The following is a 56,884-nucleotide window of genomic DNA, read 5'->3' as shown; positions in this document are numbered from 1 at the left end:
GGCACCGTCTGCAGCGGATTGCGGGTGCCGTCCGGGCGCTCACGCAGCTTCCCGGCGTCGATGTACTCCTGCACCGACGCGACGTGCAGCCGCAGCCCGTACTTCTCGACCGTGCGGTCGCGGTACTCGATGACCTCGGGGAAGTTGTGCCCGGTGTCCACGTGCAGCAGCGAGAAGGGAACCGCGGCGGGCGCGAACGCCTTCAGCGCGAGGTGCAGCATGACGATCGAGTCCTTGCCGCCGGAGAACAGGATCACCGGCCGCTCGAACTCACCCGCCACCTCGCGGAAGATGTGCACCGCCTCGGACTCCAGTGAGTCCAGGTGCGACAGCGCGAACGGGCTGTCGGTGTCGTGGATACCGGTGACGGTGGCCGTCATGCCAGTCCCCTCTCGGTCAGCAGGGTGTGGACCGCCGCGGCGGACTCCTGCACGGTCTGGTTCTGGGACTCGATCCGCAGGTCGGGAGTCTCCGGCTCCTCGTACGGGTCGTCCACGCCCGTCAGCCCGCTGATCTCACCCGCGGCCTGCTTGGCGTACAGCCCCTTCACATCCCGTACGGAGCAGACCTCCACCGGAGTGGCGACGTGCACCTCGACGTACGGAGTGCCTTCCTGCTGGTGGCGCCCGCGCACCGCCTCGCGGCTGTCCGCGTAGGGGGCGATGACCGGCACCAGGACCTTCACACCGTTCGACGCGAGCAGTTCGGCGACGAAGCCGATCCGCTGCACGTTGGTGTGCCGGTCCTCGCGGCTGAAGCCGAGGCCCGCCGAGAGGAACTCGCGGATCTCGTCACCGTCGAGCAGCTCGACACGGTGGCCCTCGCCGCGCAGTCGGCCGGCCAGCTCGTGCGCGATGGTGGTCTTGCCGGCGCTCGGCAGCCCGGTGAGCCAGATGGTGGCTCCAGTCACGTTCTTCTCTCCCACAGTCGTCATCCGTGCAGCCCGCACTCGGTCTTGGCCCGGCCCGCCCAGCGGCCGGCGCGCGCGTCCTCGCCCTCCGCCACCCGGCGGGTGCAGGGGGCGCAGCCCACGGAGGCGTATCCGTCCATGAGTAGCGGGTTGGTGAGGACACCGTGCTCGGCGACGTACGCGTCCACGTCGTCCTGCGTCCAGCGGGCGATGGGCGAGATCTTGACCTTCTGGCGCTTCTCGTCCCAGCCGACGACCGGGGTGTTCGCCCGGGTGGGGGACTCGTCGCGGCGCAGGCCGGTCGCCCACGCGTCGTACGCGGTCAGACCCTCCTCCAGCGGCTTGACCTTGCGCAGCGCGCAGCACAGGTCCGGGTCGCGGTCGTGCAGCCTCGGGCCGTACTCGGCGTCCTGCTCGGCCACCGTCTGCCGCGGCGTCAGCGTGATGACGTTGACGTCCATCACTGCGGCCACCGCGTCACGGGTGCCGATCGTCTCGGGGAAGTGGTAGCCGGTGTCGAGGAAGACGACGTCGACACCGGGGAACGCCCGGGAAGCGAGGTGCGCGACGACCGCGTCCTCCATGGACGAGGTCACGCAGAAGCGCGCGCCGAAGGTGTCGGCGGCCCACTGGAGGATCTCCAGCGGAGAGGCCTCTTCGAGATCGCGGCCCGCCTGGTCGGCGAGCCCCTTCAGCTCTTCCTTCGTACGGACGGTCGTCATATCGCTTCCCCTCCACGGTCGTTGCCCTGAAGCCCCCGGCTGAGCAGCCCGAGGAACTTCAGCCGGAAGGCCCGGTTGCACGCCGCGCATTCCCACGCGCCGTGTCCCGTCTCGTTGGGCCGCAGGTCCTCGTCGCCGCAGTACGGGCAGTAGAACGGGGCGGCGCGCTCGCTCACCGCGCCCCCTCGTTCTCCCCCCGGGCCCGAGGCCCGGGGGTGGCGCCGTCTTCGCCCACGCGTCGCGGCGCCGCCGGCGTCGCGGTCCGGTGCGGCCCGGTGGCCGTGTGCGCGCCGCTCACGAAAGGGCCTCCTCGGAGGCGCGGGCCGCCCAGGTGGCGAAGCGCTCGCCGTCCTCGCGTTCCGCCTGGAAGCGCTTGAGGACCCGCTCGACGTAGTCGGGCAGCTCGGCGGCGGTGACCTTCAGCCCGCGGACCTTGCGGCCGAAGCCGGCCTCCAGGCCGAGCGCGCCGCCGAGGTGCACCTGGTAGCCCTCGACCTGCCGGCCCTCCTCGTCGAGGACCAGCTGACCCTTGAGACCGATGTCCGCCACCTGGATACGGGCGCAGGCGTTGGGGCAGCCGTTGATGTTGATCGTGATGGGCTGGTCGAAGTCCGGGATGCGGCGCTCCAGCTCGTCGATCAGCGAGGCGCCGCGCGCCTTGGTCTCGACGATGGCCAGCTTGCAGAACTCGATGCCCGTGCAGGCCATGGTGCCCCGGCGGAACGGGGACGGGTTGACCCGCAGGTCCAGCGCCTCCAGCGCGGACACCAGCGACTCGACCTGGCTCTCGACCACGTCGAGGACGAGCATCTTCTGCTCGGCGGTGGTGCGCAGCCGGCCCGAGCCGTGCGCCTCCGCGATCTCGGCGATCTTGGTGAGAGTGGCGCCGTCGACCCGGCCGACGCGCGGCGCGAACCCGACGTAGAAGTTGCCGTCCTGCTGCCGGTGGACGCCGACGTGGTCGCGCCACTGCTGCACGGGCTGCGCCGGGGCGGGGCCGTCGACCAGCTTGCGCTTCAGGTACTCGTCCTCCAGCACCTGGCGGAACTTCTCGGCGCCCCAGTCGGCGACCAGGAACTTCAGACGGGCGCGGGTGCGCAGCCGGCGGTAGCCGTAGTCGCGGAAGATCGAGATGACGCCCTCGTAGACGTCGGGGACCTCGCCGAGGGGGACCCAGGCGCCGAGGCGGACACCGATCTTGGGGTTGGTGGACAGGCCACCGCCGACCCAGAGGTCGAAGCCGGGGCCGTGCTCGGGGTGGTGCACACCGACGAAGGCGATGTCGTTGATCTCGTGCGCCACGTCCAGCAGCGGGGAGCCGGAGATCGCCGACTTGAACTTGCGGGGCAGGTTCGAGAACGCCTTGTTGCCGACGATCCGGCGCTGGATCTCCTCGATGGCCGGGGTGCCGTCGATGATCTCGTCCTCGGCGATGCCGGCGACCGGCGAGCCGAGGATGACACGCGGGGTGTCGCCGCACGCCTCCGTCGTCGACAGTCCGACGGCCTCCAGCCGGTTCCAGATCTCGGGGACGTCCTCGATCCGGATCCAGTGGTACTGGATGTTCTGCCGGTCGGTGATGTCGGCGGTCCCGCGGGCGAACTCCTGCGAGATCTCACCGATGACCCGCAGCTGCTCGGTGGTCAGACGGCCGCCGTCGATACGGACGCGGAGCATGAAGTACTCGTCGTCCAGCTCCTCCGGCTCCAGGATCGCGGTCTTGCCGCCGTCGATCCCGGGCTTGCGCTGGGTGTAGAGCCCCCACCAGCGCATGCGTCCGCGCAGGTCGTTGGGGTCGATCGAGTCGAAGCCGGCCTTGGAGTAGATCGTCTCAATGCGTGTCCGCACATTGAGACCGTCGTCGTCCTTCTTGAACTGCTCGTTGCCGTTGAGGGGCGTGAAGTGGCCCACGGCCCACTGACCCTCGCCACGGTGGCGCCCGGCCTTGCGGCGGGGCGTGGCGGGTGCGGGCTTTTCCGGGGTGGCGGCCATGACGATACGTCCTTCGGGACTGCAGGAGGGCGGCTCTGACCTGCACACTCGCGCGCAAGACAGGGGGTGGCGCGGCGGTGCGCTGGAGACTCAGAAGTTCAGGTGATCGCGGTGTTGCTGGTTCGCTCAGCTCACCGGACAGATGGCGCTGGACATGCGGCCGAGGTCGACGTGCCGCCGACTCACCAAGGCAATTCCAGCTCGAGACATGACGGAAGCGTGCCATGGGGGTTTGGACCCAGTCCAGGTTCGTCCATCATGTGGACAAGAGTGTCCCGAGATATGGACGGATGTGTCGCCGGTCACTTTCCGCCGCACCGGCGCGTGTGCGGGGGGCGGGGCACGGACCGGACCGCCGACCAGGGAGGCGGAGCGGCCCCAGGGCCGTGTGGCGGAGGCGGCGGGAGGGCCGGGAAGGTCGGGCGCGGGGATGGTCGAGAAGGTCGGGCCCCGGGAGGGCCGGGAAGGTCGGGCGCCGGGGGGCCGGGAAGGTCGGGCCCCGGGAGGGCCGGGAAGGTCGGGGCGCCGGGAGGGGCCGGGTGCGGGCACCCGGCCCACGGGGCGCCGGCGGTCAGCCGAGGGCGCCCGGCCAGGGGCCCGGGTTCGGTACGTCCGGCTCCTCCGTCACCTTGGTGTCGAACAGCCGGAAGCCGCGCCGCGCGTAGTTGTCCATCGCGTGCTCCCCGTCCAGCGAGCAGGTGTGCAGCCACACCCGCTCGGTCGGCGCCCGGCCGGGCCAGCGCTCCGCCAGGTCCCAGGCCCGGGCCGTGCCGTACGACAGCAGATGGCCGCCGATCCGCCGGCCCCGGAACGCCGGAATCAGCCCGAAGTAGACGATCTCGACGACCCCGTCGTCCTGCGGATCGAGCTCCACGTAACCGGCCGGCGTCCCCCGGTCGTACGCCACCCAGGTCTCCGCCCCCGGCCGCTCGACGATCTCCCGCCACTGGGCGTACGTCAGACCCAGCCGGTCGGTCCAGCGTATGTCGCCGCCGACCGCGCTGTAGAGGAAGCGGCTGAACTCGGGCGACGGCACCTCGGCCCGCACGATGCGCACGTCCCCGGCGGGGTCCGCGGCCGGCCGCAGATCGGAGGGCGAGGTCTGCTCCAGGGACCAGGTGGTCACAGTGATGCTCATGCCGGCCAGGGAATCACGACCGCACCCCGTCACCCAAGCGGCCGCCCGGCCCGGCCCCGCCCGCCGGCTCCCCACGGGCGCTCCGCACCGCCGGCGCCGTCGACTGGGGCAGCAGATCACGGGGATCGTCCGGGCCGATCACCACGACCTCCACCTCCTCGCGGAAGCGGTAGGGGCGGTGGGCGAGGACCCCGCCCAGGGTGCGCCGCATCCGGGACATCTCGGCCCGGACCGTCACCGTGCGCGTACGGTCGCCGAACACGTCACCGGCCAGCTCCGCCGCCGAACGGCCGTCCCGGTGCAGGGCCAGGACGTACAGCAGCTCGGCGTGGCGCGGGCTCAATTCCTGCGTCCAGCCGCCCGCCGCCCCCGACACCTCCAGCGACCACCGACGCGGCCGGCTCACGTCCAGCACCAGCCGGCTCGCCGTCACCGCCGCCTGCGCCTCCTCCTCCACCAGCCGCAGCAGCCAGCCACCGGGCAGCGGCTCCACGGCGCACATGCCCAGCGACGGCAGCCACACCCGGCCGGCCCGGAACGAGGCCGGCAGCGGCAGCCGGTCCACCGGGGGCATACCGATGACCCCCGCCATCCACCCGTGCGTGTCCACGGCCAGCGCCCGGCCACCCACCCGGCACAGGATCGGCGCCGCGACCGAACGCAGCTTCGCCAGATCCGAGAAGTGGCGGTTGCGCAGCTCCGCCTCGGCCAGCCTGGCCACCGAGCTGACCAGCATCAGCGTCGCCGGGTGCATCGTCGAGAGCGGCCCGCTCACATCGACCGCCCCGAGCAGTCGCCCGTCCCGCGGATCGGTGATCGGCGCGCCCGCACAGGTCCACGAATGGTGGGTGGCCACGAAGTGCTCGGCCGAGTGCACATGGACCGGCCGGCGCGTCACCAGCGGGGTGCCGATCCCGTTCGTGCCGACCGTCGCCTCCGTCCAGTCGGCCCCCAGCTCGAAACCGTGCCCGTCCGCCTTCCTGAGAACGGCCGAACTCCCCTCCCGCCACAACACCCGGCCGTCGGCGTCCGCCACCACCATGATGTGGTCCACCGCGTCACGCTCCGCGCCGGACACCGACACCAGGCCCTCGCGCAACAGCGGCAGCAGCTCCGCCAGCGGCGACTCCGCCCGGCGCCGCTCCAGCTCCGCCGGCGACAACAGCCCCGAACGCCGGTCCCGGTCCGGGTCCACACCCGTGCGGAGCATCCGCTGCCAGGAATCCCGTATGTCGGCCCGCGGCGCGAGCCGGGGCCGGCCGCCCCGCAGCGTGGCGTCCCGTACCCCCTTGAGCAGCAGTGCGGCCTCACGCGTGTCCATCGCGGCGAGCCGCGTGATGTCGACTGTGGCTTCCCGCACTGGCCCTCCCGGCTGCCGCCCGCCCACGGTGCTTCTTCTGACACCACCATCCTCTCCCGCCCCGCGCGGGGCGGGAGACGATATGACCCACAACGCTGCAACCCTTTGCAACTCTCGCGAACAGCCGTGCAGCTGTACGACAGTGGCGTCGTACCGGTCTTCGGTACGGCGTTGGGTTGGTGCCGTGTCGGCGCAGCATCACCCCAGCCGCTCTCCCGGGCGCGGGCCCTCGCACCACGGCCCGCGCCCGGGGTCCTTTCTCTGTCCGAGGCTCGGTTCACCTCAGGGGCGCGGGTCAGACGACCGCGCGCGCTCGCTCGACGATCGCCGCTAGGTCCAGGCTGTGCGGCAGCGTCCCGAACGCCGTGCCCCAGTCACCGCCCAGCCGGGACGCGCAGAACGCGTCCGCCACCTGCGCCGGCGCCCAGCGCACCAGCAGCGAGCCCTGCAGCACCAGTGCCATCCGCTCCACCAGCCTGCGGGCCCGCGCCTCGATGCCGTCCAGATCGGCCAGTTCGGTCAGCAGGTCCTTGATCGCCCCGTCCAGCCGGTGGTCCGCGCCCCGGGCCTTGCCGACCTCCGCCAGGAAGGCGTTCAGCGCCTGCGGCTCCCGCTGCAGCGCCCGCAGCACGTCCAGCGCCTGGACGTTGCCCGAGCCCTCCCAGATCGAGTTCAGTGGCGACTCGCGCAGCAGCCGCGGCATCCCCGACTCCTCGACATAGCCGTTGCCGCCCAGACACTCCAGTGCCTCGGCCGTCACCGGCGTGCACCGCTTCGTCACCCAGTACTTGGCCGCGGGCACCGCGAGGCGCAGGAACGCCCGCTCCTCCTCCGACCCGTCGTCGTACGCCGCCGCCAGCCGCAGCGCCAGCGTCGTCGCCGCCTCCGACTCCAGCGCCAGATCGGCCAGGACGTTGCGCATCAGCGGCTTGTCGATCAGCGGCCCGCCGAAGGCGCTGCGGTACGCGGCGTGGTGCACGGCCTGCGCCACCGCCTGCCGCATCAGCGCTGCGGAACCGAGCGCACAGTCCAGCCGGGTGGCCGCGACCATCTCGATGATGGTGCGCACCCCCCGCCCCTCCTCGCCGACCCGACGTGCCCACGTCCCGTCGAACTCGACCTCGCTCGAGGCGTTCGACCTGTTGCCGAGTTTGTCCTTCAGCCGCTGGATCCGGAACACATTGCGCGTCCCGTCCTCCAGGACCCGCGGCACCAGGAAGCAGGTGAGCCCCCCGGGCGCCTGGGCCAGGACCAGGAATCCGTCACTCATCGGCGCCGAGCAGAACCACTTGTGGCCCGTCAGGACGTACTCGCCCGCCGCGTCCAGCGGCGTCGCGGTCGTCGTGTTGGCCCGGACGTCGCTGCCGCCCTGCTTCTCGGTCATGCCCATCCCGAAGAGCACACCGCCCTTCTCGGCGGCCGGGCGCAGCTCCTCCCCGTCGTACACCTGGGACGTCAGCTTCGGCTCCCACAGGGCGGCCAGCTCCGGGTCGGTGCGCAGGGCCGGCACCGCCGCGTGCGTCATCGACAACGGACACCCGTGCCCGGCCTCCGCCTGCGTCCAGACCAGGAACCCGGCCGCCCGGCGGACGTGGCCGCCCGGCCGCCCCCAGGCATTGGTGAGGCCGTTGGTCACCGCGTGACCGAGCAGCCGGTGCCAGGCCGGATGGAAGTCGACCTCGTCGATCCGGTTGCCGTACCGGTCGTGGGTACGGAGCTTCGGCGGATACTCGTTCGCCAGGGCGCCCCAGTCCTGCGCCTGGGCGGAGCCCGCGGTAGTGCCGAGCGAGGACAGTTCGCCGCGCGCCTCGTCGAGGAGCTCGAGCGGAAGATGACGTTCCACGGCCTCGGTGAGAGCCCGGTCCGTGGTGAAGACGTCGTATCCGACCAGGGGCGGAGCCTGGTTGGTCACTGTGTGGGTGGTGGCTGCCATGCCGATACGGTAAGGAGGTGCAGGCAGCAAATGAAACACCCCAGGAGTCGCCGAACTCCCGGGGACGACTCCACAGGGCCCGGGCCCTCTACCGCAATGTGTCGAAGCGGAAGATGGCGTGGCTGCTCCTGAAGGACACCGTCAATTCGTGCATCGAGTACCGCATCCTCGGTCTCGCCGCCGAGGCGGCGTTCTTCACCCTACTGTCGCTGCCGCCACTGATGCTCGGTCTGCTGGGACTCCTCGGCTACATCGACGACTGGACCGACACCACGACGGTCGCCTCCATCGAGCGGAACATCCTCGGCGCCGTCGGCACGGTCCTGTCCGACCGGGGCGTCAACGACATCGCCAGGCCGCTGCTGGCGGACGTCACCCACGGCGGCCGCCCCGACGTCATCTCGATCGGTTTCGCCATCGCGCTGTGGTCGGGCTCCCGCGCGGTGAACGTCTTCATCGACACCATCACCGTGATGTACGGCCTGGACGGCCACCGCGGCATCGTCGCCACACGGCTGCTGGCCTTCCTGCTCTACATCATCGCGCTGATCATCGGCGCCGTGGTGCTGCCGCTGGCCGTGGTCGGCCCGGACCGGGTCGTCGAACTGGTGCCCTGGGGCACGGAAGTCGTCGCCATCCTGTACTGGCCCGTCGTCATCCTGTTGTCGATCGCCTTCCTCACCACCCTCTACCACGTGTCCGTGCCGGTGCGTTCCCCGTGGATCGAGGACGTCCCGGGCGCCCTGGTGGCGCTCGCGATGTGGGTGCTCGGCAGCTTCGTCCTGCGGATCTACCTGACCAGCACGGTCGAGGGGCCGACGATCTACGGCTCGCTCGCCGCCCCCATCGCGGTCCTGCTGTGGATCGGCATCTCCGCCTTCGCGGTGCTCGTCGGCGCCGCGGTGAACGCCGCGATCGACCGGGTCTGGCCCGCGGCCACCACGGCGGCGGCCCGTGCGGAGACCGAACGCGTCCGCACGGCCGAGGCGGCCGCCCTGGTCGCCCGGGCGAAGGCGGCGGTGGAGGGGCTGGACGACGAGGACCCGGACATGCCCTCCGAGTTCCCGGAGCGCTGGTCGCGGTTCCTGCCCCCGGACGACGTGAAGTCCCGCCTGCACGCCGGCAAGGACAAGGAGCGAGAGAAGGAGCGCGAGAAGGACCGGGACCGCGAGAGGGAGATGGACCGGGACCGGGACGCGGAGCGGGACCGCGGCGCGGAGCGGGACCCGGCCGGGGAGCGGGATCTCGACCAGCCCGGCCCGGGCGGCGTGTAGCGCTCCGCCGACGGAGACGCCCTACGCTCGGAAACATGTACGAGGAACGTCCGTCACTGCTCGACGGCGCCGTCGTCTGGACCCGCACCGGGGAGCGGCGCGGGACCGGACCCGTGCATCCGGTCCTGCCCGACGGCTGCATGGACCTGCTCTGGACCGACGGCCGGCTGCTCGTCGCCGGCCCCGACACACCAGCCCACGTCCCCGAGGACCCCGGGGCCGGATACACCGGCGTGCGTTTCGCGCCCGGGGACGCGCCCGGAGTGCTCGGCGTGGCCGCGCACGAGCTGCGCGACCGGCGGGTGGACCTGGCCGACCTGTGGCCCGGGGACAGGGTGCGGCGCCTCGCCGAGCGGGTGGGGGACGCCGCCGATCCGGCCGCCGCGCTGGAGCAGGTCGTACTGTCCCGGGCGGCCGGCGCACCCCCGCCCGATCCGCTGCTGCGCGCCGTCGTCGCAGCGCTGAACACCGGACGCACCGTCGCCGCCACCGCCGACGCGGTCGGCCTCGGCGCCCGTCGGCTGCACCGCAGATCCCTGGACGCCTTCGGCTACGGACCCAAGACCCTGGCCCGGGTGCTCCGGCTGCGGCGCGCCCTCGCGCTCGTCCGCGCCGGGCTGCCGTACGCCGAGGCGGCGCTCGCCGCGGGCTGCACCGACCAGGCGCATCTCGCGCGGGAGATGCGGACCCTGGCCGGTCTCACCCTCGGGGCCTACGTGGCGTCGGCGAACAGCGAGACGCCGCAGCCGTCCGGGTCCAGCACCACCGCGTAGCGCTGTCCCCAGACCGCGTCCCAGGGCTTCCTGTGCCCCCGGTGCCCGGCGGCCACCAGCGTCTCGTAAAGCGTGTCGACACCGGCCGGGCTCGCGCAGCGGAAGGCGAGCCCCACCCGCTCGCCGCCCCGCGGGCGCGTCCATTCCGGGTCGTAGGAGCGCACGACCTCCTCGGTGTCCCACATGACCCGCATCCCGCCGGGCAGGGTGACCTCGACGTGCGGGGCGGATTCCGCGCCGTCCGGGACGTCCAGGCCGAGGAGGCGGTAGAAGGCGAAGGAGGCGGCCGGGTCGGAGACGACGAGGCCGAATGGCGTCGAGTCGTGGTGCGTCAGTCATACCGGGACGCTAGGCGGCGGTCCCCCGGGCGGTCTTGTACGAATCGGACGTCGCGCATCACTGGTCGCCCTGACGGCTTCCCGCGGGCGTAAGACTTTCGTCATCGGCCCACAGGGCCCGCCGGGGCGCTTCCCGCGTTGAATGGTGGGACAACCCTGCGCACACGAGGAGGCGGCCGTGGGTCGTGTACGACGTCTGATGACCAGCCCGGTGACGATCGGCGCGCTGGCGCTCGCGCTGGTGGGGGTGGGCTTCGGGCTCTACTGGTTCCAGCCGTGGAAGCTGTGGACGGACGACACCGTCAGCGAACCCGTACCCCGGGCGGTGGCGGCACCCACCACCGAACCCTCCGCCCCCTCGGCTCCCTCCGCGCCCGCCGGCCCGCGGACCGTGGCCGGCGGCACCCTGATCAGCCACGAGCACAGCACCAGCGGCACGGTCCGCGTCCTGGAACTCCCCGACGGCTCCCGGGTCCTGCGGCTGGAGGACCTCGACACCAGCAGCGGTCCCGACCTGCGCGTGTGGATCACCGACGCCCCGGTGATCGAGGGCACGGACGGCTGGCGCGTCTTCGACGACGGCGCGCACATCAGCCTCGGCAAGCTCAAGGGCAACAAGGGCGACCAGAACTACGCCCTGCCCGCCGGCGTCGACCTGGACAAGTACACCAGCGTGAGTATCTGGTGCGACCGCTTCGACGTCTCCTTCGGAGCCGCGGCCCTCAAGGTTTCGTAATGTTACGGTAAAGAAGATCCTTTCTTCATCGTACGTACGAGCACCTGAGGGGCGATCATGGGCACGCGTCGCACCCCCCTCCCCGGAGTCGGCACGCAGTACGACTTCCAGACCGAGGCCGGCCAGCACATCTCCGTCGTCGTCCACCAGGACGGCCGTCGCTTCCTCGGCTTCTACCGGGCCGACGACCCCGACACCTGCGAGGCCTCGGTCCCGCTCACCCCCGAAGAGGCCACCTCGCTGGCCCATTTGATCGACCCCCTGCCGCTCGAGGCCGTCCGCACCGACGGCCTCGACCTCGTCACCGAGCACATACCCGTGGGCACCCGCTCCCCGTACGGCGGCCGGCCGCTCGGCGACACCAGGGCCCGCACGCGCACCGGCGCGTCCATCGTGGCCGTCCTGCGCCGCACCAGCGCCCACCCTTCGCCCGGACCCGACTTCCGGCTCGCCACCGGCGACACCCTCGTCGTCGTCGGAACCCGCGAAGGCGTGGACGCCCTCGCCGCGATCGTCGGCGGAGGATGACATGCACGACACGACCGCGCTCCTCATCGAACTCGGCGCCGTCATCCTCGGCCTCGGGCTCATAGGCCGCTTCGCCGGACGCATCGGCCTCTCCCCGATACCCCTCTACCTCCTCGCCGGGCTCGCCTTCGGCCACGGCGGCCTCCTGCCGCTCAACGCCAGCGAGGGCTTCGTCGCCGTCGGCGCCGAGATCGGCGTCATCCTGCTCCTCCTCCTGCTCGGCCTGGAATACAGCGCGTCCGAGCTCGTCACCAGCCTCCGGGCGCAATACCCCTCGGGCGCCGTCGACTTCGTCCTCAACGCCACCCCCGGCGCGGTCGCCGCCCTCCTCCTCGGCTGGGGGCCCGTCGCCGCCGTCGCCCTCGCCGGCGTCACCTGGATCTCCTCCTCCGGCGTCATCGCCAAGGTCCTCACCGACCTCGGCCGGCTCGGCAACCGCGAGACCCCCGTCATCCTCGGCGTCCTCGTCATCGAGGACCTCTCGATGGCGATCTACCTCCCCCTGCTCACCGCACTCCTGGCCGGCGCCGGACTCGCCGGCGCGAGCATCGCCCTGCTCATCGCCCTCGGCACGGTCGGCATCGTCCTGTACGTCGCCCTGCGCCACGGCCGGCTCATCAGCCGCGCCGTCTCCTCCGACAACCCGGAGATGCTGCTCCTCGTCGTGCTCGGACTGACCGTGCTGGTCGCCGGGGTCGCCCAGGAACTCCAGGTCTCCGCTGCCGTCGGCGCGTTCCTCGTCGGTATCGCGCTCTCCGGGGAGGTCGCCGAGGGCGCCCGCAGACTCCTCACCCCGCTGCGGGACCTCTTCGCCGCGGTCTTCTTCGTCTTCTTCGGGCTGTCGACCGACCCCGCCGCCATCCCACCGGTCCTGCTGCCCGCCCTGCTGCTCGCGCTGGCCACCGCCGCAACCAAGATCCTCACCGGCTGGTACGCCGCCCGCCGTGCCGGCATCGGTCCCCGCGGCCGCCTCCGCGCGGGCGGCGCGCTCGTCGCCCGCGGCGAGTTCTCCATCGTCATCGCGGGCCTCGCCGTCGCGACCGAGCCCCGCATCGGCCCCATCGCCACGGCCTACGTGCTCATCCTCGTCATCCTCGGCCCCCTGACCGCCCGCTGGACCGAGCCGGCGCTGTCCCGCCTCCGCCGCACCCGCACCCGCACCCGCAGTCCGAGGCCGCGCGCGGATCCACCGGCGCGGCCGACTGCCGGGCACGAGGAGATCAGGGAGACGTCGGAGGCGGCGGCCGGGGAACGCTAGGCGCGGGGCGCCGCCACCGTGGTGTGATCGGCGCGATCGGCCGAGGGAGGGCCGCAGCGGACGGCGACCAGCACGCAGCTCGGGCCGTACTGCCAGACAGGGCCGGCCGCGTCGAAGCCCGCCTTGTGCAGAAGCTCCACATGACGCTGCAGGGTCAGCCCGTTGTCGCCGCCCGGGCCCAGGTCGCGGCGCTGGCGTTCGGCCAGCAGGGCGGAGAGTTCGGGAGCGCAGGCCGCGGCCGACCACCAGCTCTGCCAGTCCTCCCGGCCGTGCGCTCCCCGGCGGTGTTCGTGACGGCGGGCGACCTGGGCGGCGAGCGCCGCGACCGTGGGGTCCTCCTGGAAGAGGTGGTCGCCGTTGACCAGCACCCCGCCCGGGCCCAGCGAGGCGCGGACCTGCTCGTACACCGACAGCAGGGCCGGCTCGGGCAGATAGTGCAGGGCCGTCGCCGAGACCACGGCGTCCAGCGGGCGGGGCAGGCCCAGGGACGTCAGCCAGCCCGGTGCCCCGATCGTCACGTCGGCGAACCGGACCAGATCGCCGTGGTGCGCGCGGCCCAGCGCCAGCAGCAGCGGATCCGCGTCGACGGCGACGACCTCCGCGTGCGGGATGCGGGCGGCCAGCCGGGCCGCCAGCGAGCCGGGCCCGCAGCCGAGGTCGGCGACGAGCGGGCGGGTCACCGCGGCGGTGGCCGCCTCGACCACATCGGCGATCACCGTGAACCGGGCCTCCCGGTCGGTCGCGTACCGCTCCTGCTGAAGCTCCCACCTGCGGATCCATTCCCCCGCCCGCTCCGCCGTCAGCCGTCTGGTCATCCGTTCTTCCTTGCTCCGTGCCGTCGTGGTCGATGGGTCGGTCTCAGTCGTGTACGTGGTCGAGGCCGGCCAGGACGTCGAGCACCCGGTCGACCTCCTCAGGGGTGTTGTAGACGTGCAGGCTCACCCGCACCGAGCTCTCGCGCTCGCCCCCGTCGGCCTGGCAGTGGCCGTCCGCCCGCACCATCAGGCCGTGGCTGGCCAGGATGAAGCCGAGGTCGTTGGAGCCGATCGCGTGATGGCGGAAGGTCACCAGGCCCTGCCTGCGCTGGACGGTCGAGGCGGCGGTGAGACTGCGCGGGCACCCGAGCACCTCGTAGGCGCCGAGCCGGCTCAGCCCGTCGGTGAGGCGCACGCCGAGGCCGACCGTCCACTCCTCGATCCGGTCGGGGCCGGCCTCCTCCAGCCAGTCGAGCGCGGCCCCCACGCTGACGATGCCCGTGGTGTTCGGGCTGCCGTCCCAGCCGCCCGGCCGGAACTGCGGACCGCGCAGCCCCCGCGCCCACACCACGCCGGAGCCGGGCAGCGCCATGGCCTTGTGGCCCGAGAAGACGACGAAGTCCACGTCGAGCGCGCCGAGGTCCACCGGCATGTGGCCCACGCTCTGCGCCGCGTCGAGGCAGATCGGCACATCGGGGCCGACCGCCCGGCGGACCCGGTGGACGTTCATGTCGGCGCCGTACACATGGTGCACATGCGTGGCGGCCACGAACCGGGTGCGCTCGTTGACGAGCGCGGCCAGCGCCTCCGGGTCGTAGTCGTGGGACTCGGGCTGGTACGGCATGCCGTGGACGGTCACGCGGACACCGCGCGCGGCCAGCAGGTCGCGCGCCTCCAGCCAGGGCAGGGCGTTGGCCGTGTGGTCCGCGAACGGCACGATGATCTCGTCGCCGTCGCGCAGCAGGCCGGTCAGCCAGTCCCGGGCCACGGTGCGCAGGCCGTCGGTGGTACCGCCGGTGAACCACACCCCCGACCGGTCCGGCTCCGGGTCGCGCAGGAACCTTTTCACCCGCTCCCGGGTCCGCTCGATCAGGGCCGTGGTGCGATTCGCCCATGTGTAGGTGCCACGCCCCGCGTTGGCGTTGCAGCCGGTCAGATAGGACTGCACGGCGTGGAGGACGGCGCGCGGCTTCTGCGAGGTCGCCGCGCTGTCCAGGTACGCGAGGCCGGGATGCCCCGTCACGATGGGGAACTGCTCACGCAACGGCGCCTGCCAGGCGACCAGTTCCGGTGAGGGGGAGGGGCCGGCGGGGGAGGGGGAGGTACACGTCCCCGGGGTGTCGGTCCGCATCTCAGTCCCTCACCATCGGTGCGCCCGCGTCCCGCCAGGCGATGATCCCGCCGGCCAGGCTCCGTACGTCCGTGTGGCCCATCCGGCGCAGCAGCGCCGCGTACCTCAGGGACTGTTCGCCGACCGGACAGACCAGCAGCACGGGACGGCTGCGGCCGAACGGCACCCCGCCGTGGAGGAGTTCGGCGAAGAGCTCGTCGACGATGTTGACCGAGCCCTCGATGTGGAGGGCCCCGAACGCGAACGCCCCGCGCAGATCGACGACGAGCGGCTGTGCGGTGGCGATCCACGCCCGGGCCTCGTCGACACCGACCACGGTGGCGGCGGCCAGCTCCTCGGCCGTGACGGTGGCCACCGAGTTGCGCCGCGGCGGCTGGTTCAGCAGCTCGGGACGGCGCCGGCGCACGTAGCTCATGTAGCTCTCGACACGGTCGCAGACGATGAACACGGCGGTCTTCCGCTCGGTCAGCCGTTCGTCGACCCCGCGCAGATGGCGTACGGCGCCGAAGTACGCGGCCCCGCCGGTCGGGCCGGCCAGCATCCCGCAGCGGCGCACCAGGGTGAGCATGCCGTCGATGGCCTCGCCGGCGGTGACCGTCTCGATGGCGTCGTAGGCGGCCGGGTCGAAGAGGCCGACCTCCTGCACCTCGTCGATGTTGCGGATGCCGGGGATGAAGTCGGACTTGTCGGCGACCAGTCCGACGACGGCGGTGCCCGGGTCGTGGGCGCGGAGGGCCCGGGCGGCGCCGGTGGAGGAACCGGCGGTGCCGACACAGGCGACGAAGTAGTCGGGGGACTCCCCGCCGAGGTCCTTGATGATCTCCGGCCCGGTACCCGCCGCGTGCGCCTCGGCGTTGTGCGGGTTGTAGTACTGGTCGGTGTGCACGTACCGGGAGCCATCGGCGGAGAGCATGGCGTGGATACGGGTCAGCGGGTCCTCGCTGTCGCTGGGGTCGAGGCACTCCGCCTGGCCCGGCAGTTCCTCGATCTCCGCGCCGAGCAGCAGGAGCAGGTCCTTGATCTCCGGGACCTTCATCCGGTTGGTGACGCTCTTGAACGGCAGCCCGTGCAGTCCGGCCAGCACGGCCAGCGCCTTGGCGGTGTTGCCGCTGGACAGCTCCACGACCGTGCGGCCGCCGCGTCCGGCGTCGGCCAGGTGGGGCCGGAGCATGTTCCAGGCGGCCCGGTCCTTGACGGACCCGAACGGGTTGAGCATCTCCAGCTTGGCGTACAGGTCGATGTGCGCGAGCCCGTGCACCTGGGGATCGATGCGCACGAGCGGTGTGTCGCCGATGGCGTCCATGATGCGGTCGTACTTCATTCGGCGTCCCCCGGGCTCGTGATGGGCCAGTACTGCTCGTCGAGGCACCAGCTCCAGCCGCTGTCCTCCTGCCAGGCGGCGACCTTGCGGGCGATGGGCTGGTGCAGGGCGTGATCGGCGCTGAAGTCCATGACGTAGCCCGCCGTGTTGGCGAAGGCGAGCAGATCGCCGGGGCGGGGCAGCCGGGGCAGGAACACCGCGCGCCGGCTGATCAGGTCGGCTTCCAGACAGAGGTTGCCGGTCAGGTACACCCCGACGGGTCCGCCCTGGGGCGGGGCTCCGTCGCGGGGTACGAGGACCGGGTCGACCAGCACCCCGCGCTCCTCCAGGCTCATGTCCCGGGCGTTCATCTCCAGCCGCACCAGGTGGTCGCCCGCCGCCGTGCGCCGGACCTCCCGGACCTCGGCGAGGGTGAGGCCGCACTGGTCGGCGAGTGCCCGGCCGGGCTCGCTGTACAGGTCGTAGAGGTTCTCCAGGAGCAGCGTGGCGAGGGGCCGGCCCAGGGAGGGGGCGGGCTGGGAGAGCAGCTCGTCGAGGTAGCCGGGCCCTGTGTGGGTGCGGTGGCCGGGGTAGACGGCCAGGGCGCCGCGCAGGGTGCCGTTCTCGCCGCGCAGGCCGTAGCCGTGGCCCTGCCAGGTGATCGGGTCGCGCTTGCCGAGCACCGCGTGGGTGAGCTCGGTGGTGTAGCGCTCCCACTGGGCCGCGTCGGCGAGGTAGTCGACGCCGAACCCGCCTCCGATGTCGACGACGCGGGGGCGGAGGCCCCGGGCGCGGCAGTCGTCCAGCACCTTGACGCAGCCTTCGAGCGCGATCGCCTTCTCTGCGAGGCCCACGGTGTCCAGGTGGTACGCGACACCGATCAGTTCCACGGCGTCCCGGTGCTTCTCGACGGCGTCGAGCAGCGTGGCGACCTCGGGCACGGGTGTGCCGAAGCGGCTGCGGCGGCCCAGGATCGTCGTGCCCGGTGCGGTGAACTCCGAGAGCCGTAACAGGATCTTGACGCGGGGCAGGCCGAACCGGCCGATCAGGGACGTGAGTTCGGTGAGTTCGGCGGGGGAGTCGATGTTGACGGTGACGCCCGTGCGGGCGGCGAGCCAGAGGAACTCCGGGTTCTTGGGACCGGTGGCCATGACGCGGCCGGGTGCGAAACCGCAGCCGAGAGCATGCTGCAGTTCACCCAGTGAGGCGATGTCGACGGCCGCCTCGGTGGCGGCGAGCCGGCGCACGAGCGCGCTCGACCGGTTCGCCTTGTGCGCGAAGAAGATCTCCCCGGCGAGCCGGTGCCGGGTGTAGACGTCCTGGAATCTCCGGACGTTGTCCGCGATCTGGTCGGGCAGCAGCACGTTGAGGGGCGAGCCCAGGGCGCCGACCAGACGGTGCAGGAAGGAGGCGGAGTCGAGCAGCTTACTCAGCCGGGACTCCAGGCGCGGTGCGAGATACAACGGAGCGCTCATGCAGCGAGCATGCCAGTAACGACAATGATTGTCATGAGAGTGTAGTGGTGTGACATGTTCCGCACATGAGGGGAATGTGCACTTCCGCCGCTGAACCGCAGGCGTGCGGGCCAGCGATCCGCGGGCGGAAGGGGATCGCTCCCTCCGACCGCATGCTCCGTTCGGGGTACGCATTCCTGGACGGCGACGCCGTGCCCGGTGCTCCGGAGTACGGAAGAGCGGCGATGCCCCGGTCCGTCGCCGGCCGTACCGCGCTCCCGTCCCCCCACCGGCCGCGCATCCCCGGCCGAACGGGCGCATTCTCCTCCGGAGCGAGCCGTACGGGCGTCATGGCGAGGACGTCCACACCACGCGCACAGGCCTCCGGGGTGGAGTACGCGCGCGGACGGTGACCGATGCCGTCGTACTCGCGAACGGGGTTCATGGCCGCCGCGCCCCCGCGCCGCCCTCAGACGTCGCCCTTCCGGTCGACCCGCACGGCCGGCCCGGCGTCCGCCGTCCATGAGCGACCGTCACGGCCGCCCGCCGGCGGCGCCGACCACTCCGGAGCCGCCTGTCAGCAGACCTCCTGGAGACCGGCAGGCACGGTGGGCCCGGGGTTCGCGGCGGTGCCCTCCGTACTCAGCAGAACGACGGTGGAACCGGACCGCAGGCCCAGCGCGGCACGGCGCCCGGCGGCGCCCTCACCGGTGAGGGCCGCCCGCACCCCCGCCAGCGAGGCCGCCCCGCACGGTCCCGACGACACCCCGAGCGCGGCGAGGGCGCGGGCCGCGCGGGCGCTGTCCGCGTCGCTCACGGCGACGGCCGCGTCGAGGCCGCCCCGCAGATACGGCCACGCGAGGCTGGACGGGGTGCCGCAGTTCAGCCCGGCCATGGCCGTCGTGCCCGTCGTGACGGTGACGAGCTCCCCACGGGCCAGGCTCTCGGTGACGCAGGCCGCCGCCACCGGCTCCACCGCCAGCAGCGCGGCCGGGTCTCCGGACCCACGGCTGCGGTAGTGCGCGACGGCCGCCTGGGCGAGCGAACCGACCCCCACGGGGACGGCGACCAGGCCCGGCGCTCCGGCCCCGGCGGCGGCGAGTTGCTCGTCGACCTCCGCGAACAGCGTCCCGTAGCCCTCGACGATCCAGCCCGGCACCTCCTCGTGACCCGGCAGGGCGGTGTCCTGGACGAGCACCGAACCCGGGGCCGCCGCGGCGGCCGCGGCCCGCCGCACCGCCTCGTCGTAGTCCCCGTCCACCCGCGTCACTCGCGCGCCCTCACCGGCGACGGCGGCCTCGGCGACAGCGGGCACCCCCCGTGGTACGAAGACGTGCGCCCCCTGACCGAGCAGCCGGGCGGTGCGCGCCACCGCCCGGCCGTGGTTGCCGTCCGTGGCGGTGACCAACCGCAGCGGACCGGCGCCCGCCGGAAGCCGGGCCATGACCCGCCGGATCGCCCACGAGGCGCCCAGCACCTTGAAGGCGGGCAGCCCCAGCCGGTCGGACTCGTCCTTGACGAAGACGCGCCCCACACCGAACTCCGCGGCCAGCGCGGGGAGCTCGGTCAGGGGCGTGGGCCGGTAGCCGGGCAGGGAGCGGTGGAACTCCCGCACCCCCGCGGGCGGCGGCGGGCACGACCAGGAACGGGCACCGGGGCGTGCCAGCCACCGGCCGGGGCCGGAGAACGAGGCAGGACGGATGAGGCTTTCAGTCATGCGGCCAGCCTGGAGGCCTCTCCTATGCTTGGTCCAGCGAATGTTTCCGACCGGTATTCATCACTCATTGCGAACGGTTGAGGTCATTGTTCGATCTGCGCCGGCTGCGACTGCTGCGCGAGCTCAAGCACCGCGGCACCCTGGCGGCCGTCGCCGCCGCCCTGTCCTACAGCCCCTCGTCCGTCTCGCAGCAGCTCTCGCTGCTGGAGTCCGAAGCCGGCGTCCCGCTGCTCGAGCCGGTCGGCCGCCGGGTGCGGCTCACCCCGCAGGCCGAGATCCTCGTCGCCCACACCGAAGCCGTCCTCGAACGCCTGGAACGGGCCGAGGCCGACATCGCCACCTCGCTCACCGACCTCACCGGCACCCTGCGCGTCGCGTCCTTCCAGACCGCCGCCCTCACCCTGGTCCCGGGCGCCCTCACCCTCCTGCGCGAGGCCCACCCCGCCCTGCGGGTCCACGTCACCCAGCTGGAACCCGAGCAGGCGATGCCCGCCCTGCTCGCCCGTGACTTCGACCTCGTCATCGCCGAGGAGTACCCCGGGAGCCCCAACCCCCGGCCCGACGGCATCGAGCAGGAGGACCTCTGCGACGACCCCATGCGGCTCGCCGTGCCGCCCGGCGAACCCGCGGCCGGTCTGCGCGGCCGGGACGCCCTGCGCGCGCTCGCCGCACACCCCTGGGTCATGGAGCCCGAGGGCACGGTGGCCCGCCAGTGGGCCACGACCCTGTGCCGCGACGCCGGCTTCGAGCCCGACGTCCGGTTCGAGTCGCCCGACCTCCTGCTCCACGCCCGCCTCGTCGAGCAGGGCCACGCCGCCGCTCTCCTGCCCGATCTGGTCTGGGGCGGCCGGGAGCCCACGGTGCGGGTCAGGCCGCTGCCCCACTCCCGGGTCAGCCGCCGCATCTTCACCGCCGTACGCCGCGGGCGAAGCAACCACCCCGCCGTACGGGCCTGCCGGCGGGCGCTCAGGCCCTGACGGCACCGCTCACCCGACCCGCGGAAAAACCCATGGCGAGCCGGGCGGGCGACGGGCTATGGTGAAACCGTTCCGCGCGCGGTGGTCCAACACCGCTGTGCTCGACCGTGATTGACCAGGAGGTGTGAACGATGGCTGTCGTTTCGACGGGCGCTGCCCTCAACCAGAAGTTCGTTCATCGCACTCCTGTGGTCTCCGGCTGACCTCTTCCTCTTTCCTCCGCGCAGAGCCGCGGTGCCGGGGCCACCCTTGTGAAGGGTTCCCCTTGTCTTCCTCCTTCTCCACCCACACTTCCCTCTCCCCGACCGCGCAGGCCCTCGCCGCTTACGGCTGGGACGCCGCGTGGGAGACCGAGTTCGCTCCCCACGCCGCCCAGGGGCTCGTCCCCGGCCGGGTCGTCCGCGTCGACCGCGGCCAGTGCGACGTCATCACCGCGGACGGGCTCGTCCGCGCCGACACCGCCTTCGTGACCCCGCACGACCCGCTGCGGGTCATCTGCACCGGCGACTGGGCAGCCGTCGAGACCGGCGGCAGCCCCCGCTACGTCCGCGCGTATCTGCCGCGCCGCACCGCGTTCGTACGCTCCACCTCCTCCCAGCGGTCGGAGGGTCAGATCCTCGCCGCCAACGTCGACCACGCGATCATCGCGGTGTCGCTCGCCGTCGAACTGGACCTCGGCCGGATCGAGCGGTTCCTCGCCCTGGCCTGGGAGTCGGGCGCCCAGCCCCTCGTGGTCCTGACCAAGGCGGACCTCGTGCCGGATCCGGTCGGGCTGTCGTACCTCGTCCAGGACGTCGAGACGACCGCGCCGGGTGTGCAGGTGCTGCCGGTCAGCTCCGCGACCGGCGAGGGGCTCGACGTGCTCGCCGCTGTCGTCGGCAGCGGCACCAGCGTGCTCCTCGGGGTGTCCGGCGCGGGCAAGTCGACCCTCGCCAACGCGCTGCTCGGCGAGGAGGTCATGACCGTCCGGGCGGCCCGCGACGTCGACGGCAAGGGCCGGCACACCACCACCACCCGCAACCTGCTCGCCCTCCCGGGCGGCGGCGTCCTCATCGACACCCCCGGGCTGCGGGGCGTCGGGCTCTGGGACGCCGAGACAGGCGTCGGCCAGGTCTTCTCGGAGATCGAGGAACTGGCCGCCCAGTGCCGCTTCCACGACTGCGCGCACGACGCGGAGCCCGGCTGTGCGGTGCTCGCGGCGATCGACGAGGGCACCCTGCCCGAACGCCGGCTGGAGAGTTACCGCAAGCTCCTGCGCGAGAACCAGCGCATCGTCGCCAAGACGGACGCCCGCGTGCGGGCCGAGATCCTCAAGGACTGGAAGCGCAAGGGCGCCGAAGGCCGAGCGGCCATGCAGGCCAAGCGCGGCGGCCGGATGCGGTGACCGGCCCGGGGCCGGCCGTGCCGGGCCCTCCGCCCCCCCAGCGTGGTGTCCGAAAACCGCCGGAACGGGCCGGCGGGGCGTGGGCACACTGGGGGCGTGATGGACGAGGAGACCAGGTACGAGGCGGTGAGCAGCCGCGACGCCCGCTTCGACGGAGAGTTCTTCTTCGCCGTCGCGACCACCGGCATCTACTGCCGGCCGAGCTGCCCCGCCCTCACCCCCAAGCGGAAGAACGTGCTCTTCTTCCCGACGGCGGCCGCCGCCCAGGGCCACGGCTTCCGCGCCTGCCGCCGCTGCAGGCCGGACGCCGTGCCCGGGTCGGCCGCGTGGAACGTGCGGGCCGATGTCGTCGGCCGTGCCATGCGCATGATCGGCGACGGGGTCGTCGACCGCGAGGGCGTACCCGGTCTCGCCGGACGGCTCGGCTACAGCCCCCGCCAGGTCCAGCGCCAGCTCAACGCCGAGCTCGGCGCCGGCCCGGTCGCCCTCGCCCGCGCCCAGCGAGCCCACACCGCCCGCGTCCTGCTCCAGACCACGGCCCTGCCCGTCACGGACGTCGCGTTCGCCTCCGGCTTCGCGAGCGTGCGCCAGTTCAACGACACGATCCGCCGCATCTACGCCCGGACCCCCAGCGAGCTGCGCACCGAATCCCGCACCGGGGCGCACCGCGCCTCGGCCCCCACCGCGCTCGCCGCGGGAATTCCGCTGCGGCTCGCCCACCGCGGGCCCTACGCCGCGGGTGAGGTGTTCGACCTGCTCGCCGCCGAGGCCGTCGACGGCATCGAGGAGGTGACCGGGCCCCCGGGCGCCCGCACCTACCGGCGCACCCTCCGCCTGCCGCACGGCTCCGGCGTCGCCGCCGTCGGGGAGAAGTCGGCCGGGCCCTGGCTGGAGGCCCGTGTCCACCCGGCCGACCTGCGTGATCTCACCACCGCCGTCCAGCGGCTGCGCCGGCTGTTCGACCTGGACGCCGACCCGTACGCGGTGGCGGAACGACTCGGCGCCGCCGCCCGGCTCGCACCGCTCGTCGCCGCCCGCCCCGGCCTGCGCTCTCCGGGCGCCGCCGAGCCGGAGGAGTTCGCGATACGGGCGGTCGTGGGACCCGCGGAGGCGGCACGGCTGGTCGAGGCGTACGGCACACCGCTCGACAGCCCCTGCGGCGGCCTCACCCGGCTCTTCCCCGAACCGGCGGAGCTCACCGCCCACCCGCAGGCCGGACCGCTGGCCACCGCCCTCGCCACCGGAGCCGTACGGCTGGACCCCGGGGCCGACCGCGAGGAGGCGGAGCGGATGCTGCGGGCGCTCCCCGCGGTGACCGAGCGGACCGCCGCGCTCATCCGGATGCGTGCCCTCGGCGACCCGGACGTCGCGCCGGACGCGCCGGCCGACCGCGAGGAGTTCCGGCCCTGGCGCTCCTACGCCACCCGGTACCTGGCGGCCTCAGCCGCCGAAGGTGGCACCCACCCACGTCCCGACGATCAGTAGGCACGCGAACAGTTCCACGAGCACGCTCGTGCCGATCGCCCGCATCACCGTGCGGGTGCCGGTCATGGCCTGCCCGTGGCCGCCGAGGCGGAGCCGCTCGCAGAGGTAGATCCCGCCGACGTAGCCGGGGATCGCGCCGATCACCGGCAGCAGGACGAACCCCAGCAGGGCGCCGATCCCCGCGTACGCCACCATGCGACGGGTCACCCCGACGCCCCGCAGCCGTCGGGCGGGCAGCTGCCAGACGATCACCTGGGTGAGGAGGAGCAACCCGGTCGTCCCGACGAGCAGCCACCAGGCGAGGGCGGTGCGCTCCTGGAGCGACCACCACATCACCGCGGCCCACACCAGCCAGGACCCCGGCACACCGGGGATGAGCACGCCGAACAGGCCGAGCAGCATCACCAGCCCCACCAGCACGAGCTGCCACACACCCATGGGGTCAGCGTGCCGGACCCGGCCTCTTCCCGCAGTCCACGGGGCTCCCTGAGAGCGAGTGTGCCGAAGCCGTGCCCCGCCGGGAGCGGGCCGGCCGGGCGCCGGAGGGACCGGGCTCCCGCCGGGAGAACAGGCCACTCGGGCGCCGGCGGGACCGGGCGGCGCCCCGGCGGGGCCCCCGGTGAGGCCGGAGGAGAACCGAGCCTTCACGAGAGGGCGCGGGAGACCCATCCGCGTTCGTAGGCCTGCCAGCCCAGCTGGAGGCGCGTGGTCACACCGGTCAGTTCCATCAGGCCCTTCACCCTGCGCTGCACCGTGCGCAGGCCGAGTTCCAGCTGTTTCGCCACGCTCGCGTCCGTCATGCCCGCGAGCAGCAGCGAGAGGATCTCCAGGTCCGTCTCGTCCGGTCCCGGCGCCGGGTCCTCCGCCGGCTCACCGTCCGCGCCGAGCCGCAGCGGCACGGCGTCCCGCCACACCGATTCGAACAGGGCCGTCAGTGACTCCAGCAGCCCGCTGGCGTGCACGACCAGGGCCGCCGGCTCGGCGCCGGGACCGGTCAGCTCCACCATGGCCAGCGAGCGGTCCACGACCACCAGCCGCGCCGGAACCCGGCCGGATACCCGGACGTGCTCCCCGCGGCCGAGCGCCTCCGAGAGTTCCGCGATCCCCCCGGAGCCCGCCAGCAGGTGCCGGTCGACCACCACCCGGCGGGCCGCCCCGTGGTCCACCGGCCGCGGCCGGACGCCGTCGCGGGGGCCGGTCACGGTGATCGGCCCGCCGGCGACCAGCGCGCACACCTCGTCCCTCGCCCCCAGCTGTGCCTGCAGGAACCGGTGCGCCACCGCGCGGGAGCCGGTCACCACCTCGATCAGGTCGTGCACGGCCGGTTCGGCGGCGTCGGCCCGGTACTCCTTCGCCAGCAGCGCCGCCGTCCGCTCCGCGCGCTCCAGCTCGTCCCTCTGACGGGTGAGCAGCGCGCCGAGGGCCACCGCCGGCGGCGCCGCCACCCACCGCCCCGTCCGCGACGAGGACTGCGCGGCCAGGCCCTGCGACTCCAGCCGCCGCAGCGCCCGCTCGGTGTCCGGCTCCGGCAGCGCCAGCCGGTGCGCGAGGTCCGTGACCTCGGCCGCTCCGAGGGCGACCAGCGCCCGGTAGGCCAACTCCTGCCGTTCGTCGAGACCTATCGCTGCGAGCACGTTCGCATCCACCCCTCGTTCCACACCCCTGGTCGTGGCGGGAACCGGCCACGGCGCGAACCCGCCGCGGACATCATCCCCACACGACCCGTCCGGCCGCCAATGGCCGCGGCGCACCAACACGAAGGAGGGGACGCGAAGTTCGGGATTCCGGGCACACCGGGGCAGACGGCCACCGAGGCGCCCACGATGTGGGACTTCCGCTCGAAAATCGACGAAACCGTCTACCCTCGAAGCCTGCCCCTCCTCTTCCCCCGGTACGACCTGCCGGAGGACGGGACGAACTCCCTTGCCGGCGGCCGAAGATCTGTGGACGGCCCGCGCGCCGGCGGCCGCGCGGGCCACACGCCCGCCCTCATCCACCTCGATTCGTGCCAACTCCGTCATCCCGGACCGTGATCCGCGCGTTCGACGTGCGTCGATCACGCCGGTCCGCCGGGCGTCCTTCCTGTGGGGGGTGGGGCCGCCCGGCGGACCTTTCACGATGACCACTTTTTCCCGATGCCCCGTTTTCGTACGCCTTCCGCGGTGGACAATGAAGGGCATGAGCCCACAGGGGGAGACGCCCGCCACCGGCTCGGACGACTGGTGGGAGAAGCTGTACGACGACACGGCACCCGACACGGCCCCGGCCGCCACGGGTGACACCCTGGACGACCGTTTCGACTCGGTGGCGGGCACGGTCGCCGCGCAGGAGCCCCTGCCGCCGCGGCCCGAACGGCCGCACGCCTGGTGGGAGTACCACTCGGCGCCGCAGAACCGGGCCCCTTGGGAGCCCCCGGAACCCGGCCACCCGCCCGCGCCGCCCAGTGCCTTCCCCGGCGCCCCGCCGCCCCCCGAGGCCTCACCCGCACCACCCGCACCGCCTGCTCCGTCCGCTCCGCCCCTGGCCCACGTCCCCGCCCCGCCCGAAGCGCCGCCCGGCTTCCCCGCCGCCGTCACCCCGGAAGCCCCGCCCGGGGCATCCACCACTCCCGGGGCCCCTCGTTCCGCGGCCCTCCAGCCGGTGCCCCGCCCCCGCGTCGAGCACCTCGGCGACGGCCCGCCCACCTACGAACCGGAACCCACCGCCCTGCCCCTCGCCCGCGCCCACGAACTGGACGAACTCGTCGCCGACACCGTCCTCGACGGCGCTCGGTACGGCACCTACACCCTGCGCGCCGCCTCCGTGCGCGGCGACTCCGCCCGGTATCGCGGCGAGCCCCGCCGTGACGCCCTGCTCACCGCCCGGTTCGGCACCGGCGGGGCCGCCCTGGTGCTGGTCGCCGTCGCCACCGGGGCCCGCGCCGCCGAGGCCGCCCACCTCGCCGCGGCCGACGCCTGCCGCTGGATCGGCGAGGCCGTCGGCCGCAGCCACACCCGCCTCTCCGAGGACATCAGGGCGGGCCGCCGCGGCGACCTGAAGTCCGGGCTGCAGCGGCTCACCGACCGCTCCTACGGGAAACTGCGTGCCCGCGCCGCCGAGCTCGGCGTGGCCCCCGAGGAGTACACCGCGAGCCTGCGCTGTCTGCTCCTCACCGCGGACCCGGGCTGCCGCACCCGGGTCTTCTTCGGCATCGGCGAGGGTGGTCTCTTCCGCCTTCGCGACGGCGTCTGGCAGGACCTCGAACCGTCCCTTCCCGAACCGGCCGCGGTCACCGGCGAGGCGGTCGTCGCGAGCGCGGCAGGATGGGGATCCAGCCGGTCGGAGGACGAGGGGGGCCCGCCGGCCTCCGAGACCGCCGAAGGCGACCGGCTGACCATGGACCTCGGCATCCCGACGCCCTCTTCGCCGTACATCGAGAGCCCTCTCCCGCCCGCCGAACCGTTCCGCTTCCGCGCCTCGGTGGCCCGCCCCGGCGACACCCTGCTGCTGGCGGGCAGCGGCTTCGCGGAACCGCTGCGCGGCGAACCGGCCCTCGCGAAGGAGCTCGCGGAACGCTGGGGCGGCGGCCGGCCGCCCGGCCTCGCGGCGTTCCTGGCCGACACCCAGCTCAGGGTGAAGGGATACGCCGATGACCGTACGAGTGTGGCCATCTGGGAGGCGTAACCGCGTCCGCCGTGAATGGATGGACCCATGGCCAAACAGAATGTGGCAGAACAGTTCGTCGACATCCTCGTCCGGGCCGGCGTCCAGCGGCTCTACGGCGTCGTCGGCGACAGCCTGAACCCCGTCGTCGACGCCATCCGCCGTACACCCGCCATCGACTGGATCCAGGTCAGGCACGAGGAGACCGCCGCGTTCGCGGCCGGCGCCGAGGCCCAGATCACCGGCAGGCTCGCCGCCTGCGCCGGATCCTGCGGCCCCGGCAACCTGCACCTCATCAACGGCCTGTACGACGCGCACCGCTCGATGGCCCCGGTCCTGGCCCTGGCCTCGCACATCCCGTCCGGTGAGATCGGCCTCGGCTACTTCCAGGAGACCCACCCCGACCGCCTGTTCCAGGAGTGCAGCCACTACAGCGAGCTCATCTCCAGCCCCAAGCAGATGCCGAGGCTGCTCCAGACGGCCATTCAGCACGCCATCGGCCGCAGCGGCGTGAGCGTGGTCTCCCTCCCCGGCGACATCGCCGACGAGCCCGCCCCCGACAAGGCGGTCGAGCACGCGCTGGTCACCTCACGCCCCACCGTCCGCCCCGGCGACGCCGAGATCGACGCGCTCGTCCGTATGATCGACGAGGCCGACCGGGTCACGCTCTTCTGCGGCAGCGGCACGGCGGGGGCGCACGCCGAGGTCATGCAGTTCGCTGAGCGGGTCAAGTCGCCCATCGGGCACGCCCTGCGCGGCAAGGAATGGATCCAGTACGACAATCCGTTCGACGTCGGCATGAGCGGGCTCCTCGGCTACGGTGCCGCCTACGAGGCCACCCACGAGTGCGATCTGCTCCTTCTCCTCGGCACCGACTTCCCGTACAACGCGTTCCTGCCCGACGACGTGCAGATCGCCCAGGTCGACATCCGGCCCGAGCACCTCGGACGCCGCTCCAAGCTCGACCTCGCCGTGTGGGGCGACGTGCGCGAGACGCTGCGCTGCCTCATCCCACGGGTCCGCGCCAAGACCGACCGCCGTTTCCTCGACAAGATGCTGAAGAAGCACGCCGACGCCCTGGAGGGGGTCGTCAAGGCGTACACCCGCAAGGTCGAGAAACACATCCCGATCCACCCCGAGTACGTCGCCTCCGTCCTGGACGACATCGCCGACGACGACGCCGTGTTCACCGTGGACACCGGCATGTGCAACGTGTGGGCGGCCCGCTACCTCTCGCCCAACGGCAGGCGCCGGATCATCGGGTCGTTCAGCCACGGCTCGATGGCCAACGCCCTGCCGCAGGCCATCGGCGCCCAGTTCACCGACCGCAAACGGCAGGTCGTCGCCATGTCGGGGGACGGCGGCTTCTCGATGCTGATGGGCGACTTCCTCACCCTCGTCCAGTACGACCTGCCGGTGAAGGTCGTCCTGTTCAACAATTCCTCCCTCGGCATGGTGGAGCTGGAGATGCTGGTCGCGGGCTTGCCGTCGTACGGCACCGCCAACCACAACCCGGACTTCGCCGGCATCGCCCGGGCCGCCGGCGCCCACGGCGTACGGGTGGAGAAACCCAAGCAGCTCGAAGGCGCGCTCAAGGACGCCTTCAAGCACAAGGGGCCGGCCCTGGTCGACGTCGTCACGGACCCCAACGCGCTGTCCATCCCACCGAAGATCAGTGCCGACATGGTGACCGGCTTCGCGCTGTCCGCCAGCAAGATCGTCCTGGACGGGGGAGTGGGCCGGATGCTCCAGATGGCTCGCTCCAACCTGCGCAACGTCCCCCGGCCCTGATCAGGCCGGAGTGAGCCGCAGGGTGAGGATCTGGAACGGCCGCAGGTCGAGCGCGAGACCCTCCGGGGCTGCCTCCAGCGGCCGTTCCAGCAGATCCGTCACCTGCGCCCGGGCCACCGGGAATCCGGTCGCCAGCGTGGTCCGCGCGCGGGAGCCGCACGACTCGTAGAGCCGTACGACCACGTCGCCGCTGCGGTCCTCGGCGAGCTTCACCGACTCGACCGTGACCGCCGGATGCCCGGTGTCCACCAGCGGGGCCAGCTCCGGCGCCGCGGCGGTGCGCAGCGGCAGGTTGAGCGCGAGGCCCTCGCGTACGGCACCGGCGGTCGAACAGCCGGGCAGCAGCGCATAGGTGAACCGGTGGCTGCCCAGATCGGTCTCGGGATCGGGGCTGTGCGGGGCCCGCAGCAGAGTGAGCCGCACGGTCGTGCCGAGCCCCTCCGCGTGCGGTACCCGCGTGACGTCGTGACCGTACGTCGAGTCGTTGACCAGCGCGATGCCGTAGGCCGGCTCGGCGACCCGCAGCCAGCGATGGGCGCAGATCTCGAACCGGGCCGCGTCCCACCCGGTGTTGGTGTGCGTCGGCCGGTGCACATGGCCGAACTGGATCTCCGCAGCCGACCGCTCGGCCTGCACATCGAGGGGGAAGGCGGCCTTCAGCACCTTCTCCGACTCCTGCCAGTCCACCTCCGAGACCACGTCGAGCCGTCCGCTCCCGGCCCGGAGCCGGATCTCCTGGGTGATCCGCGACCTTCCGAACGAGCGCACCACGCGCACGGCCGCCCCCAGCGGACCCTCCCCGGCCGGTGCGACGGACTCGGCACCGGTGAGATCGGTGTGCGTACGACGGTAGTGCCGGTCGATGTCCCAGGCGTCCCACTGGTTGGGGTGGTCGGGGTGCAGCTGGAGCAGGTTCCCCCGGGCGCCCGGGGCCAGGACCTCTCGCCCGGCGGTCAGGTCGCGCACGGAGCGCAGCGTCCCGTCCGCCGCGTCGACGACGATCCGGAGCAGTGCGTTCTCCAGCACGAAGCCGTCCGTGGTCCGGGTGAGGGTGACCGGCGCCGGCCGGCCGGGGGGCGCCGCGAGCGGCACCGTGCCCAGCGCCGGAACGCGGACCGCCGCGAGGGAACCGTCCGGCAGCTCCACGACCTCCTCGCGTTCGTACGGGGAGGCGTTGAGCACGGCGGGCCCGCCGCCGCCGAGCGCGGCCACCGCACCGGCGACGATCCCCTCCAGCGCGTCGCGCACCCGCGCATAGGTGTCCCGCGCCTCCCGGTGCACCCAGGCGATCGAGGAGCCCGGCAGGATGTCGTGGAACTGGTGCAGCAGCACCGTCTTCCAGATCCGGTCCAGCTCGTCGTACGGATAGGTGTACGACGGCGACCGCAGTGCCGCCGCCGTGGCCCACAACTCGGCCTCGCGCAGCAGGTGTTCGCTGCGCCGGTTGCCCTGCTTGGTCTTCGCCTGGGTCGTGTACGTGGCGCGGTGCAGCTCCAGGTACAGCTCGCCCGACCAGACCGGCGCCTCGGCGCCGTACTCCTCCTCCGCCGCCGCGAAGAACGCCGCGGGCGGCTCGACCGTCACACGCGGGGATCCCTCCAGGTCCCGCACCCGGCGTGCCTTCTCCATCATCTCCCGGGTCGGGCCGCCCCCGCCGTCACCCCACCCGAACGGCACGAGGGAGCGGGTCGCCCGCCCCTTCTCGGCGAAATTCCGTTCCGCGCGGGCCAGTTCGGCGCCATGGATCTGCGAGTTGTAGGTGTCCACCGGGGGGAAGTGGGTGAAGACGCGTGTGCCGTCGATGCCCTCCCACCAGAAGGTGTGGTGCGGCATCCGGTTGGTCTGGTTCCACGACAGCTTCTGCGTGAGGAACCAGCGCACCCCGGCGAGCTTCGCCAGCTGCGGGAACGCCGCCGTGTAGCCGAACGAGTCCGGCAGCCAGATCTCCCGGGTCTCCACGCCCAGCTCTTGTTCGAAGAACCGCTTGCCGTGCACCAGCTGCCGGGCCAGCGCCTCGCCGCCCGGCATGTTCGCGTCCGACTCGACCCACATCGAGCCCACCGGCGCCCAGGTGCCGTCCGAGACCGCCTGCCGGATCCGCTTCCAGACGTGCGGCTGGTGCTCCTTCACCCAGGCGTACTGCTGCGCCTGGGAGCAGGCGAAGACCAGCTCCGGATAGTCCCGGGCCAGTGCCGTGACGTTGGCGAAGGTCCGCGACGCCTTGCGCACCGTCTCCCGCAGCGGCCACAGCCACGCCGAGTCGATGTGCGCGTGCCCGGTCGCGGAGATTTGGTGCGCGCTCGCCGGCGCCGGGGACGCCAGTACGTCCCTCAGCTCCCCACGCGCGGCGGCCGCCGTCCCCGGCACGTCGTGCAGATCAAGGGCGTCGAGCATGCGCTCCAGGGCACGCAGGATCTCGTGCCCGCGCGACCGGTCGGCCGGAAGCTCCCGCATGAGCTCCGACAGCACCTCCGCGTCGAGGACGAGGTGCCAGACCTCCTCCTCCAGCACGGCCAGTTCGGCGGCCGCGAACCGGTACAACGGCCGGTCCCCGGCGGTCAGGACGTCCCCCAGCAGGGTCGGCTCGAAGTCGCGCAGCACCGCCGGGTTGGCCGCCGCCTCCAGCAACAGGTGCACCGGCTCACCGCCCCGCGCGGGCGCCGCCACCGGGACGTGCCGGTTGCGCGGATGGATGCCCTTGACCGGCACACCGCCGGCGTCGTACACCATGCCCTCCGCCTGGAAGCCGGGCCCGTCGCCGGTGAAACCGGGATCGACGACCGCCTCCACGCGCCGGCCGGCCCACTCCCGCGGCACGGTGCCGCGCAGCCGGAACCAGCTGGTCGACCAGGGTGCACCCCAGGGGGTGCCGGGCGCGAACGGCTCGTACGCCGCGCCGAGCGCCTCCGCGACGGGGACGGGCTCACCGGGTGCGTGCCAGGCCGCGATCGTCAGCGGAACCCGTTCCGTGTACTGCGCGGGGCGGATGAAGTGCCGCAGCGCCCTTTCGAGGCGTCCCTCCACCAGAGGGCGGTCGTCGTGCATGGTGGCTCCTTCGCTGCCGGCGGGGCGTGACCCCTTGAGAGGGCTTACCCCCGTGCGCCCTTCGTGCGCCCGTCCGCGAAGGGAACGAAAGGCGTGACGGCAAGTAGGCGGGGGCATGCATCCCGTGAGCCTGTTCGAGGGGAAGGGCCGAAGACGTGCGGGTGGGGGCTATGAGTGGGCGTCAGGGAGGGACCGTGACCGGGGGACGGGTGTCCGGAACGGGGCAGCCGGCACAGTGGCGCAAGTACGTGAGCTGCGCCGATCTCGCGGCCGTCCGGGACGTCAGGCGTGATCTGCGTGAGCTGTTGCGCCATCGGGGGGACGAGGACTCGGCCGATGTGGCGGAGCTCCTGACGAGCGAACTGGTGACCAATGCGCTGATCCATACCGACCACGGCGCGATCGTCACGGCGAGCGTGCTGCCCGGCCGCATCCGGGTGGAGGTCCGGGACTTCGACGCCGCGCCGCCGCGGCCTTACGTACCGGTGGCCGAGGAGAGCACGCACGGGCGGGGCCTGCTCCTGGTGAAGGCACTCGCCGACGCCTGGGGCGTGCTGACCCACGGCGTCGGCAAGGTGGTCTGGTTCGAACTCGACGGCGGACCCCTGTAGGAGACGGACGCGGGGGTCGCCTCCTACAGGGGTCCGGCTCTTCGGTCGCCTTCGTGGTGTTCGAGCGTGTGCCTGCGGTCGCCCGTGGCCGGTCAGCCGAACTGCTGCTCCAAATCCTTGAGCTTCCGCTCCAGGGAGTCGAGCCGCGGCAGGGTCTGGGTGTCGTCCTCGGCGGTCAGGTCGACCGTACGGGGCTCAGTGCCCCTGACGGCCTGGAGGGAGGGCCGGGGTCGAAGTGGCGCTTTTCCCTGGCCGGCTATGGCAGGCTCCGCGACGGACGCCCCCACGGCGGCCGGCGCGGAGCCCGAGGAAGAGTGCACGGCCTGGACCTCGACCTGCGGGGAACCCATGGGGGGCACGTCGACCTGGCGGCCGCCGCGCCCGGCGCCCCAGGCCCGGTGCTGACGGTTGAAGGCCTTCAGTCGTGCCCGGTCCAGCTTCTGCTGCTCGCGGCGGCGGAGCCGGTTCTGCTGTTTCTCCCGGCGGTCCTCGCGGACCTCCTCGACCGCCTCGTCCAGGGTGCGTACGCCCTCCAGGAGCATCAGCGACCAGGCGCCGAACGTCTCCCGGGGCGCCCGCAGCCACCGTACGATCCGGATCTGGGGCAGCGGCCGGGGAACCAGACCCTGCTCGCGCAGCGCGGAGCGGCGGGTCTGCTTCAGCGCCCGGTCGAACAGCACGGCGGCGGAGAGAGACATCCCGGCGAAGAACTGGGGAGCCCCGTCGTGGCCGAGGCCGCGCGGGGCGTGCACCCAGTTGAACCAGGCGGCGGCGCCGGCGAAGAGCCAGACCAGCAGGCGCGAGCCGAGGGCCGCGTCACCGTGGCTCGCCTCGCGCACCGCGAGGACCGAGCAGAACATGGCGGCGCCGTCGAGCCCGAAGGGGACGAGGTACTCCCAGCCGCCGGTCAGGCTGAGGTTTTGCCGGCCGAAGCCGACCAGGCCGTGGAAGGAGAGCGCGGCGGCCACCGCGGCACAGCAGAACAGCAGGAGGTAGGACGCGGTGCCGTAGACGGCCTCCTTGCGCCTTCGGCGTTCCTCGCTGCGTTCCCAGGAGTCGTCGGCCGCGGCCTTGTCGCCTGCGCGCTTGCCGCGCGTGAGCACCGCCACCGCCGCCAGGACCCCCACCAGCATCACGCCGCCGGGAAGCAGCCAGTCCAGCGATATGTCGGTCAGTCTCATGCGGTGTCCCTTGCATCGCTCACGGGAGGACGGTTCGGCGCCATATTGTCCGACTGCTCGTGAGCCTCAAGGGGTTTCCGCGCAAGAAAACGCCATTGGGGCGGCGCGGCATACAAATAGGTGCGATCTGGTCGAACCGGCGTACGGGTGAACCGAGTTGAGTTCGATTCTGGGCCACCCGGGGGAGTGGCATGGGCCGGGATTCCGCGGAGGCGCCGGCCCCCTCCCGCGGTCGCGCCGCGTGCCGGACCGGGCCGGCCGGCGTCAGGCGGACGCGCTCAGCTTGCGTACGCGGTCGGCGTCGCAGGTCCGCGGACAGGTGACGCAGGTGTCCTCGGGGCGCAGGGTGTAGAAGAGGCAGCAGCTCGCCCGGTCGCGGGTCGGCAGCGACTCACCGGACGGGCCGGTCAGCTCGCGGAAGCCGGCCGAGCCGACGTACGGCTTGGCCGTGCCCGGCAGCAGCCGCTCCAGCTCGGCCATGGCGCGCGGCTCCTCGCCCATCAGATGCGCCACGTACCACAGGCCCTCGACGATCTCGTCGGTCACCATGCCCCACAGGGCCCGCTTGCCGCGCCGCATCCGCGGACCGAAGCCGTCGAGGACGGGCCCGAAGTGCTCGGCCAGCGCCGCGCGCACCTCGGCGCGCAGGGCCTCCTCGTCCGGTACCACCCGGGCGCCGGGAAGCGCCGCCGCCGGGTCGCCCGGCAGGCACGAGAACTCCCGCACCCGGACCGTCATCCGGCCCAGCACCCGCTGGAAGGCGACGTCCCCGACGGGCAGGCGCGGGACCCGGCGGTTCAGGAACCACGGCACGGTGATCAGCAGGCAGGCGGGCCAGCCGTAGCGGTGCAGTCCGAAGCTGGCGATCACGTCCGGCCTGGCCCGCTGCCCGTAGTCCCGCAGCACCTGGGCGTCGTCCCAGGCCAGGAAGGTGTCCAGGGCGTCGCCGCCGGCGGCGAGTTCGTCCGCGCCGACCCAGCCCTCGCCGTGTTCGACGGGGGAGGCCCCCATGCCGCACGGTGATGTCTCGCCCTCGGCGAGCTCGCGCACACGCAGTCCCGGGAACACCTCGGTGAGGCGGCCGTAGGCGTCCGCGACGGGAGAGCTCACGGCGGGAAGCAGGGTGGGGACGGACATGCGGGACCACCGAATCGGGATCGTTAGCAGGTAAGCCTAACCTTACCCGATCTGCTCGGTGTTTACCGTGTTCTCTGGGGGGGCGTGCCCCCCGCACGCCCGAATGGCGGCCCGTGCGCCTATCGTGCACAGGGGGCCCGTTCACCGCGAGCCGGGCCCCGGCACCAGGCGGCAGGAGGACCCGAGTGGAGCAGGGCAGAGCGCGCGAGGCGGCGACCCCGCTCGCGCATCCCGCCGTCCGCGTCCCCGAACAGGCACGCGGCGAGCACACCCACAGCGAACCGGCGGCCCCGCACATCCCGCGCGTGGTACGGCGCCACTCCGTACGCGGCCAGATCCTCGACGCCCTGCGCACCGCGCTGGTCAGCGGGGAGCTCGCCCCCGGCGAGGTGTATTCGGCACCCGCCCTCGGCGAGCGGTTCGGCGTCTCGGCGACCCCCGTCAGGGAGGCGATGCAGCAGCTCGCCGTCGAGGGCGCCGTCGAGGTCGTACCGAACCGGGGCTTCCGCGTCATCGAGCGCACCCCGCTCGAGCTCGCCGAGCTCGCCGAGGTCCGCGCCCTCATCGAGGTCCCCGTGATGCTGCGCCTCGCCCGCACGGTCCCCGCCGAGCGCTGGGCCGAGCTGCGCCCCCTCGCCGAGGCCACGGCGGCGGCCGCCGCCCGCGGCGACCGGGCGCGCTACGCGGAGTCCGACCGGGCCTTCCACCGAGCCGTCCTCTCCCTCGCGGGCAACGAACAGCTCGTCGTGATCGCCGAGGACCTGCACCGCCGTGCCCAGTGGCCGCTGGTGAGCCGGCCCGCCACCCGCCGGGCCGACCTGGTCGCGGACGCCGCGGAACACGGCGCCCTGCTCGACGCGCTCGCCGCCCAGGACCTGCAGGTCGTGCAGTCACTGGTGCGGGAGCACTTCACCGGCGCGAAGGACTGACGGGACCGGGGCGTGCGCGGCGCGGTGTGGACGCTGGCGAACCAGCTCGGCGTGGTGGCCAGGACCCCGGACGAACTGCTGTCGGCCCTGCTGTCCGGCGGCCGGAGCGCGGTGCGCGTCAGCCTGCCCGCGGAGGAGCCCGAGGACGTCGCCGCGCTCCTGCGGCTCCTGGGGGACGTCGGCCATGTGCGGGTGACCGTCGAGGCGGCGGACGCGCCCGCCGCCCGCCCCCCGCTGGACCTGGACAACCCGGCGGCCGTCTGCGCGGCCGACCCGGCGCGCGCCACCGCGGCCTACGAGGTGGCGGACGGCGACCACGGCGGACTGCGGTCCGCCTGGCTGCGGGCCGGCCAGTCACTCATCCGCGACCAGCCCGCGGCCGAACGCGCCCTCGTCCTGCTCGCCGCCCTCGCCCCCGGCGCCGACCCGGGGCTGCGGCCCGCTCTCACCGAGCTGGCCGCGGCGGCGTCCTGGCGTCTGGCCGGCGCCCACCACGGGCCGGTCACCGCGCTCACCACGTACCGGGGCCGGCTGGTCGCGGCCGACCGGCGGGGCACCGTGCGCCTCCTGGACGACGTCCTCTCCGCCGGTCCGCGACCCAAGGCGCTGGCCTGCCTGCCGGACCGCACCCTGCTGCTGCTCGACGAACGCGGCCGGCTCCACACCCGCGGCGGAACGGGCACCCGGCTCACCCGGGCCGTCACGACCACCCTCGAACGCCACCCCGGCACCGCCCTCGCGACGGCCGGCGACCGGATACTGACGGGCGACCGCATGGGATCGGTCCACGCCTTCGGACTCGACGGGCTGCACCAGGCGGCCCTCCACTCCGGCCGCGTGACCGCCCTCACGGCGGTCGCCACCCCCGAGGGGTGCGAGGTGTACAGCGGGGGAGCGGACGGCACGGTCCGCCTCTGGTCTCCGGGACGTGCACCCCGCCGCACCCCGGTGACCCACCGCCCCCACGCCGTCGTCGCCCTGCACGCGGCCGACCCGGACACCGGCCGTTTCCTCGCGGTCGCCTGGTCCGACGGGCTGCTCGAACTCCACCGGCGGGGCGTCCGCCGCGCCGCCCGCTTCCGCCCGGGTCCGCCGATCCGGGCGGTCGCCGTCACCCCGGACGGCGAGACCGTCGTCGGCACGGACGAGTCGGCCGTGCGCCTGCGGCCCGTGTGAGGGTGGCGGCGGCTCGCGTCAGGCCGCGGCCTGCGGCGCCAGACGGGCCGCCAGCCACGTCGGTACGCCCCCGAGCAGCCGGAACAGCCGACGCGCCTCCTCCCGCAACCGCGCGGCCTCCGGCTCGGGTTCGGCGTCGGCGAGGGCGACCAGGGCGGGCGCCGTGCCGACGAGATAGCCCAGCTCCTCCCGGAGCCGCAGCGACTCGGCGAAACCGTGCCGGGCCTCCGCCAACTCGCCGTCCCGCAGCGCCAGTCCGGCCAGGTGCCGCCAGGTGAAGGAGAGCAGCAGCGTGTCGCCCTGGGTGGTGGCGCCCGCGTGGGCACGGCGGTACGCGGCGCGGGCGGCCTGCGGGGAGTCCGCCAGGTTCTGCGCGATCAGGCCCCGCCGGAAGTCCAGCAGCGGGCGGCCCGAGCCGGTGGGGGCGATCAGCGCCGCGGCCCTGCCGAGCGCCGCCCGAGCCTCGTCCGCCCGGTCCCGTACACCCAGCAGCGTCGAGGCGTACGCGAGGTAGCCGCGTTCGCAGGCCGCGGCGCCGCGCTCGTCGTTGTCCTGGGCGATCGCCTCGGCCGCGCGCAGCGCCTCCTCCGCCTCCTGCCAGCCCTGTTCGGTGTACAGACACCGCTCGATCAGCAGTGCCGCCCGCTGGAGCGCGATCGGCGGGGCGGCCGTGTGGGGTGCGAGGAGGGCGGCCGCGTCGGTCCAACAGCCGCGCGAGCGCAGCCGCCATACCGCGGTCTGGAGTGGATCGTCACTTGCGGTCGTTCCGGAACCAGACATGGCGGTATGCGCCACATTGCCCTCCCCGAGCGCGCCATTGAGCTGTTGAGTCCGGACGCATCTCAGCACGGATGGGTGTGCCCGGCCAAGAGGGTCAGGTGAATTGATTCACAATCAGCGGCGCACCGGACTCCCCTCCGCGCCGCCCCCAGGGCGGTCGGCCCCAGGCGTCCGCCGCGTTCCGGGAGGTCGTCGCCGTCAGGATGGCGAGGGGTTCGATTCCTCCGAAAAGGTGAATCCCGCCATGGTCACCGCGGCTGACGGGCAGCGATCCGCGGCGACTGCCTGACGTCGGAGCCGGGGGCGCGCGGTTCGTCGCCCACGGGCCGCGCGCCGGCGAACACGACGTGGTGCGCGGCGATCACGAGACGGCGCGCGGCTACGTTTCGAAAGTCCCGTCCGGCCGGGCCCCGCCCTCCGGGCGGACGACGCCACTTTCGAAGCACGCCTAGCGCGCCGCCGCCCAGTGCGCGGGCCGGGTGAGTCCGCGCGGCAGGCGGGTAGCGGCGTCGCCCCGGGCGGCGTTGACCTGGGGCTGGGTCAGGAACAGCGCGTCGGTCAGATCGGCGCCGGCGACGCGTGCGTCCCGGAGATCGGCGCCGAGGAGGTCCGCACGGCGCAGGTCCGCGCCGGTGAGGTCGGCGGCGATGAGGTAGGCACCCCGCAGGGTGGCGCCGCGGAGGTCGGCGTCCTTGAGGCGGGCTCCCATGAGGTCGGCGCCGCGGTGGTTCTTCTTTCGGCCGGGGACGCCCGACCGGACGAGCTCGCTGGTGCGGCCCAGGAGGTCGCCGACGACGGCACGGTGGGCGTTCACATCGAGGCCGGCGAGCTCGTCGGGGGCGAGCAGGGTGAGGCGTTCGGTCTCGGCCAGGACGCCGCGCAGCTCGGCGTGGAGCGATCGCGCGGCCTTCATCGACAGCGCGTCGGTCAGGTACCAGAGCAGTTCGTGCAGCTGGCGGACGACCGGGAAGGCGTCGAACATGCGCTGTGCCGTCTCCGGTTCGGCGCGCCAGTCGCGGCCGCCGAAGGTGACCTGGGAGACCTTCTGGCCGGCGCCGAAGCAGTCGTACACCGTGCAGCCGGAGTATCCGCTGTCGCGCAGCCGGGTGTGGATGCCGCAGCGGAAGTCCCGCTGGAGGTTGCCGCAGGGCTGCCCGGCCGGTTTGGTGGCGGCGAAGTCCGCGGACGCGGTGAAGGGCAGTGCCACGCAGCACAGACCGAAGCAGTTGGCGCAGTCTCCGCGCAGGGCGTCCTCGGGGTGTCCGGACATGGTGTCGTGCGTACCGTTTCTCGAAGGCGTGTTTCTCGAAGGCGTGTTTCGCGGCGTGTGCTTCTGCCGCCGGGCCCGGCCCGCCGTTGCGGGGACGGACGGGCCGTCAGGACATCCGCAGCGCCAGGAAGAAGTCCAGCTTGTCCTCCAGCCGGGACAGGTCCCGGCCGGTCAGCTGCTCGATGCGCCCGACCCGGTACCGCAGCGTGTTCACGTGCAGGTGCAGCCGGCTCGCGCACCGGGTCCAGGAGCCGTCGCAGTCCAGGAAGGCCTCCAGGGTGGGGATCAGCTCCGCCCGGTGCCGCCGGTCGTAGTCCCGCAGCGGGTCGAGCAGCCGCGCGGTGAACGCCCGGCGCACGTCGTCGGGGACGAACGGCAGCAGCAGGACGTGCGAGGCCAGCTCGTGGTGGCCCGCCGCGCACACCCGGCCCGGCCGTGCGGCCGCGACCCGGCGGGCGTGGCGCGCCTCCTCCAGCGCGCCGCGCAGCCCCTCGGCCGAGAGCACGGCGGCACTGACGCCGAGGGTCAGCCGGCCGTCGTCGGCGAGGCCGGCCGACAACGGGGCGCGCACGGAGGCCAGCAGCTCGTCCGCGTGCAGACCCGGACCGCCGATCCCGGCGGCGCCGGCCGTGCCCTCCCCGGCCTCTTCGCCGTCGGCCGCCCCCTCGCCGTCGACCTCGGGCGCGGCAGGCAGCGGGACCAGTGCGATCGCCTCGTCGCCGGTGTGCGCCACCGCGATCCGGTCGGCCGAGTCGGGGCCGACGGTCGCCGGGTCGACCAGGATCTCCTCCAGCAGGGCCTGGGCGACCGGGCCGCCCTCCGTGCCCGGCCCGGCGGCACCTTCGGGGCCCCACTCCACCCGAGCCACCACGACCTGCCAGTGGGGCGCCGTGCCGAGACCGGGCAGCAGCACGGGCGCCGCGACCCGCAGCCGGGCCGCGATCTCGGCCGGGGCGGCGCCCGTCTGGACCAGCTCCAGGACCTCCTGGGCGAGCCGGCGCCGCACCGTGCGGGCGGCGTCACGCCGGTCCCGCTCCACCGCGATCAGCTGCGTGACGCCCTGCAGCAGGTCCAGCCGGGCGGCCGGCCAGTCGCCCGCGTCGGCCTCGACGGCGAGCAGCCAGTCCGACAGGACCGTCTCACGGACGTCCCGGGACGCCGGGGCGGCCCCGCGCCCGGTGTTCCGGATCGGGAACAGGGAGTACGTCGTTCCACCGACCGTCACCCGGTGCGGGCCGCGTCGCCCGGTCCGGGTAGCGGCCAGGTGCTCGCCCGCCAGCCGGGCCCCCACCTCGGCCGTCAGCGGGGCGCCCGCCCCGGCGATCTGCCGGCCGGTCGGGGAGAGCACCCAGGCGCGGAGGTCCAGGTCGGAGCCGAGGAGGTCGAGCACGACCTCCGGGCCGCCGCCCGCCGGGCCGGAGGTCATCAGTCTTCTGTGGCGATCCACGACAGCCGCGAGATCACCGGCGCGCTCGCCCGACACCTGTCGAACGACATGCTCGGTGATCGTTGCGAATGCAACGGACTCGTTGACTGCGAAGAGTGGGAGCCGGTGGCGCAAACACGCCTCGACCAGATCGTCCGGGATCGCGCCGAGCTCGGCCTCGCCGGCCGCGAGCCCGGCCACGCCGGCTCCGCTGAGGATCCGGACGAACGGCTCCGAGTCGCCCGCGTCCCGGCGCCAGGCGAGGCCCGTGAGCACCAGCTCGCCGCCCGAAAGGTACCGGCTCGGGTCGCGCAGGTCCGTCGTCATCACGCCGCGGACCGTGCGGTCGAGTTCGTCCTCGCCGCCGAGCAGCCGCAGCCCCAGCGCGTCGGTTTCCAGCAGTGCGCGCAGCCGCATCTCGTCGCCGCCGATCTGTCTCGTGGAATGTCTCGTTGTGGTCGGTGACCTGTGGCCACCGTTTCCGGGGGGAAACGGAGAGGTTACTGCTCCCCGCCTTTCGTTCGAATCTACAAGACGAGGAGGGCGACCAGCCAACTCCTTCATGGTTTCGGTGACTGCACCGGGTGGAGCACCGCTGGGTGTACTGAGTCCACAACGCGTTAACAGCACGTGAACATGAAGACGAAGACGAGGCCCGGCCGTCCCCCGAGCCCCAGCGAACGACACGATCACAGAAGAGAGCCACTCATGGACTTCCTTCGCCCCGCAAGCTGGGAGGAGGCGCTCGCCGCCAAGGCCGAGCACCCCACGGCTGTGCCCATCGCGGGTGGCACCGATGTCATGGTCGAGATCAATTTCGACCACCGGCGGCCCGAGTACCTGCTGGACCTGAACCGCATCGAGCTGCTCAGCGAGTGGGAGGTCGGCGAGGAGAACGTCCGGCTGGGCGCCTCCGTCCCCTACACCCGCATCATGGAGAACCTGCGGACGGAGCTGCCGGGCCTGGCCCTGGCGTCGCACACCGTCGCTTCCCCGCAGATCCGCAACCGCGGCGGTGTCGGCGGCAACCTGGGCACCGCGTCCCCGGCCGGTGACGCGCACCCCGCCCTCCTGGCGGCCGGCGCCGAGGTGGAGGTGGAGTCGGTCCGCGGCTCCCGCTTCATCCCCATCGACGCGTTCTACACGGGCGTCAAGCGCAACGCGCTCCAGCCCGACGAGCTCATCAAGACCGTCCACATCAAGAAGGCCGACGGCCCGCAGCAGTACTCCAAGGTGGGTACCCGCAACGCCATGGTCATCGCGGTCTGCGCCTTCGGTCTGGCGCTCCACCCGGAGACCCGGACGGTGCGGACGGGCATCGGCTCGGCCGCCCCCACGCCCGTGCGGGCGAAGGAGGCCGAGGACTTCCTGAACGCCGCGCTCGAAGAGGGCGGCTTCTGGGAGAGCGGCAAGATCATCACTCCCTCGATCGCCAAGCAGTTCGCGGAGCTCGCGTCCGGCGCCTGCAACCCGATCGACGACGTGCGAGGCACCGCCAAGTACCGCCGCCACGCGGTCGGCATCATGGCCCGCCGCACGCTCGGCTGGACCTGGGAGCAGTACCGCGGCACCGGCCGCACCCTTGAAGGAGCTGCATAACCATGCGCGTCAATTTCACGGTCAACGGACGTCCGCAGGAAGCCGACGACGTCTGGGAGGGCGAGTCCCTCCTCTACGTCCTGCGTGAGCGCCTGGGCCTGCCCGGCTCGAAGAACGCCTGCGAGCAGGGCGAGTGCGGTTCCTGCACGGTGCGTCTGGACGGCGTCCCCGTCTGTTCCTGTCTCGTCGCCGCGGGCCAGGTCGAGGGCCGCGAGGTCGTCACGGTCGAGGGCCTGGCCGACTACGCCAGGCAGCGTGCCGAGCACGGCGGCGCGTGCGGCACCGGCGCCTGCGGATCCGCCGCCGACGGCAAGGAGGGCACCTCCCTGCAGGCCGCGCAGGCGTGGTCCGCCAAGGGAACGGACTCCCAGACCGGTGAGGGCACCGAGCTCTCCCCCATCCAGCAGGCGTTCATCGACGCCGGCGCCGTGCAGTGCGGCTTCTGCACCCCCGGCCTGCTGGTCGCCGCCGACGAGATGCTGGAGCGCAACCCCTCGCCGTCCGACGAGGACATCCGCGAGGCGCTGTCCGGCAACCTCTGCCGCTGCACCGGTTACGAGAAGATCCTCGACGCGGTCCGCCTCGCGGCCGCCCGCCAGGGAGAGGCGGTCTGACCATGGCACCGAACACCCGAGCCGCGTCCGCCCCGGCGGGCACGCCCACCAAGGTCACCCAGGGCTCCCAGACCAAGGGCGGCATCGGAGAGTCCACGCTCCGCCCCGACGGCACCCTGAAGGTCACCGGCGAGTTCGCCTACTCCTCGGACATGTGGCACGAGGACATGCTGTGGGGCCAGATCCTGCGCTCCACCGTCGCCCACGCCGAGATCGTCTCCATCGACACCTCCGAAGCCCTCGCCCAGGCCGGCGTCTACGCCGTCCTGACCTACGAGGACCTGCCCACCGAGGTGAAGAACTACGGCCTGGAGATCCAGGACACCCCGGTCCTCGCCAACGGCGTCGTACGCCACCACGGCGAGCCCGTCGCCCTGGTCGCCGCCGACCACCCGGAGACCGCCCGCCGCGCGGCCGCCAAGATCAAGGTCGAGTACAAGGAGCTGCCCGTCGTCACCGACGAGGCCTCCGCGACCGCCCCCGGCGCGCCACTGCTGCACCCCGGCCGGGACGACCACCACGCCGGTCACGTGCCGCATCCGAACATCGTGCACCGTCAGCCGATCATCCGCGGCAACGCCGACGAGGCGGCCAAGAAGGCGGACGTGATCGTCTCCGGCGAGTACGTCTTCGGCATGCAGGACCAGGCCTTCCTCGGCCCCGAGTCCGGTCTGGCCGTGCCGGCCGAGGACGGCGGTGTCGACCTCTACGTGGCCACCCAGTGGCTCCACTCGGACCTGCGCCAGATCGCCCCGGTCCTCGGCCTGCCCGAGGACAAGGTCCGGATGACGCTCTCCGGCGTCGGCGGCGCCTTCGGCGGCCGCGAGGACCTGTCCATGCAGATCCACGCCTGCCTCCTGGCCCTGCGCACCGGCAAGCCCGTCAAGATCGTCTACAACCGGTTCGAGTCCTTCTTCGGGCATGTGCACCGGCACCCGGCGAAGCTCTGGTACGAGCACGGCGCCACCAAGGACGGCAAGATCACGCACATGAAGTGCCGGATCGTGCTCGACGGCGGCGCCTACGCCTCCGCCTCCCCGGCGGTCGTCGGAAACGCCTCCTCACTCGCCGTCGGCCCGTACGTCATCGACGACGTCGACATCGAGGCGATCGCGCTCTACACCAACAACCCGCCCTGTGGCGCGATGCGCGGCTTCGGCGCGGTCCAGGCGTGCTTCGCGTACGAGGCGCAGATGGACAAGCTCGCCAAGGCCCTGGACCTGGACCCGGTGGAGTTCCGGCAGCTCAACGCCATGGAGCAGGGCACGCTGATGCCGACCGGGCAGCCGGTCGACTCGCCCGCCCCGGTCGCCGAACTGCTGCGCCGGGTCAAGGCCCGCCCGCTGCCGCCGGAGCGCCAGTGGGAGAGCACCGAGGGCGCCGACGTCCGCGCGCTGCCCGGCGGTCTGTCCAACACCACGCACGGCGAGGGCGTCGTCCGCGGCGTCGGCTACGCGGTCGGCATCAAGAACGTCGGCTTCTCCGAGGGCTTCGACGACTACTCCACCGCCAAGGTGCGCATGGAGGTCATCAACGGCGAGGCCGTGGCCACCGTGCACACCGCGATGGCCGAGGTCGGCCAGGGCGGCATCACCGTGCACGCCCAGATCGCCCGCACGGAGCTGGGCGTCACGCAGGTGACCATCCACCCGGCGGACACCCAGGTCGGTTCGGCCGGCTCCACCTCCGCGTCCCGCCAGACGTACGTCACCGGCGGCGCCGTGAAGAACTCCTGCGAGCTGGTCCGCGAGAAGGTCCTGGAGATCGGCCGCCGGAAGTTCGGCACCTATCACCCGGCCTGGGCCACCGCCGAACTCCTCCTGGAGGGCGGCAAGGTCGTCACCGACGGCGGCGAGGTCCTCGCCGACCTGGTGGACGTCCTCGACGCCGAGGCCGTGGAGATCGAGGCCGAGTGGCGGCACCGCCCGACGGAGGCCTTCGACCTGCGCACCGGCCAGGGCAACGGCCACGTCCAGTACTCGTTCGCCGCTCACCGCGCGGTGGTCGAGGTGGACACCGAGCTCGGTCTGGTCAAGGTGATCGAGCTGGCCTGCGCCCAGGACGTCGGCAAGGCCCTCAACCCGCTGTCCGTCGTCGGCCAGATCCAGGGTGGCACCACCCAGGGCCTGGGCGTGGCGGTCATGGAGGAGATCATCGTCGACCCCAAGACCGCGAAGGTCAGGAACCCCTCCTTCACGGACTACCTGATCCCCACGATCCTCGACACCCCGACCATCCCGGTCGACGTGCTCGAGCTCGCCGACGACCACGCGCCCTACGGGCTGCGCGGCATCGGTGAGGCCCCGACCCTCTCGTCCACCCCGGCCGTCCTCGCGGCGATCCGGAACGCGACGGGTCTGGAGCTGAACAAGACGCCGGTACGCCCCGAGCACCTCACCGGCACCCTCTGAAGCCCTCCGGGCGGTGCGTGCCTCCCAGGAACGTCACAAGTCCGCAGCCCGCGCCGCCCGGAGTACTCCTCACCGCACCGCTCGCGGTCAGGAAAGCCCTGGGGAAACCCACGCAGTACCCCAGCACCACCATCCCCACGCAAGTCCCACCCCCACGCAAGTCCCACCCCCACGCAGTACCCCCCACGCAGTACCCCGTTCGCCTCGGGCCGTCCCCCGGGTCGTGCAGCCCACGTTCCATCCCAAATCCCGCAGCTTTGCCCCTGTGCAAGCGGGTGCCCCTTTGAACCTTGGGAGTAGGCACCATGACCCAGTCGTCAGTGGAGCCGAAGACCGTCGCCGAAGACGCGGGACCCGGTTCCCGCGTTCCCGCCGGACGGTCTTGGCTCGACCGGTACTTTCACATAACCCACCGAGGATCCACGGTCGCGCGCGAGGTGCGCGGCGGCGTCACGACCTTCATGGCCATGGCGTACATCCTCCTGCTCAACCCGCTGCTGCTCGGCGGCGAGGACGTGCTCGGCAACAAGCTCAGCCAGCCCGCCCTGATCACCGCCACCGCGCTCGCCGCGGCGGTCACCACTCTGGCGATGGGTTTCATCGGCAAGGTCCCGCTCGCCCTCGCGGCGGGCCTGAGTGTCGCGGGCGTCATCTCGACGCAGGTCGCCCCGGACATGACGTGGCCGCAGGCCATGGGCATGTGCGTCATCTACGGTGCCGTGATCTGCCTGCTGGTGGTCACCGGTGTCCGTGAAGTCATCATGAACGCCATCCCGCTGGCGCTGAAGCACGGCATCACGATGGGCATCGGCCTCTTCATCGCGATCATCGGCTTCGTCAACGCGGGCTTCGTCGGCAAGGGCGAGGGCGGCGGTCCCGTCACGCTCGGCGTCGGCGGATCGCTGACCGGCTGGCCGGTCGTGCTCTTCTCCATCACCCTGCTGCTGATCTTCATGCTGCAGGCCCGCAAGGTGCCCGGAGCCATCCTCCTCGGCATCGTCGTCGGCACCATCATCTCCGTCACCGCCACCGCGACCGGCCTGATCAAGGAGTCGGAGTGGGGCGGCAAGGCGCCGACCCTGCACGGCAGCGTCGTCTCCATGCCGGACTTCTCGCTCCTCGGCCAGGTCGAGTTCGGCGGCTGGGAGAAGCTCGGCTACACCACCGTCGGCATGATCGTCTTCACCCTGGTGCTGGCCGGCTTCTTCGACGCCATGGCGACCATCATCGCCGTCGGCCAGGAGGCCAAGCTCGCCGACGCCAAGGGCCGTATGCCCGGCCTCAACAAGGCCCTGTTCATCGACGGTGCGGGCGGTGCGATCGGCGGTGCCTCCGGTGCCTCCGGCCAGACCGTCTTCATCGAGTCCGCCACCGGCGTCGGCGAAGGCGCCCGCACCGGACTCTCCGCCTCGGTCACCGGCCTGTTCTTCGCCGCGTGCCTGTTCTTCACCCCGCTCACCCAGCTCGTGCCGGGCCAGGTGGCCTCCGCCGCCCTGGTCGTCATCGGCGCGATGATGCTGCAGAACGCCCGCCACGTCGACTGGACCGACTGGTCCGTCGCGGTCCCCGTCTTCCTGACGGTCGTCCTGATGCCGTTCACGTACACCATCACCACCGGTGTCGGCGCGGGTGTCATCGCCTACTGCGCCATCAAGGCCGCGCAGGGCAGGTGGCGGGAGCCGAGCATTCTGATGTGGGTGCTCTCGGCGGTGTTCGTCTTCTACTTCGCCACGGGTACCGCCCACTGACGCGGGCCCTCCACACCTGAAGCCTCTCGAAGGAGACCGACATGCTGGACATCGCCGAGGAACTCAGCCGGTGGGTCGAGCAGGGACGTGACTTCGCCGTCGCCACCGTGGTGGCGACCGGTGGCAGCGCGCCCCGCCAGCCGGGCGCCGCTCTCGCCGTCGACAGCGAGGGCACGGCGATCGGGTCGGTCTCCGGAGGGTGTGTGGAGGGCGCGGTGTACGAGCTGTGCCGGCAGGCTCTCCAGGACGGCGAGACCGTCCTGGAGAGCTTCGGCTACAGCGACGAGGACGCCTTCGCGGTCGGCCTGACCTGCGGCGGCATCATCGACATCCTCGTCACCCCGGTGCGCGGCGGGGTTTTCCCCGCCGCGCTGGCGGCCGCCTCCCGAGGGGAGGCGGCGGCTCTCGCCAGGATCACGGAGGGCCCGGCGGAGCTGCTGGGCAAGGCCCTGCTGGTCCGTCCCGACGGATCGTACGAAGGCACACTCGGCGGTCACCCCGAACTGGACCGCACCGCCGCGGCCGAGGGCCGCGCCCTGCTCGACGCCGGCCGCACCGCCAACGTCACGATCGGGGAGGACGGCAGCCGGTGCGGGCAGCCGCTCACCCTGCTGGTCGAGTCGAGCGTCCCCGCCCCGCGCATGATCGTCTTCGGCGCGATCGACTTCGCGTCCGCACTGGTCCGGGTGGGCAAGTTCCTCGGCTACCACGTGACCGTCTGCGACGCCCGCCCCGTCTTCGCGACGCCCGCCCGCTTCCCCGAGGCGGACGAGGTCGTCGTCGAGTGGCCGCACCGGTACCTCGAGGCCACGGAGGTCGACGGCCGCACCGTGCTGTGCGTGCTGACCCACGACGCCAAGTTCGACGTGCCCCTGCTCCAGCTGGCCCTGACGCTTCCCGTCGCGTACGTCGGCGCGATGGGCTCCCGCCGCACCCACGAGGACCGCAACCGCCGGCTGCGCGAGGTCGGCGTGACCGAGCTGGAGCTCGCCCGGCTGCGCTCCCCGATCGGCCTGGACCTCGGCGCCCGTACGCCGGAGGAGACCGCCCTGTCGATCGGCGCCGAGATCGTCGCCAACCGCCGCGGCGGCAGCGGGGTCTCCCTGACCGGCGCCCACACCCCGATCCACCACGACGGCCCCGGCGCCCCGGCCGGCCGGATCGACTCCGTGGCCTGACACCCGGGGCCCGGACGGCCCGGCGGCGAAACTCCCGTGACCGTCCGCATGCCGGGGATTAGAGTCCGGAGCATGGACATCCGTGACGTCCCCGAAGCCCACGTGGACCGCGCGCTGGACCTCGTGTACCTCGTCTTCCACGAACACCCGGAGGACGAGAAGCGCAAGCACCACCGGGAGCTGCTGCTCTCGTGCGAACGGATCGGCGCGTACGACGGTGGCACCATGGTCGGGTTCGTGGCCGCCCACCCGTTCTCGCTGTCCGTCCCCGGCGGCGAACTCCCCTGCCCCGGGCTCACCTTCGTCTCCGTCGCCCCGACCCACCGGCGGCGCGGCGTGCTCTCCGCGATGCTCGGCGAACTGTTCCGGCGCGCCGCCGCGCAGGGCCGCCCCCTCGCCGCGCTGTGGGCCTCCGAGGACGCGATCTACGGCAGGTTCGGCTTCGGCCCCGCCACCCAGGGCATCAGCGTGGAGATCGACTCCCGGCGTCCGCTGGCCCTGCGCATCGACCCCGACGAGCGGCCCTTGCGCCTGATCGACCCGGACGAGGCCCCCGCCGTGGTCGGGCCGTACTTCGACGCCACCCGCACGGACCGGGCCGGCCGCATCGCCCGTGACGAGGAGCGCTGGAGCGGTGAGTGGCTGACGGAGGAGGACGAGGAGGACGACGAGCTCTCCCCGCCCCGGGTCGTCGGGCTCGGCGATCCGCTCGCCGGGTACGCCGTCTACCGCACCAAGCCGGGCAACGACGACACCGGGACACCGGGTCTGGTCCGGGTCGACGAGCTGGAGGCGGACACCCCGGCCGCCGCCGCGGCCCTGTGGCGGTACGTGGCCTCCATCGACCTCACCGGCACCGTCCGCGCCTGGGGCCGCCCGCTGGACGACCCCCTGCTGCTGTTCGCCGCCGACCGCGACCAGGTCCGCGTCACGGGCCAGTACCCGGCCCTGTGGGTGCGGCTGGTCGATGTGACCGCGGCGCTCACCGGCCGCGCGTGGGCGGCCCCCGCCGACCTCGTCCTGGAGGTCCGGGACGACCGCCTCCCCGCCAACGACGGCCGCTTCCGCCTCACCGTGGGCGGCGGGGACGCCGTCTGCGCGCCCACGTCCGACCCGGCCGACCTCACCCTGGACGTCCGCGACCTCGCCGCCTGCTATCTCGGCGGCACCCGCGTGGCCGACCTGGTCCGGGCGGGTCTGGTGGACGAGCACACACCGGGAGCGGCCGGCGGGCTGGACGCGGCCCTGCGCACCGAGCTGCTGCCGAACACCGGCGACGAGTTCTGAGGGGCGGGGGAGACGCCCGGGAGGCCGGTCCGCACGCGGTTCAAGCCGGGGGCGGCGGGAACTCGCCAGATCCCGGTAGCGGCCTTCCGGGGCCGTGCGCTGCGCGGCCCCAGCCGGGATGATGGAGCGTCCCGGCGAGTCATTGCTTCCCGCAGGATGCGATCGGAAAGGTGGCTTTTCGTTGCGCACTGTCGGAGTGGAGGAAGAACTCCTCCTGGTGGACCCCCACACGGGCGAACCCCGTGCCCTTTCCACGGCGGTGCTCGCCATCGCCGCGAAGGAGAGCCACGGTCGCGCGCACGCCTTCACCAAGGAGCTCCAGGGCCAGCAGCTGGAGTTCGCCACGCACCCGCAGACCGGCATGCGGGAGCTGGCCGCCGAGATCGGCCGCTGGCGCCGTGAGGCGGCCCGGCACGCGGGCGCGGCCGGCGCCGCCGTGGCGGCCCTGGCGACGTCGCCGCTCCCGGCCGGTCCCGCCCTCAGCGAGGGCAAGCGCTACCGGTGGATACAGGAGCATTTCGGGCTGACCGCCCAGGAGCAGCTGACCTGCGGCTGCCACGTGCATGTCTCGGTGGAGTCGGACGAGGAGGGGGTCGCCGTCCTGGACCGGATCCGGCCCTGGCTGTCCGTGCTGCTCGCGCTCAGCGCCAACTCTCCGTTTTGGCAGGGGCACGACAGTGACTACTGCAGTTACCGCAGCCGCGTCTGGGGCCGCTGGCCGTCGGCCGGGCCCGTGGAGATCTTCGGCTCCGCGGACCGCTACCACCGGCTGGTGCGCGACCTCATCGGCACCGGCGTCCTGCACGACGAGGGCATGATCTATTTCGACGCCCGGCTCTCCCGCAACTACCCGACCGTCGAGGTCCGCGCCGCCGACGTCTGCCTCGACACCTCCACCACCGCCCTCGTGGCCACCCTCGCCCGCGGCCTGGTCGACACCGCGGCCCGCCAGTGGCGCGAAGGCGAGCCCCCGGCCCGCCACGGGGTCGGCCTGCTGCGGGCGGCGGCCTGGCGGGCCAGCCGCTCCGGCCTCGACGACGAGCTGATCCACCCCCTCACCATGCGGCCCGCCCCCGCGGACCGCGTCGTGTACGCCCTGCTCGGCCACGTGGAGGACGCCCTCGAGGCCAACGGGGACCTGTACGACGCCCGCCGGGGCATCGCCGAGCTGCTCCGGTACGGAAACGGCGCGCGCGTCCAGCGCCTGCTGCTGCGGCGCACCGGCAGCCTGCGGGCCGTCGTCGCCGAATGTGTACGCCGCACCCAGCTGGGCACGGACGCCCCGGCGGGCGCCGCCGGGGCGTAGGAGAGACCCGACCGGCGGTTAGAACCCGCCCGCGGGGCTACTCGCGTCGCATGACACAGGGGAACACGAACAGCGGCACGGGACCGGGACGGATCGTGTCGGCCATCGACAGGATCGAGCGGGACGACCGTGCCGACCGGATCATCGACGCACTGCAGCTGGTGGTGCGGTCCCTGCCGCTGGGACGCGGCAGGGACGTGCTGCACGGGCGCCCGCTTGGCCACCCCGTCCATCCGCTGCTCGTCCAGGTGCCCATCGGGACCTGGCTCTCGGCGGCCGTGCTGGATCTGCTCCCGGGCCGGCGGCGGGGCGCCCGCACCCTCGTCGGGGTGGGTCTCGCGGCCGCGGCACCGTCCGCGGTGGCGGGCTGGACCGACTGGGCCGAGCTCCACCGCCAGCAGCGCCGCGTCGGCCTGGTGCACGCCGCCGCCAACATCACCGCGGTCGGCCTGTACGCGGGCTCGTACGCCGCCCGGTCCACCGGCCGGGAGCGGCTCGGCAAGGCGCTGGGCCTGGCGGGGCTGACGGCCGTGACCGCCGGCGGCCTCCTCGGTGGCCACCTCGCCTACCGGCAGGCGTCCGGCGCCAACCACGCCGAACAGGTCGCCCACCAGGTGCGGCCGGGCTGGCACGAGATCGGAGATCTGGCCGAGCTCCCGGTCGGCCGGCCCGTGCGCCGCCAGGTCGACGACGTCTCGGTCATGGTCGTCCGCGACACCGACGACGTGGTGTACGTCCTGGCCGACCGGTGCAGCCACATGGCCGGGCCGCTCTCCGAGGGCGAGATCGACGACGGCTGCGTCCGCTGCCCCTGGCACGGCAGCGTGTTCCGGCTGGCCGACGGCTGGAACGTGCGGGGCCCGGCGACCGCGCCCCAGCCGTCCTTCGACACCCGGATCGTGGACGGACGGGTCGAGGCGCGGCTGCGCCACCTCGCCCCGGCCGCGACGGGCGGCGCCAGGGACGCCGCCTGAGGCCTGCCCCGTCCGGCCCGCGGCCGGCGCGGGTCGCCGCGTCCGTGCGTCCGTGCGGGGCGGTTGTGCAGGGACCGAACGAATCCTCCGGGTCAGATGGGTGAACGGCGGGGGAGGAGGGGGGCAGTCGGAGGTCGCCCGAACCCCGGGGTCTGGTCCGGGGCGCGTCGTGATGTGAAGCTCCAGCGCCTTTCGCCGCCGCGGCAGTGCCGCTTGTTGCCGGAAGGTGAAGGAAGTCGGGACGGGCGCCACGGACCCGTTCATGACCGTGAACGGAGCTGTCCGGTGCTCGATCCGGTCCGGGGAAAAGCGGTAGCGGTGATTCCGTATGATCGGCGCCGTTGCGGGGCAGGCGCCGGAGCGCCGGACCCGCCCGGCACCCCGCAGCCGCCGTGCCCGAAGGAGACCCGCACGTGATCGCCCGTTCCATCGCCCCTCCCGAATCGCCGATATACGACCAGCTCGTCAGGGAGCACGGGGACGTCCTCAACGAGGCCCGCAAGCTGGCCGAGCTCACCCATCAGCAGGCCGACCGTGTGCTCGCCTGGGACACCCCCGGCCTCGGATGGAACCACCCCGAACAGCACTGAAACGGGACGTTTACCCCCCGTAGTGCCGGGCACGCGCTCCTCGTCGGAGAACGGCGACCGAAGGAGCGTGACGATGGCCCGGAGCAGGAAGACCTCCAAGGCCTCCGCCAAGGCCGACCAGGTCAAGGGCGCGGTGAAGGAGACCCTCGGCCGTGTGGTCGGCAATGAGCGCCTGACCGTCAAGGGCCGCGCGGAGCGTGCCAAGGGCGACCTGCGTACGGCGGCCAAGAAGGCCAACGACGCATTCGACCGGTGACCGCACCCGAGGAGACGGCGGTGCGGTCGGCCCTCACCGGGACGGTGGCCCGGCGGACCCTCGTCCGCCGGGCCACCGCGCGTCCGGCGCCATTCCGCGCCTCCCGCGTCCCCGGCAGCCCTCCCGCCCGCGGCGGCACCCTCCCGCCCCGCCCGGAGTGCCGGGAGGTGTGACCTGATCCAGGCTGGATACGCGATCAGTCGTAGGGGCCGAACGCCATCCGGGACAGCACAGGGGAGCCACACCATGGGAACCGAAGACTCGATGGGCGACCAGGTCTACCAGCCGGACGATTCCGAGGTCCGGGACGACCAGGGCATCCTCGACCCCGAGGACACCCTGTCCGACCGTGAGGCCGACCCGTACGACGAAGGCTGGTCCCCGCCCGAGCGCCCCGTCGCCGTCGACCACATCGGCACCACCGCCCGCGAGCAGCGCGAGGGCGAGACCCTCGACCAGCGGCTCTCCGAGGAAGTGCCCGACACCGCCCCCGAGGGCGAGGAGAACAACGGCATCGGCGACCTGGCCGGCGGCGACGGCGAGCCCTTCGACGAGGAGGTCGGCGCCCGCCGCTCCGGCCGCCTGGTCGCGCCCGACGAAGGGGTTCGGACGGACTCCGACAAGGAGATGGTGGCCCGGGACGTCGGCATCGACGGCGCCGCCGCGTCCGCCGAGGAAGCCGCCATGCACGTCGTCCCCGAGGGCGAGGACGCGGTCCGCGGGCCCGACGACGAGTCCCGCTGACGGCGTCGCCCCCGCCGCAGGCCCCACGTGGCCGCGCGGCCCCATACGTCCCGGAAGGCCCGAGCCCGTGCAGCCGACCCACTCGTCCATCACCCTCCAGGTCAACGGCGCCCCGCACACCGTCACCGTCGACCACCGCGCCACCCTCCTCGACGTGCTGCGCGAGCAACTGCATCTGACCGGAGCCAAGAAGGGCTGCGACCACGGCCAGTGCGGCGCCTGTACCGTCCTCGTCGAAGGGCGCCGCGCCAACAGCTGCCTGTTGCTGGCGGTCGCCCAGGACGGGTACGACATCACCACCGTCGAAGGCCTCAACGACGGCGAGAACCTCCACCCCCTGCAACGGGCCTTCCTGGCGCGGGACGCGTTCCAGTGCGGCTACTGCACTCCCGGGCAGCTCTGCTCGGCCGTGGGCGTCCTCGCCGAGGCGGCGGCCGGCCACCCCTCCCACGTCACCGACCCCGCGGCACCGCCCGCGCAGGGTCACGCGCCGCTCACCGCCGAGGAGATCCGCGAGCGGCTCAGCGGCAACCTCTGCCGCTGCGGCGCCTACCCCCGCATCGTCGACGCGGTCCAGGACGTGATCCGGTGAAGCCCGTCGCCTATGTCCGCGCCCACAGCGTCCAGGAGGCGGCCGCCGCCCACGCGGGCCGCCCCGGCGCCCGCTACCTCGCCGGCGGCACCAATCTCGTCGACCTGATGAAGCTGGGCGTGGAGACCCCCGATCTCCTCGTCGACGTCAGCCGGCTGGAACTCGACGAGGTGACGGAACTGCCCGACGGGGCCCTGCGGATCGGCGCCACCGTACGCAACAGCGACCTCGCCGCCCACCCCCTCGTCCGGGCCCGCCACCCCGCCCTGTCCCAGGCGCTGCTCGCCGGCGCCTCCGGCCAGCTCCGCAACATCGCCACCACCGGCGGCAACCTGCTGCAGCGCACCCGCTGCCCGTACTTCCAGGACCTGTCCAAGCCGTGCAACAAGCGCGCCCCCGGCAGCGGCTGCGCGGCCCTCGACGGCGTCCACCGCGACCACGCGGTCCTCGGGCACTCGTCGCACTGCATCGCCACCCAGCCCTCCGACATGGCCGTCGCCCTCGCCGCTCTCGACGCCGAGGTCGTGCTGTACGGCGCCGACGGAGAGCGGACCGTGCCCGCCGCGGAGTTCCACCGGCTGCCCGGCGACCAACCCGAGCGGGACACCGTGCTCCGCCCCGGCGAACTCGTCACCGCCGTGGTCCTCCCGGCCACCACGGCCGGACTGCCCTCCGCCTACCGCAAGGCCCGCGACCGCGCCTCCTTCGCCTTCGCACTCGCCTCCGTGGCCGCCGTCGTCGCGATGGAGGGCGGCGTCGTACGCCACGTCGGGATCGCGTTCGGCGGACTGGCCCACCGCCCGTGGCGCGCCCGCCGCACCGAGGCGTTGCTCACCGGGGCCGTCCCCGACGCCGACACCCTCGCCCGGGCGGTGGAGGCCGAACTGGCCGAGGCCCGCCCCCTGCGGGACAACGCCTACAAGGTGACCCTCGCCCGCAACCTCGCGCGCCGCGTCCTCACCGAACTCACCACCGCGGGACCGGCCACCGCGGGGTCGGCGGCGACCGGGCCGTGACGACCACCGACCACCCGTGACCCTCTCCGAGAAGGACCCGCGATGCGCCCCACCGCGACCCCCACGGCACCCGCCGGCGCCGCCGCGACCGCCCTCGGCACCCCCGCCGAGCGGCTCGAAGGCCGGGACAAGGTCACCGGCACCGCGCGCTACGCCGCCGAACACACCCCACCGGACTGCGCCTACGCCTGGCCCGTACCGGCCACCGTCGCCCGCGGCCGGGTCACCGCGTTCGACACCGACGCCGCCCTCGCCCTGCCCGGCGCGATCGCCGTCCTCACCCCGCGCAACGCGCCCCGCGTCGCCGAGCCCGACGACCCCATCCTCAACGTCCTCCGGGACGACGTCGTGCCGCACCGCGGATGGTTCGTCGCGCTCGCCGTGGCCGACACCCCGGAGGCCGCCCGCGCGGTCGCCGACGCCGTCCGGGTCCACTACGCCGAAGAACCCCACGACGTCACCCTCACCGCGGACCACCCCCGCGCCTACACGCCCGAAGAGGCCAACGGCGGACACCCCGCCCGGCGCGAGCGCGGCGACGCGGCCGCCGCCTTCACCACGGCGCCCGTGCGGGTCGACGCCTCCTACAGCGTCCCGCCCCTGCACAACCACCCGATGGAGCCGCACGCCTCGTTCGCCCGCTGGGACGGCGGGCATCTCACCGTCTACGACTCCAGCCAGGGCTCCGCACCCGTCCGCGTCGTCCTCGCCCGGCTGTTCGGCCTGCCCGAGGACCATGTCACGGTCGTCTCCGAACACGTCGGTGGTGGCTTCGGGGCCAAGGGCACCCCCCGGCCGAACGTCGTGCTCGCCGCCATGGCCGCCCGGCACACCGGTCGTCCCGTCAAACTGGCGCTGCCGCGTGCCTACCTCGCGGCGGTCGTCGGGCACCGCGCGCCGACCCTGCACCGGGTCCGCCTCGGTGCCGAACGGGACGGCACCCTCGTCTCCCTCAGCCACGAGGTCACCACCCACACCTCGCGGATCAAGGAGTTCGTCGAGCAGGCGGCCGTACCCGCCCGGGTGATGTACGCGTCGCCGCACAGCCTCACCCTCCACCGCGTCGTCCCGCTGGACGTGCCGAGCCCCTCCTGGATGCGCGCCCCCGGCGAATGCCCCGGCATGTACGCGCTGGAGTCGGCCATGGACGAACTCGCCGAGGCCCTCGGAACGGACCCGATCGAGCTGCGCGTTCACAACGAACCGGCCACCGAGCCCGACTCCAACCTGCCCTTCAGCAGCCGCCACCTCGTGGAGTGCCTGCGCGAGGGCGCCCGCCGCTTCGGCTGGGCCGACCGCGACCCGCGCCCCGCGATCCGCCGCGAGGGGCACCTGCTCACCGGCACCGGCGTCGCGGCTGCCACCTACCCCGTCCTGGTCGCGCCGTCGACCGCCTCCGCCACCGCGCTCCCCGGCGGCGGGTACGCCGTCCACGTCAACGCCACCGACATCGGCACCGGAGCCCGCACCGTCCTCGCCCAGATCGCCGCCGACGCCCTCGGCGCCCCCCTGGACGCCGTCCACATCGAGATCGGCAGCACCCGGCTCCCGCGCGCCTCGCTGGCCGGCGGCTCCTCCGGCACCGCCTCCTGGGGCTGGGCCGTCCACGAGGCCTGCACCCGGCTCGCCGGCCGGCTGGCCGGCCACACGGGCCCGCTGCCGGCGGACGGACTGTCCGTGTCCGCCGACACCACCGAGCAGGCCGGGCGCACACCGCCGTACGCCCGTCATGCCTTCGGCGCCCAGTTCGCCGAGGTGACGGTCGACACCGGGACGGGCGAGGTGCGGGTCCGGCGGATGCTCGGCGTGTACGCCGCCGGGCGCATCCTCAATCCGCGTACCGCCCGTTCGCAGTTCGTCGGCGGCATGACCATGGGCCTGGGAATGGCGCTGACCGAACGCAGCACCATGGACCCCGCCTTCGGCGACTTCGCGGAGTGCGACCTGGCCTCCTACCACGTGCCCGCCCACGCCGACGTCCCGGACATCGACGCGCACTGGATCGACGAGGACGACGACCACCTCAACCCCATGGGCAGCAAGGGCATCGGAGAGATCGGCATCGTCGGTACGGCCGCCGCCGTCGCCAACGCCGTCCACCACGCCACCGGCGTCCGCTTCCGCGACCTGCCGCTCACCCCGGACCGGGTGCTGCCCGCCCTCTCCTAAGGGCTGTCCCGTAATCCCCGGCGGGCA

49 protein-coding genes and 1 pseudogene (1 of these 50 cut by a window edge) are annotated in these 56,884 nt (G+C 73.2%); 27 read left to right on the top strand and 23 right to left on the bottom strand.

Going from position 1 to position 56,884, the window contains the following annotated elements:
• From cysD to ACY34K_RS26185, 9 genes are all read right to left on the bottom strand, one after another.
• A protein-coding gene (cysD, locus tag ACY34K_RS26225; protein ID WP_462751279.1) for a sulfate adenylyltransferase subunit CysD crosses the window boundary here: on the bottom strand, positions 1-380 show its 5' portion. 556 nt of this gene lie to the left of the window's left edge; only the first 380 of its 936 coding nucleotides appear in the window; it begins with the start codon at positions 378-380; the stop codon falls past the left edge of the window.
• A complete protein-coding gene (gene cysC / locus ACY34K_RS26220) occupies positions 377-910 on the bottom strand; it encodes an adenylyl-sulfate kinase (protein WP_462751277.1) in 534 nt (177 codons plus the stop codon). The genes cysD and cysC overlap by 4 nt, the downstream gene beginning before the upstream one ends.
• Positions 911-930: 20 nt before the next feature.
• Positions 931-1,632, bottom strand: a complete 702-nt coding sequence (locus tag ACY34K_RS26215) for a phosphoadenylyl-sulfate reductase (protein ID WP_462751275.1) — start codon at positions 1,630-1,632, stop codon at positions 931-933.
• Positions 1,629-1,808, bottom strand: a complete 180-nt coding sequence (locus ACY34K_RS26210) for a hypothetical protein (RefSeq protein WP_462751273.1) — start codon at positions 1,806-1,808, stop codon at positions 1,629-1,631. Before ACY34K_RS26210 ends, ACY34K_RS26215 begins: the two co-directional genes overlap by 4 nt.
• 118 nt (positions 1,809-1,926) lie before the next feature.
• On the bottom strand, positions 1,927-3,624 hold the full coding sequence (locus ACY34K_RS26205) for a nitrite/sulfite reductase (RefSeq protein WP_462751271.1): 1,698 nt from the start codon (positions 3,622-3,624) through the stop codon (positions 1,927-1,929).
• 126 nt (positions 3,625-3,750) lie between these two features.
• Positions 3,751-3,834, bottom strand: a complete 84-nt coding sequence (locus ACY34K_RS26200; RefSeq protein WP_312846103.1) for a putative leader peptide — start codon at positions 3,832-3,834, stop codon at positions 3,751-3,753.
• A 361-nt stretch (positions 3,835-4,195) separates the two neighbouring features.
• Complete coding sequence (locus ACY34K_RS26195) at positions 4,196-4,762, bottom strand: GNAT family N-acetyltransferase (RefSeq protein WP_462751269.1); 567 nt, start codon at positions 4,760-4,762, stop codon at positions 4,196-4,198.
• A 13-nt stretch (positions 4,763-4,775) separates the two neighbouring features.
• The gene (locus ACY34K_RS26190; RefSeq protein WP_462751267.1) at positions 4,776-6,122 is read right to left on the bottom strand and encodes a GAF domain-containing protein; all 1,347 of its coding nucleotides are present in this window, start codon (positions 6,120-6,122) and stop codon (positions 4,776-4,778) included.
• 295 nt (positions 6,123-6,417) lie between these two features.
• Complete coding sequence (locus ACY34K_RS26185) at positions 6,418-8,055, bottom strand: acyl-CoA dehydrogenase family protein (protein ID WP_462751265.1); 1,638 nt, start codon at positions 8,053-8,055, stop codon at positions 6,418-6,420.
• Between the two features lie 17 nt (positions 8,056-8,072).
• Between ACY34K_RS26185 and ACY34K_RS26180 the strand changes: the two genes are divergently transcribed.
• Both ACY34K_RS26180 and ACY34K_RS26175 read left to right on the top strand, forming a co-directional pair.
• Positions 8,073-9,329: a YihY/virulence factor BrkB family protein gene (locus ACY34K_RS26180; RefSeq protein WP_462751263.1), complete on the top strand. Its 1,257-nt coding sequence runs from the start codon at positions 8,073-8,075 to the stop codon at positions 9,327-9,329.
• Positions 9,330-9,364: 35 nt separating this feature from the next.
• Positions 9,365-10,102, top strand: a complete 738-nt coding sequence (locus ACY34K_RS26175) for a helix-turn-helix domain-containing protein (protein WP_462751261.1) — start codon at positions 9,365-9,367, stop codon at positions 10,100-10,102.
• Here ACY34K_RS26175 and ACY34K_RS26170 read toward each other — a convergent pair.
• Positions 10,042-10,441 (bottom strand): annotated as a pseudogene (locus ACY34K_RS26170) (VOC family protein). The gene ACY34K_RS26175 and the pseudogene ACY34K_RS26170 sit on opposite strands and share 61 nt — an antisense overlap.
• Before the next feature lie 177 nt (positions 10,442-10,618).
• On the opposite strand from ACY34K_RS26170, the gene ACY34K_RS26165 reads away from it, so the two are divergent.
• From ACY34K_RS26165 to ACY34K_RS26155, 3 genes are read left to right on the top strand one after another with little or no spacing between them, the layout of a single operon-like run.
• On the top strand, positions 10,619-11,176 hold the full coding sequence (locus ACY34K_RS26165; RefSeq protein ID WP_462751259.1) for a DM13 domain-containing protein: 558 nt from the start codon (positions 10,619-10,621) through the stop codon (positions 11,174-11,176).
• A 57-nt stretch (positions 11,177-11,233) separates the two neighbouring features.
• The gene (locus ACY34K_RS26160) at positions 11,234-11,704 is read left to right on the top strand and encodes a cation:proton antiporter regulatory subunit (protein ID WP_462751257.1); all 471 of its coding nucleotides are present in this window, start codon (positions 11,234-11,236) and stop codon (positions 11,702-11,704) included.
• A gap of 1 nt (position 11,705) precedes the next feature.
• On the top strand, positions 11,706-12,962 hold the full coding sequence (locus ACY34K_RS26155; RefSeq protein WP_462751255.1) for a cation:proton antiporter: 1,257 nt from the start codon (positions 11,706-11,708) through the stop codon (positions 12,960-12,962).
• Here ACY34K_RS26155 and ACY34K_RS26150 read toward each other — a convergent pair.
• From ACY34K_RS26150 to ACY34K_RS26130, 5 genes are all read right to left on the bottom strand, one after another.
• Positions 12,959-13,777 carry a class I SAM-dependent methyltransferase gene (locus ACY34K_RS26150; RefSeq protein WP_462751253.1) on the bottom strand — a complete coding sequence of 273 codons (819 nt, stop codon included), beginning with the start codon at positions 13,775-13,777 and terminating at the stop codon, positions 12,959-12,961. The two genes, ACY34K_RS26155 and ACY34K_RS26150, sit on opposite strands and share 4 nt — an antisense overlap.
• A 43-nt stretch (positions 13,778-13,820) precedes the next feature.
• Entirely contained in the window at positions 13,821-15,068 is a 1,248-nt protein-coding gene (locus ACY34K_RS26145; RefSeq protein ID WP_462751251.1) for an aminotransferase class V-fold PLP-dependent enzyme, read from the bottom strand.
• Between the two features lies 1 nt (position 15,069).
• Positions 15,070-16,389: a pyridoxal-phosphate dependent enzyme gene (locus ACY34K_RS26140; protein ID WP_462751249.1), complete on the bottom strand. Its 1,320-nt coding sequence runs from the start codon at positions 16,387-16,389 to the stop codon at positions 15,070-15,072.
• Positions 16,386-17,843: a Y4yA family PLP-dependent enzyme gene (locus tag ACY34K_RS26135; RefSeq protein ID WP_462751247.1), complete on the bottom strand. Its 1,458-nt coding sequence runs from the start codon at positions 17,841-17,843 to the stop codon at positions 16,386-16,388. Before ACY34K_RS26135 ends, ACY34K_RS26140 begins: the two co-directional genes overlap by 4 nt.
• Positions 17,844-18,399: 556 nt before the next feature.
• Positions 18,400-19,539: a pyridoxal-phosphate dependent enzyme gene (locus ACY34K_RS26130; protein WP_462751245.1), complete on the bottom strand. Its 1,140-nt coding sequence runs from the start codon at positions 19,537-19,539 to the stop codon at positions 18,400-18,402.
• A gap of 86 nt (positions 19,540-19,625) precedes the next feature.
• On the opposite strand from ACY34K_RS26130, the gene ACY34K_RS26125 reads away from it, so the two are divergent.
• The 3 genes from ACY34K_RS26125 to ACY34K_RS26115 all read left to right on the top strand — a co-directional run bounded on the left by ACY34K_RS26125 (position 19,626) and on the right by ACY34K_RS26115 (position 23,385).
• Positions 19,626-20,516: a LysR family transcriptional regulator gene (locus tag ACY34K_RS26125; RefSeq protein WP_462751243.1), complete on the top strand. Its 891-nt coding sequence runs from the start codon at positions 19,626-19,628 to the stop codon at positions 20,514-20,516.
• A 265-nt stretch (positions 20,517-20,781) separates the two neighbouring features.
• Complete coding sequence (rsgA, locus tag ACY34K_RS26120) at positions 20,782-21,900, top strand: ribosome small subunit-dependent GTPase A (protein WP_462751241.1); 1,119 nt, start codon at positions 20,782-20,784, stop codon at positions 21,898-21,900.
• A gap of 99 nt (positions 21,901-21,999) precedes the next feature.
• Positions 22,000-23,385, top strand: a complete 1,386-nt coding sequence (locus tag ACY34K_RS26115; RefSeq protein ID WP_462751333.1) for a DNA-3-methyladenine glycosylase 2 family protein — start codon at positions 22,000-22,002, stop codon at positions 23,383-23,385.
• Here the strand turns inward: ACY34K_RS26115 and ACY34K_RS26110 are convergent.
• A complete protein-coding gene (locus tag ACY34K_RS26110) occupies positions 23,341-23,823 on the bottom strand; it encodes a DUF456 domain-containing protein (protein ID WP_462751239.1) in 483 nt (160 codons plus the stop codon). The two genes, ACY34K_RS26115 and ACY34K_RS26110, sit on opposite strands and share 45 nt — an antisense overlap.
• Before the next feature lie 206 nt (positions 23,824-24,029).
• Positions 24,030-25,019, bottom strand: coding sequence for a helix-turn-helix domain-containing protein (locus ACY34K_RS26105; RefSeq protein ID WP_462751237.1), 990 nt, complete (start codon positions 25,017-25,019; stop codon positions 24,030-24,032).
• A gap of 544 nt (positions 25,020-25,563) precedes the next feature.
• Here ACY34K_RS26105 and ACY34K_RS26100 point away from each other — a divergent pair.
• Positions 25,564-27,048: a protein phosphatase 2C domain-containing protein gene (locus tag ACY34K_RS26100; protein ID WP_462751235.1), complete on the top strand. Its 1,485-nt coding sequence runs from the start codon at positions 25,564-25,566 to the stop codon at positions 27,046-27,048.
• Between the two features lie 27 nt (positions 27,049-27,075).
• Positions 27,076-28,818, top strand: coding sequence for a pyruvate dehydrogenase (locus tag ACY34K_RS26095; protein ID WP_462751233.1), 1,743 nt, complete (start codon positions 27,076-27,078; stop codon positions 28,816-28,818).
• On the opposite strand, the gene ACY34K_RS26090 is transcribed toward ACY34K_RS26095, so the two are convergent.
• Positions 28,819-31,863 carry an alpha-mannosidase gene (locus tag ACY34K_RS26090; RefSeq protein WP_462751231.1) on the bottom strand — a complete coding sequence of 1,015 codons (3,045 nt, stop codon included), beginning with the start codon at positions 31,861-31,863 and terminating at the stop codon, positions 28,819-28,821.
• Between the two features lie 170 nt (positions 31,864-32,033).
• On the opposite strand from ACY34K_RS26090, the gene ACY34K_RS26085 reads away from it, so the two are divergent.
• Positions 32,034-32,474, top strand: a complete 441-nt coding sequence (locus tag ACY34K_RS26085) for an ATP-binding protein (protein ID WP_462751229.1) — start codon at positions 32,034-32,036, stop codon at positions 32,472-32,474.
• A gap of 92 nt (positions 32,475-32,566) precedes the next feature.
• Here ACY34K_RS26085 and ACY34K_RS26080 read toward each other — a convergent pair whose 3' ends face one another.
• Together ACY34K_RS26080 and ACY34K_RS26075 are read right to left on the bottom strand one after the other, a co-directional pair.
• The gene (locus ACY34K_RS26080; protein WP_462751227.1) at positions 32,567-33,655 is read right to left on the bottom strand and encodes a DUF2637 domain-containing protein; all 1,089 of its coding nucleotides are present in this window, start codon (positions 33,653-33,655) and stop codon (positions 32,567-32,569) included.
• Positions 33,656-33,919: 264 nt separating this feature from the next.
• Positions 33,920-34,792: a (2Fe-2S)-binding protein gene (locus ACY34K_RS26075; RefSeq protein WP_462751225.1), complete on the bottom strand. Its 873-nt coding sequence runs from the start codon at positions 34,790-34,792 to the stop codon at positions 33,920-33,922.
• 185 nt (positions 34,793-34,977) lie between these two features.
• Between ACY34K_RS26075 and ACY34K_RS26070 the strand changes: the two genes are divergently transcribed.
• Positions 34,978-35,721, top strand: coding sequence for a GntR family transcriptional regulator (locus ACY34K_RS26070; RefSeq protein ID WP_462751223.1), 744 nt, complete (start codon positions 34,978-34,980; stop codon positions 35,719-35,721).
• A gap of 12 nt (positions 35,722-35,733) precedes the next feature.
• Positions 35,734-36,897 (top strand): WD40 repeat domain-containing protein, encoded by a 1,164-nt coding sequence (locus ACY34K_RS26065; protein ID WP_462751221.1) that lies wholly within the window; start codon positions 35,734-35,736, stop codon positions 36,895-36,897.
• An 18-nt stretch (positions 36,898-36,915) separates the two neighbouring features.
• Here ACY34K_RS26065 and ACY34K_RS26060 read toward each other — a convergent pair whose 3' ends face one another.
• The 3 genes from ACY34K_RS26060 to ACY34K_RS26050 all read right to left on the bottom strand — a co-directional run bounded on the left by ACY34K_RS26060 (position 36,916) and on the right by ACY34K_RS26050 (position 40,790).
• Positions 36,916-37,692, bottom strand: a complete 777-nt coding sequence (locus ACY34K_RS26060) for a hypothetical protein (protein WP_462751219.1) — start codon at positions 37,690-37,692, stop codon at positions 36,916-36,918.
• A 433-nt stretch (positions 37,693-38,125) separates the two neighbouring features.
• Positions 38,126-38,947 carry a pentapeptide repeat-containing protein gene (locus ACY34K_RS26055; protein WP_462751217.1) on the bottom strand — a complete coding sequence of 274 codons (822 nt, stop codon included), beginning with the start codon at positions 38,945-38,947 and terminating at the stop codon, positions 38,126-38,128.
• Between the two features lie 106 nt (positions 38,948-39,053).
• Positions 39,054-40,790, bottom strand: coding sequence for a PucR family transcriptional regulator (locus tag ACY34K_RS26050; protein ID WP_462751215.1), 1,737 nt, complete (start codon positions 40,788-40,790; stop codon positions 39,054-39,056).
• A 291-nt stretch (positions 40,791-41,081) separates the two neighbouring features.
• Between ACY34K_RS26050 and ACY34K_RS26045 the strand changes: the two genes are divergently transcribed.
• The 14 genes from ACY34K_RS26045 to ACY34K_RS25980 all read left to right on the top strand — a co-directional run bounded on the left by ACY34K_RS26045 (position 41,082) and on the right by ACY34K_RS25980 (position 56,857).
• The gene (locus ACY34K_RS26045; RefSeq protein WP_462751213.1) at positions 41,082-41,972 is read left to right on the top strand and encodes an FAD binding domain-containing protein; all 891 of its coding nucleotides are present in this window, start codon (positions 41,082-41,084) and stop codon (positions 41,970-41,972) included.
• Between the two features lie 2 nt (positions 41,973-41,974).
• The gene (locus tag ACY34K_RS26040) at positions 41,975-42,586 is read left to right on the top strand and encodes a (2Fe-2S)-binding protein (RefSeq protein WP_462751211.1); all 612 of its coding nucleotides are present in this window, start codon (positions 41,975-41,977) and stop codon (positions 42,584-42,586) included.
• A 2-nt stretch (positions 42,587-42,588) separates the two neighbouring features.
• A complete protein-coding gene (locus ACY34K_RS26035; RefSeq protein ID WP_462751209.1) occupies positions 42,589-44,997 on the top strand; it encodes a xanthine dehydrogenase family protein molybdopterin-binding subunit in 2,409 nt (802 codons plus the stop codon).
• Positions 44,998-45,302: 305 nt separating this feature from the next.
• On the top strand, positions 45,303-46,745 hold the full coding sequence (locus ACY34K_RS26030; protein WP_462751207.1) for an NCS2 family permease: 1,443 nt from the start codon (positions 45,303-45,305) through the stop codon (positions 46,743-46,745).
• A gap of 41 nt (positions 46,746-46,786) precedes the next feature.
• Complete coding sequence (locus ACY34K_RS26025; protein ID WP_462751205.1) at positions 46,787-47,923, top strand: XdhC family protein; 1,137 nt, start codon at positions 46,787-46,789, stop codon at positions 47,921-47,923.
• 72 nt (positions 47,924-47,995) lie between these two features.
• Positions 47,996-49,210 (top strand): GNAT family N-acetyltransferase, encoded by a 1,215-nt coding sequence (locus tag ACY34K_RS26020; RefSeq protein ID WP_462751203.1) that lies wholly within the window; start codon positions 47,996-47,998, stop codon positions 49,208-49,210.
• Positions 49,211-49,331: 121 nt separating this feature from the next.
• Positions 49,332-50,516, top strand: a complete 1,185-nt coding sequence (locus ACY34K_RS26015; protein ID WP_462751331.1) for a glutamate--cysteine ligase 2 — start codon at positions 49,332-49,334, stop codon at positions 50,514-50,516.
• A 50-nt stretch (positions 50,517-50,566) separates the two neighbouring features.
• Positions 50,567-51,490 (top strand): Rieske (2Fe-2S) protein, encoded by a 924-nt coding sequence (locus tag ACY34K_RS26010; protein ID WP_462751201.1) that lies wholly within the window; start codon positions 50,567-50,569, stop codon positions 51,488-51,490.
• 413 nt (positions 51,491-51,903) lie between these two features.
• Positions 51,904-52,080, top strand: a complete 177-nt coding sequence (locus tag ACY34K_RS26005) for a hypothetical protein (protein ID WP_462751199.1) — start codon at positions 51,904-51,906, stop codon at positions 52,078-52,080.
• Between the two features lie 73 nt (positions 52,081-52,153).
• A complete protein-coding gene (locus tag ACY34K_RS26000) occupies positions 52,154-52,336 on the top strand; it encodes a CsbD family protein (RefSeq protein WP_462751197.1) in 183 nt (60 codons plus the stop codon).
• Between the two features lie 246 nt (positions 52,337-52,582).
• Positions 52,583-53,080 (top strand): DUF5709 domain-containing protein, encoded by a 498-nt coding sequence (locus tag ACY34K_RS25995; protein WP_462751195.1) that lies wholly within the window; start codon positions 52,583-52,585, stop codon positions 53,078-53,080.
• A gap of 67 nt (positions 53,081-53,147) precedes the next feature.
• Complete coding sequence (locus ACY34K_RS25990; RefSeq protein ID WP_462751193.1) at positions 53,148-53,672, top strand: 2Fe-2S iron-sulfur cluster-binding protein; 525 nt, start codon at positions 53,148-53,150, stop codon at positions 53,670-53,672.
• A complete protein-coding gene (locus ACY34K_RS25985) occupies positions 53,669-54,688 on the top strand; it encodes an FAD binding domain-containing protein (RefSeq protein ID WP_462751191.1) in 1,020 nt (339 codons plus the stop codon). Before ACY34K_RS25990 ends, ACY34K_RS25985 begins: the two co-directional genes overlap by 4 nt.
• A gap of 42 nt (positions 54,689-54,730) precedes the next feature.
• Entirely contained in the window at positions 54,731-56,857 is a 2,127-nt protein-coding gene (locus tag ACY34K_RS25980) for a xanthine dehydrogenase family protein molybdopterin-binding subunit (protein ID WP_462751189.1), read from the top strand.
• Positions 56,858-56,884: the final 27 nt, after the last annotated feature.

This window comes from Streptomyces sp. STAM6 (assembly GCF_054963715.1).
Note: the sequence above shows the minus strand (reverse complement) of the source record. Positions and strands in the feature narration are given on the sequence as shown.

What these genes read in the sequence shown, in the direction of transcription:
- ACY34K_RS26015 (WP_462751331.1), top strand. Translation starts at nt 49,332, where the DNA reads ATGGAGCGTCCCGGCGAGTCATTGCTTCCCGCAGGATGCGATCGGAAA.
- ACY34K_RS26085 (WP_462751229.1), top strand. Translation starts at nt 32,034, where the DNA reads ATGAGTGGGCGTCAGGGAGGGACCGTGACCGGGGGACGGGTGTCCGGA.
- ACY34K_RS26100 (WP_462751235.1), top strand. Translation starts at nt 25,564, where the DNA reads ATGAGCCCACAGGGGGAGACGCCCGCCACCGGCTCGGACGACTGGTGG.
- ACY34K_RS26010 (WP_462751201.1), top strand. Translation starts at nt 50,567, where the DNA reads ATGACACAGGGGAACACGAACAGCGGCACGGGACCGGGACGGATCGTG.
- ACY34K_RS26030 (WP_462751207.1), top strand. Translation starts at nt 45,303, where the DNA reads ATGACCCAGTCGTCAGTGGAGCCGAAGACCGTCGCCGAAGACGCGGGA.
- ACY34K_RS26195 (WP_462751269.1), bottom strand. Translation starts at nt 4,762, where the DNA reads ATGAGCATCACTGTGACCACCTGGTCCCTGGAGCAGACCTCGCCCTCC.
- ACY34K_RS26090 (WP_462751231.1), bottom strand. Translation starts at nt 31,863, where the DNA reads ATGCACGACGACCGCCCTCTGGTGGAGGGACGCCTCGAAAGGGCGCTG.
- ACY34K_RS26020 (WP_462751203.1), top strand. Translation starts at nt 47,996, where the DNA reads ATGGACATCCGTGACGTCCCCGAAGCCCACGTGGACCGCGCGCTGGAC.
- ACY34K_RS26055 (WP_462751217.1), bottom strand. Translation starts at nt 38,947, where the DNA reads ATGTCCGGACACCCCGAGGACGCCCTGCGCGGAGACTGCGCCAACTGC.
- ACY34K_RS26140 (WP_462751249.1), bottom strand. Translation starts at nt 16,389, where the DNA reads ATGAAGTACGACCGCATCATGGACGCCATCGGCGACACACCGCTCGTG.
- ACY34K_RS26080 (WP_462751227.1), bottom strand. Translation starts at nt 33,655, where the DNA reads ATGAGACTGACCGACATATCGCTGGACTGGCTGCTTCCCGGCGGCGTG.
- ACY34K_RS26095 (WP_462751233.1), top strand. Translation starts at nt 27,076, where the DNA reads ATGGCCAAACAGAATGTGGCAGAACAGTTCGTCGACATCCTCGTCCGG.
- ACY34K_RS26175 (WP_462751261.1), top strand. Translation starts at nt 9,365, where the DNA reads ATGTACGAGGAACGTCCGTCACTGCTCGACGGCGCCGTCGTCTGGACC.
- ACY34K_RS25980 (WP_462751189.1), top strand. Translation starts at nt 54,731, where the DNA reads ATGCGCCCCACCGCGACCCCCACGGCACCCGCCGGCGCCGCCGCGACC.
- ACY34K_RS26145 (WP_462751251.1), bottom strand. Translation starts at nt 15,068, where the DNA reads ATGCGGACCGACACCCCGGGGACGTGTACCTCCCCCTCCCCCGCCGGC.
- ACY34K_RS26215 (WP_462751275.1), bottom strand. Translation starts at nt 1,632, where the DNA reads ATGACGACCGTCCGTACGAAGGAAGAGCTGAAGGGGCTCGCCGACCAG.
- ACY34K_RS26075 (WP_462751225.1), bottom strand. Translation starts at nt 34,792, where the DNA reads ATGTCCGTCCCCACCCTGCTTCCCGCCGTGAGCTCTCCCGTCGCGGAC.
- ACY34K_RS26110 (WP_462751239.1), bottom strand. Translation starts at nt 23,823, where the DNA reads ATGGGTGTGTGGCAGCTCGTGCTGGTGGGGCTGGTGATGCTGCTCGGC.
- ACY34K_RS26130 (WP_462751245.1), bottom strand. Translation starts at nt 19,539, where the DNA reads ATGACTGAAAGCCTCATCCGTCCTGCCTCGTTCTCCGGCCCCGGCCGG.
- ACY34K_RS26135 (WP_462751247.1), bottom strand. Translation starts at nt 17,843, where the DNA reads ATGAGCGCTCCGTTGTATCTCGCACCGCGCCTGGAGTCCCGGCTGAGT.
- ACY34K_RS25995 (WP_462751195.1), top strand. Translation starts at nt 52,583, where the DNA reads ATGGGAACCGAAGACTCGATGGGCGACCAGGTCTACCAGCCGGACGAT.
- ACY34K_RS26115 (WP_462751333.1), top strand. Translation starts at nt 22,000, where the DNA reads ATGGACGAGGAGACCAGGTACGAGGCGGTGAGCAGCCGCGACGCCCGC.
- ACY34K_RS26160 (WP_462751257.1), top strand. Translation starts at nt 11,234, where the DNA reads ATGGGCACGCGTCGCACCCCCCTCCCCGGAGTCGGCACGCAGTACGAC.
- ACY34K_RS26025 (WP_462751205.1), top strand. Translation starts at nt 46,787, where the DNA reads ATGCTGGACATCGCCGAGGAACTCAGCCGGTGGGTCGAGCAGGGACGT.
- ACY34K_RS26050 (WP_462751215.1), bottom strand. Translation starts at nt 40,790, where the DNA reads ATGCGGCTGCGCGCACTGCTGGAAACCGACGCGCTGGGGCTGCGGCTG.
- ACY34K_RS26000 (WP_462751197.1), top strand. Translation starts at nt 52,154, where the DNA reads ATGGCCCGGAGCAGGAAGACCTCCAAGGCCTCCGCCAAGGCCGACCAG.
- ACY34K_RS26205 (WP_462751271.1), bottom strand. Translation starts at nt 3,624, where the DNA reads ATGGCCGCCACCCCGGAAAAGCCCGCACCCGCCACGCCCCGCCGCAAG.
- ACY34K_RS26150 (WP_462751253.1), bottom strand. Translation starts at nt 13,777, where the DNA reads ATGACCAGACGGCTGACGGCGGAGCGGGCGGGGGAATGGATCCGCAGG.
- ACY34K_RS26045 (WP_462751213.1), top strand. Translation starts at nt 41,082, where the DNA reads ATGGACTTCCTTCGCCCCGCAAGCTGGGAGGAGGCGCTCGCCGCCAAG.
- ACY34K_RS26200 (WP_312846103.1), bottom strand. Translation starts at nt 3,834, where the DNA reads ATGTCTCGAGCTGGAATTGCCTTGGTGAGTCGGCGGCACGTCGACCTC.
- ACY34K_RS26040 (WP_462751211.1), top strand. Translation starts at nt 41,975, where the DNA reads ATGCGCGTCAATTTCACGGTCAACGGACGTCCGCAGGAAGCCGACGAC.
- ACY34K_RS26155 (WP_462751255.1), top strand. Translation starts at nt 11,706, where the DNA reads ATGCACGACACGACCGCGCTCCTCATCGAACTCGGCGCCGTCATCCTC.
- ACY34K_RS26185 (WP_462751265.1), bottom strand. Translation starts at nt 8,055, where the DNA reads ATGGCAGCCACCACCCACACAGTGACCAACCAGGCTCCGCCCCTGGTC.
- ACY34K_RS26035 (WP_462751209.1), top strand. Translation starts at nt 42,589, where the DNA reads ATGGCACCGAACACCCGAGCCGCGTCCGCCCCGGCGGGCACGCCCACC.